General features: G+C 70.5%; 52 protein-coding genes and 3 pseudogenes (1 of these 55 only partly in view). 31 read left to right on the top strand and 24 right to left on the bottom strand.

What is annotated here, in order from left to right:
• Both ACWDR4_RS33340 and ACWDR4_RS33335 read left to right on the top strand, forming a co-directional pair.
• On the top strand, positions 1-89 hold the 3' portion of the coding sequence (locus tag ACWDR4_RS33340; protein ID WP_450413881.1) for an SDR family oxidoreductase. It extends 253 nt beyond the left edge of the window; the window shows 89 of its 342 coding nt (coding positions 254-342); its start codon lies beyond the left edge, outside the window; it ends in the stop codon at positions 87-89.
• 50 nt (positions 90-139) lie between these two features.
• Entirely contained in the window at positions 140-820 is a 681-nt protein-coding gene (locus ACWDR4_RS33335) for a response regulator (protein WP_450413880.1), read from the top strand.
• On the opposite strand, the gene ACWDR4_RS33330 is transcribed toward ACWDR4_RS33335, so the two are convergent.
• Complete coding sequence (locus tag ACWDR4_RS33330; RefSeq protein WP_450413879.1) at positions 795-1,997, bottom strand: sensor histidine kinase; 1,203 nt, start codon at positions 1,995-1,997, stop codon at positions 795-797. The genes ACWDR4_RS33335 and ACWDR4_RS33330 overlap by 26 nt on opposite strands.
• 373 nt (positions 1,998-2,370) lie before the next feature.
• Between ACWDR4_RS33330 and ACWDR4_RS33325 the strand changes: the two genes are divergently transcribed.
• Both ACWDR4_RS33325 and ACWDR4_RS33320 read left to right on the top strand, forming a co-directional pair.
• Positions 2,371-4,599: an MMPL family transporter gene (locus ACWDR4_RS33325; protein WP_450413877.1), complete on the top strand. Its 2,229-nt coding sequence runs from the start codon at positions 2,371-2,373 to the stop codon at positions 4,597-4,599.
• 55 nt (positions 4,600-4,654) lie between these two features.
• Positions 4,655-4,957, top strand: coding sequence for a PASTA domain-containing protein (locus ACWDR4_RS33320; RefSeq protein ID WP_450413875.1), 303 nt, complete (start codon positions 4,655-4,657; stop codon positions 4,955-4,957).
• 220 nt (positions 4,958-5,177) lie between these two features.
• Here ACWDR4_RS33320 and ACWDR4_RS33315 read toward each other — a convergent pair whose 3' ends face one another.
• Both ACWDR4_RS33315 and ACWDR4_RS33310 read right to left on the bottom strand, forming a co-directional pair.
• Positions 5,178-6,266 (bottom strand): Gfo/Idh/MocA family protein, encoded by a 1,089-nt coding sequence (locus ACWDR4_RS33315; RefSeq protein WP_450413873.1) that lies wholly within the window; start codon positions 6,264-6,266, stop codon positions 5,178-5,180.
• A gap of 43 nt (positions 6,267-6,309) precedes the next feature.
• Positions 6,310-7,272, bottom strand: a complete 963-nt coding sequence (locus ACWDR4_RS33310) for a quinone oxidoreductase family protein (RefSeq protein WP_450413871.1) — start codon at positions 7,270-7,272, stop codon at positions 6,310-6,312.
• A gap of 330 nt (positions 7,273-7,602) precedes the next feature.
• Between ACWDR4_RS33310 and ACWDR4_RS33305 the strand changes: the two genes are divergently transcribed.
• Positions 7,603-8,064, top strand: coding sequence for a nuclear transport factor 2 family protein (locus tag ACWDR4_RS33305; RefSeq protein WP_450413870.1), 462 nt, complete (start codon positions 7,603-7,605; stop codon positions 8,062-8,064).
• A gap of 12 nt (positions 8,065-8,076) precedes the next feature.
• On the opposite strand, the gene ACWDR4_RS33300 is transcribed toward ACWDR4_RS33305, so the two are convergent.
• Positions 8,077-8,478 (bottom strand): winged helix-turn-helix transcriptional regulator, encoded by a 402-nt coding sequence (locus ACWDR4_RS33300; RefSeq protein WP_450413868.1) that lies wholly within the window; start codon positions 8,476-8,478, stop codon positions 8,077-8,079.
• A 249-nt stretch (positions 8,479-8,727) separates the two neighbouring features.
• Between ACWDR4_RS33300 and ACWDR4_RS33295 the strand changes: the two genes are divergently transcribed.
• The 5 genes from ACWDR4_RS33295 to ACWDR4_RS33275 all read left to right on the top strand — a co-directional run bounded on the left by ACWDR4_RS33295 (position 8,728) and on the right by ACWDR4_RS33275 (position 12,798).
• On the top strand, positions 8,728-9,492 hold the full coding sequence (locus tag ACWDR4_RS33295) for an SDR family oxidoreductase (protein ID WP_450413867.1): 765 nt from the start codon (positions 8,728-8,730) through the stop codon (positions 9,490-9,492).
• An 80-nt stretch (positions 9,493-9,572) separates the two neighbouring features.
• Positions 9,573-9,710: a winged helix-turn-helix transcriptional regulator gene (locus ACWDR4_RS33290; RefSeq protein WP_450413865.1), complete on the top strand. Its 138-nt coding sequence runs from the start codon at positions 9,573-9,575 to the stop codon at positions 9,708-9,710.
• A gap of 64 nt (positions 9,711-9,774) precedes the next feature.
• Complete coding sequence (locus ACWDR4_RS33285) at positions 9,775-10,698, top strand: NADP-dependent oxidoreductase (protein ID WP_450413864.1); 924 nt, start codon at positions 9,775-9,777, stop codon at positions 10,696-10,698.
• A gap of 228 nt (positions 10,699-10,926) precedes the next feature.
• Entirely contained in the window at positions 10,927-11,757 is an 831-nt protein-coding gene (locus tag ACWDR4_RS33280; RefSeq protein ID WP_450413862.1) for an SDR family NAD(P)-dependent oxidoreductase, read from the top strand.
• A gap of 141 nt (positions 11,758-11,898) precedes the next feature.
• On the top strand, positions 11,899-12,798 hold the full coding sequence (locus ACWDR4_RS33275; RefSeq protein ID WP_450413860.1) for an alpha/beta fold hydrolase: 900 nt from the start codon (positions 11,899-11,901) through the stop codon (positions 12,796-12,798).
• 15 nt (positions 12,799-12,813) lie between these two features.
• Here the strand turns inward: ACWDR4_RS33275 and ACWDR4_RS33270 are convergent.
• Both ACWDR4_RS33270 and ACWDR4_RS33265 read right to left on the bottom strand, forming a co-directional pair.
• Positions 12,814-13,273, bottom strand: a pseudogene (locus tag ACWDR4_RS33270) (response regulator); the annotation flags it as partial.
• Positions 13,274-13,489: 216 nt separating this feature from the next.
• Positions 13,490-14,356: a hypothetical protein gene (locus ACWDR4_RS33265; protein ID WP_450413859.1), complete on the bottom strand. Its 867-nt coding sequence runs from the start codon at positions 14,354-14,356 to the stop codon at positions 13,490-13,492.
• A 49-nt stretch (positions 14,357-14,405) separates the two neighbouring features.
• Here ACWDR4_RS33265 and ACWDR4_RS33260 point away from each other — a divergent pair.
• Positions 14,406-14,599 (top strand): annotated as a pseudogene (locus tag ACWDR4_RS33260) (hypothetical protein); the annotation flags it as partial.
• Positions 14,600-14,704: 105 nt separating this feature from the next.
• On the opposite strand, the gene ACWDR4_RS33255 reads toward ACWDR4_RS33260, so the two are convergent.
• The 5 genes from ACWDR4_RS33255 to ACWDR4_RS33235 form a co-directional block, all read right to left on the bottom strand.
• The gene (locus ACWDR4_RS33255; RefSeq protein WP_450413857.1) at positions 14,705-15,148 is read right to left on the bottom strand and encodes a hypothetical protein; all 444 of its coding nucleotides are present in this window, start codon (positions 15,146-15,148) and stop codon (positions 14,705-14,707) included.
• A gap of 218 nt (positions 15,149-15,366) precedes the next feature.
• Complete coding sequence (locus ACWDR4_RS33250) at positions 15,367-16,302, bottom strand: DODA-type extradiol aromatic ring-opening family dioxygenase (RefSeq protein ID WP_450413856.1); 936 nt, start codon at positions 16,300-16,302, stop codon at positions 15,367-15,369.
• Positions 16,299-17,177, bottom strand: coding sequence for an alpha/beta fold hydrolase (locus ACWDR4_RS33245; RefSeq protein ID WP_450413854.1), 879 nt, complete (start codon positions 17,175-17,177; stop codon positions 16,299-16,301). The genes ACWDR4_RS33250 and ACWDR4_RS33245 overlap by 4 nt, the downstream gene beginning before the upstream one ends.
• Positions 17,174-17,677 (bottom strand): cupin domain-containing protein, encoded by a 504-nt coding sequence (locus ACWDR4_RS33240; RefSeq protein WP_450413852.1) that lies wholly within the window; start codon positions 17,675-17,677, stop codon positions 17,174-17,176. The genes ACWDR4_RS33245 and ACWDR4_RS33240 overlap by 4 nt, the downstream gene beginning before the upstream one ends.
• Entirely contained in the window at positions 17,677-18,564 is an 888-nt protein-coding gene (locus tag ACWDR4_RS33235) for an SDR family oxidoreductase (RefSeq protein ID WP_450413850.1), read from the bottom strand. Before ACWDR4_RS33235 ends, ACWDR4_RS33240 begins: the two co-directional genes overlap by 1 nt.
• Positions 18,565-18,639: 75 nt before the next feature.
• Here ACWDR4_RS33235 and ACWDR4_RS33230 point away from each other — a divergent pair, with 75 nt between their 5' ends.
• The 3 genes from ACWDR4_RS33230 (at position 18,640) to ACWDR4_RS33220 (ending at position 21,593) form a co-directional block, all read left to right on the top strand.
• Positions 18,640-19,407: an IclR family transcriptional regulator gene (locus ACWDR4_RS33230; RefSeq protein ID WP_450413849.1), complete on the top strand. Its 768-nt coding sequence runs from the start codon at positions 18,640-18,642 to the stop codon at positions 19,405-19,407.
• 147 nt (positions 19,408-19,554) lie between these two features.
• Positions 19,555-20,025 carry a cupin domain-containing protein gene (locus ACWDR4_RS33225; protein WP_450413847.1) on the top strand — a complete coding sequence of 157 codons (471 nt, stop codon included), beginning with the start codon at positions 19,555-19,557 and terminating at the stop codon, positions 20,023-20,025.
• Positions 20,022-21,593, top strand: coding sequence for a flavin-containing monooxygenase (locus tag ACWDR4_RS33220; protein WP_450413845.1), 1,572 nt, complete (start codon positions 20,022-20,024; stop codon positions 21,591-21,593). The genes ACWDR4_RS33225 and ACWDR4_RS33220 overlap by 4 nt, the downstream gene beginning before the upstream one ends.
• Before the next feature lie 403 nt (positions 21,594-21,996).
• On the opposite strand, the gene ACWDR4_RS33215 is transcribed toward ACWDR4_RS33220, so the two are convergent.
• Positions 21,997-22,902, bottom strand: a complete 906-nt coding sequence (locus tag ACWDR4_RS33215; protein ID WP_450413844.1) for an NAD-dependent epimerase/dehydratase family protein — start codon at positions 22,900-22,902, stop codon at positions 21,997-21,999.
• 38 nt (positions 22,903-22,940) lie between these two features.
• Positions 22,941-23,861: an alpha/beta fold hydrolase gene (locus ACWDR4_RS33210; protein ID WP_450413842.1), complete on the bottom strand. Its 921-nt coding sequence runs from the start codon at positions 23,859-23,861 to the stop codon at positions 22,941-22,943.
• A 75-nt stretch (positions 23,862-23,936) separates the two neighbouring features.
• Here ACWDR4_RS33210 and ACWDR4_RS33205 point away from each other — a divergent pair, with 75 nt between their 5' ends.
• Positions 23,937-24,464 carry a MarR family winged helix-turn-helix transcriptional regulator gene (locus ACWDR4_RS33205; RefSeq protein ID WP_450413840.1) on the top strand — a complete coding sequence of 176 codons (528 nt, stop codon included), beginning with the start codon at positions 23,937-23,939 and terminating at the stop codon, positions 24,462-24,464.
• An 87-nt stretch (positions 24,465-24,551) separates the two neighbouring features.
• Here ACWDR4_RS33205 and ACWDR4_RS33200 read toward each other — a convergent pair whose 3' ends face one another.
• A complete protein-coding gene (locus ACWDR4_RS33200) occupies positions 24,552-25,694 on the bottom strand; it encodes an acyl-CoA dehydrogenase family protein (protein WP_450413838.1) in 1,143 nt (380 codons plus the stop codon).
• A gap of 84 nt (positions 25,695-25,778) precedes the next feature.
• On the opposite strand from ACWDR4_RS33200, the gene ACWDR4_RS33195 reads away from it, so the two are divergent.
• The 5 genes from ACWDR4_RS33195 (at position 25,779) to ACWDR4_RS33175 (ending at position 31,590) form a co-directional block, all read left to right on the top strand.
• Positions 25,779-26,852 (top strand): AraC family transcriptional regulator, encoded by a 1,074-nt coding sequence (locus ACWDR4_RS33195; RefSeq protein ID WP_450413836.1) that lies wholly within the window; start codon positions 25,779-25,781, stop codon positions 26,850-26,852.
• A gap of 89 nt (positions 26,853-26,941) precedes the next feature.
• The gene (locus ACWDR4_RS33190; protein ID WP_450413834.1) at positions 26,942-28,144 is read left to right on the top strand and encodes an acetyl-CoA C-acetyltransferase; all 1,203 of its coding nucleotides are present in this window, start codon (positions 26,942-26,944) and stop codon (positions 28,142-28,144) included.
• Positions 28,145-28,156: 12 nt separating this feature from the next.
• Positions 28,157-30,271, top strand: coding sequence for a 3-hydroxyacyl-CoA dehydrogenase NAD-binding domain-containing protein (locus tag ACWDR4_RS33185; RefSeq protein ID WP_450413833.1), 2,115 nt, complete (start codon positions 28,157-28,159; stop codon positions 30,269-30,271).
• A 53-nt stretch (positions 30,272-30,324) separates the two neighbouring features.
• A complete protein-coding gene (locus ACWDR4_RS33180; RefSeq protein ID WP_450413831.1) occupies positions 30,325-31,236 on the top strand; it encodes a TIGR03620 family F420-dependent LLM class oxidoreductase in 912 nt (303 codons plus the stop codon).
• Positions 31,237-31,251: 15 nt separating this feature from the next.
• Positions 31,252-31,590 (top strand): cupin domain-containing protein, encoded by a 339-nt coding sequence (locus ACWDR4_RS33175; protein WP_450413829.1) that lies wholly within the window; start codon positions 31,252-31,254, stop codon positions 31,588-31,590.
• Positions 31,591-31,599: 9 nt separating this feature from the next.
• Here the strand turns inward: ACWDR4_RS33175 and ACWDR4_RS33170 are convergent, their stop codons facing one another.
• Positions 31,600-32,940 carry an enolase C-terminal domain-like protein gene (locus tag ACWDR4_RS33170; protein WP_450413827.1) on the bottom strand — a complete coding sequence of 447 codons (1,341 nt, stop codon included), beginning with the start codon at positions 32,938-32,940 and terminating at the stop codon, positions 31,600-31,602.
• 34 nt (positions 32,941-32,974) lie between these two features.
• Positions 32,975-34,312, bottom strand: coding sequence for a gluconate:H+ symporter (locus tag ACWDR4_RS33165; protein WP_450413825.1), 1,338 nt, complete (start codon positions 34,310-34,312; stop codon positions 32,975-32,977).
• 95 nt (positions 34,313-34,407) lie between these two features.
• On the opposite strand from ACWDR4_RS33165, the gene ACWDR4_RS33160 reads away from it, so the two are divergent.
• Complete coding sequence (locus tag ACWDR4_RS33160) at positions 34,408-35,205, top strand: IclR family transcriptional regulator (protein WP_450413824.1); 798 nt, start codon at positions 34,408-34,410, stop codon at positions 35,203-35,205.
• Between the two features lie 177 nt (positions 35,206-35,382).
• Here ACWDR4_RS33160 and ACWDR4_RS33155 read toward each other — a convergent pair whose 3' ends face one another.
• The gene (locus ACWDR4_RS33155; protein ID WP_450413822.1) at positions 35,383-37,020 is read right to left on the bottom strand and encodes an IclR family transcriptional regulator domain-containing protein; all 1,638 of its coding nucleotides are present in this window, start codon (positions 37,018-37,020) and stop codon (positions 35,383-35,385) included.
• Between the two features lie 129 nt (positions 37,021-37,149).
• Positions 37,150-38,451: a M6 family metalloprotease domain-containing protein gene (locus tag ACWDR4_RS33150; protein WP_450413820.1), complete on the bottom strand. Its 1,302-nt coding sequence runs from the start codon at positions 38,449-38,451 to the stop codon at positions 37,150-37,152.
• Positions 38,452-38,735: 284 nt separating this feature from the next.
• On the opposite strand from ACWDR4_RS33150, the gene ACWDR4_RS33145 reads away from it, so the two are divergent.
• Both ACWDR4_RS33145 and ACWDR4_RS33140 read left to right on the top strand, forming a co-directional pair.
• Positions 38,736-39,377, top strand: coding sequence for a TetR/AcrR family transcriptional regulator (locus tag ACWDR4_RS33145; protein ID WP_450413819.1), 642 nt, complete (start codon positions 38,736-38,738; stop codon positions 39,375-39,377).
• A gap of 106 nt (positions 39,378-39,483) precedes the next feature.
• Complete coding sequence (locus ACWDR4_RS33140) at positions 39,484-41,016, top strand: MFS transporter (protein ID WP_450413818.1); 1,533 nt, start codon at positions 39,484-39,486, stop codon at positions 41,014-41,016.
• A gap of 102 nt (positions 41,017-41,118) precedes the next feature.
• On the opposite strand, the gene ACWDR4_RS33135 is transcribed toward ACWDR4_RS33140, so the two are convergent.
• Positions 41,119-41,628 (bottom strand): MarR family winged helix-turn-helix transcriptional regulator, encoded by a 510-nt coding sequence (locus tag ACWDR4_RS33135; RefSeq protein WP_450413817.1) that lies wholly within the window; start codon positions 41,626-41,628, stop codon positions 41,119-41,121.
• Positions 41,629-41,761: 133 nt separating this feature from the next.
• On the opposite strand from ACWDR4_RS33135, the gene ACWDR4_RS33130 reads away from it, so the two are divergent.
• A complete protein-coding gene (locus ACWDR4_RS33130; protein ID WP_450413816.1) occupies positions 41,762-42,553 on the top strand; it encodes a dioxygenase family protein in 792 nt (263 codons plus the stop codon).
• Between the two features lie 116 nt (positions 42,554-42,669).
• Here ACWDR4_RS33130 and ACWDR4_RS33125 read toward each other — a convergent pair whose 3' ends face one another.
• Positions 42,670-43,188: an N-acetyltransferase family protein gene (locus ACWDR4_RS33125; protein ID WP_450413815.1), complete on the bottom strand. Its 519-nt coding sequence runs from the start codon at positions 43,186-43,188 to the stop codon at positions 42,670-42,672.
• Positions 43,189-43,377: 189 nt separating this feature from the next.
• On the opposite strand from ACWDR4_RS33125, the gene ACWDR4_RS33120 reads away from it, so the two are divergent.
• Together ACWDR4_RS33120 and ACWDR4_RS33115 are read left to right on the top strand one after the other, a co-directional pair.
• Positions 43,378-44,379, top strand: coding sequence for a sigma-70 family RNA polymerase sigma factor (locus tag ACWDR4_RS33120; RefSeq protein ID WP_450413814.1), 1,002 nt, complete (start codon positions 43,378-43,380; stop codon positions 44,377-44,379).
• Positions 44,380-44,921: 542 nt separating this feature from the next.
• On the top strand, positions 44,922-45,503 hold the full coding sequence (locus ACWDR4_RS33115) for a TetR/AcrR family transcriptional regulator (protein WP_450413923.1): 582 nt from the start codon (positions 44,922-44,924) through the stop codon (positions 45,501-45,503).
• Between the two features lie 24 nt (positions 45,504-45,527).
• Here ACWDR4_RS33115 and ACWDR4_RS33110 read toward each other — a convergent pair whose 3' ends face one another.
• Positions 45,528-46,496, bottom strand: coding sequence for a helix-turn-helix transcriptional regulator (locus ACWDR4_RS33110; RefSeq protein ID WP_450413813.1), 969 nt, complete (start codon positions 46,494-46,496; stop codon positions 45,528-45,530).
• A 62-nt stretch (positions 46,497-46,558) separates the two neighbouring features.
• Here ACWDR4_RS33110 and ACWDR4_RS33105 point away from each other — a divergent pair, with 62 nt between their 5' ends.
• From ACWDR4_RS33105 to ACWDR4_RS33085, 5 genes are all read left to right on the top strand, one after another.
• A complete protein-coding gene (locus ACWDR4_RS33105; protein ID WP_450413812.1) occupies positions 46,559-48,067 on the top strand; it encodes an MFS transporter in 1,509 nt (502 codons plus the stop codon).
• A gap of 213 nt (positions 48,068-48,280) precedes the next feature.
• Complete coding sequence (locus ACWDR4_RS33100; protein WP_450413811.1) at positions 48,281-49,042, top strand: DeoR/GlpR family DNA-binding transcription regulator; 762 nt, start codon at positions 48,281-48,283, stop codon at positions 49,040-49,042.
• Entirely contained in the window at positions 49,039-49,986 is a 948-nt protein-coding gene (gene pfkB / locus ACWDR4_RS33095) for a 1-phosphofructokinase (RefSeq protein ID WP_450413810.1), read from the top strand. The genes ACWDR4_RS33100 and pfkB overlap by 4 nt, the downstream gene beginning before the upstream one ends.
• Positions 49,983-50,453, top strand: coding sequence for a hypothetical protein (locus tag ACWDR4_RS33090; RefSeq protein WP_450413809.1), 471 nt, complete (start codon positions 49,983-49,985; stop codon positions 50,451-50,453). The genes pfkB and ACWDR4_RS33090 overlap by 4 nt, the downstream gene beginning before the upstream one ends.
• On the top strand, positions 50,450-52,483 hold the full coding sequence (locus tag ACWDR4_RS33085; RefSeq protein WP_450413808.1) for a PTS fructose transporter subunit IIABC: 2,034 nt from the start codon (positions 50,450-50,452) through the stop codon (positions 52,481-52,483). The genes ACWDR4_RS33090 and ACWDR4_RS33085 overlap by 4 nt, the downstream gene beginning before the upstream one ends.
• Before the next feature lie 135 nt (positions 52,484-52,618).
• On the opposite strand, the gene ACWDR4_RS33080 is transcribed toward ACWDR4_RS33085, so the two are convergent.
• The 3 genes and pseudogenes from ACWDR4_RS33080 to ACWDR4_RS33070 form a co-directional block, all read right to left on the bottom strand.
• The gene (locus ACWDR4_RS33080; protein ID WP_450413807.1) at positions 52,619-53,365 is read right to left on the bottom strand and encodes a DUF6227 family protein; all 747 of its coding nucleotides are present in this window, start codon (positions 53,363-53,365) and stop codon (positions 52,619-52,621) included.
• Between the two features lie 190 nt (positions 53,366-53,555).
• Positions 53,556-54,800 carry an Ig-like domain-containing protein gene (locus tag ACWDR4_RS33075; protein WP_450413806.1) on the bottom strand — a complete coding sequence of 415 codons (1,245 nt, stop codon included), beginning with the start codon at positions 54,798-54,800 and terminating at the stop codon, positions 53,556-53,558.
• Between the two features lie 138 nt (positions 54,801-54,938).
• Positions 54,939-55,044: pseudogene (locus ACWDR4_RS33070) on the bottom strand (HisA/HisF-related TIM barrel protein); the annotation flags it as partial.

The following is a 55,044-nucleotide window of genomic DNA, read 5'->3' as shown; positions in this document are numbered from 1 at the left end:
GGGCCTGGCTTGAGAGGGCGCCCAGCGGCCGTAGGCTCACCCCGGGTCCTCGGGCCTCGCACACTTCCGGAAGGCGCGGCCAGTACTAGCCTGTTGAGATTGCCGGTTTCGCCGGCACGGGAGAGACAGAAGGACAGCTGTGGCCGATGAGCTGATCGATGTGGTGATCGCCGACGATCAGGAGCTGGTCCGGGCCGGCTTTGAGATGATCCTCAACGCCCAGCCGGGCATCCGGGTCGTGGGTGTCGCCCGCGACGGTGTCGAGTGCGTCGAGTTGGCCCGACGGCTGCGCCCCGCGGTGGCGCTCGTCGACATCCGTATGCCGCGGATGGACGGCTTGGAGGTCACCCGCATCCTGGCGGGCGAGCGGTCAGGTGAACCCGCGACGAACGTCGTCGTGATCACTACGTTCGACCAGGACGACTACGTGCGCGACGCACTGCGCAACGGGGCCTGTGGCTTCCTGCTCAAAGACGCTCCGCCCGCGCTGCTCGTGGAGGCGGTACGGGCGGCTTCGCGCGGCGACGCGCTGGTCTCGCCGGCGGTCACCGTGCGGCTGCTGCGCGGACTGACGCACGGACTCGGCGGCGAGGAGCGCCGGGAGGCTGCCGGGCTGAGCGGCCGGGAGACGGAGATCGCCCGCCTGGTGGCGGTGGGCCGCACCAACCAGGAGATCGCAGAGGAGCTGTTCTTGTCGCTGTCGTCGGTGAAGACGTATCTGGCCCGGATCCAGGCCAAGGTCGAGGCCCGCAACCGCGTCGAGATCGCGGCCTGGGCGTGGGAGAACAGCGTGGTCACCTCGCGGGACCAGCGTCTGTGACGGGGCGCGGCACGATGGCCCGTACCTCCCACTGACCGGAGTCCGTGGCACCGGCCCGGAACGTGCCGTCGAGTGCCTCGACGCGTTCGCGCAGACCGATCAGGCCGAAGCCGCCCCGGCCGCCCGCCGGACGGTCCGCCGGGCGCGGCCTCGCGCTGTTGGTCACCGTCAGCTCCAGCCACTCCGCGGCGGCGTCCAGCCGCACGGTCACCTGCTCGCCGGGCGCATGGCGCAGGACATTGGTGAGGGCTTCCCGGACCACTCGCAGCACGGTCGCCTCGACCTCCGGGCTGAACCGGCTCGTGCGGACCGCGGCGCTCGCCTCGAGCCGGGCCGCCGGGGCGCCCGGGCGATGTCGGGAGAACTCGCCGACGAGATCCCCGAGTTCGGCGAGCAGATCGCCCGGCCGCAGGGGCTGATGGCTGTCCTCGCGCAGCACCCGCACCAGCCGGCGCATCGACTCCAAGGTCTCCGTACCGGACCGGGCGATCGCCTCCAGGGCCGGCTCGACCTTCTCGGGTGCGGTCGCGTGGACGGTCCTGGCCGCGTTGGCCTGCACGATGATGCCCGTCATGTGGTGGGCGATCAGGTCGTGCAGATCCCGGGCCAGAGCCAGCCGTTCAGCCTGCCGTACGTCCTGTTCGGCGCGCCGCCGGCGGGCCTCGGTCGCGCGGAGGACGCACCCCATGGCGATGCCGAGCGACAGCATGATCGTCACCGCGTAACTGCCCGCGACGAAGCCGTCCAGCGTCCGGGTACGCAGTGTCTGCATCACCATGCTGACGGCCAGGGCGGCGACGGTCCACGCCATGGTGCGGGTGGGCTGGACCTGGGCGAGTGTCCGGATGATCAGGCACAGCAGCGCGAACGCCTCCAGGTAGCCGATGTCCGTTCCGGTCACCGGCGCGAACAGGCACACGCAGGTGAGCGTGAGGGACAGGCCGGCCGCCCCCGCCGCCCGGACCGGGAACGCCGGCGAGTAGCGGGTGCCGGGCAGCGCGAGCGCGGCCGCGGGGCCGGTGACGAACACCGGCAGCCAGGTGGTGGGGGAGACCGGCGGCTCGGTCACGAGCAGCAGCACCAGGATGTCGCCCGCCCACAGCAGGGCCAGGGACACCATCGCGGCGGCGGAGATGACGCGTCGGATACCAGGGGAAAACGGAAGCTTCCAGTCCACGTCACCAGCCTAGGAAGCCGGACCGCTCCCGTGGTGTCGGCCGGATGACCGACACGGCGCGCCGCAGTCCGTACCCAGGGCTGACGCCGCGCCGCCGCGGGCTGCCGCAGCATGGTTCAAGGGCACGGGCGTTCCCCCGGCACCGGTGCCCCACCCCCGGCCCGTCGACGACGGGCCGCGCCCGGACCCTTCGGCGTCCCGGGCGTACGGGGTGGTCCTGGAGTGTGTGCCGCGGACTATGAGGCCCCGGCACGCCGGGCGGGGTACCAGGTGAGCTGCCCTGGTACCGCCCGCCCACCCGCCCTCCCTCCTTCCTTTCTTCCTTTCTTCCTTCCTCGTCTCGCTCTCTTGACGTACGGAGTCTGTGTTTCCCATGGCTACATTTCTGCACCGGATCGGGCGCGCCGCATTCAAGCGCCGCTGGCTGACCCTGCTGCTCTGGGCGGTCGTACTCGGCATCGCGGGCGCCGCGGCGGCGGGCAGCAGCGGCAGCAGCAGCAACTCGAACATCACCCTGCCCGGCATCGAGGCGCAGAAGGCGTACGACGTGCTCGGCGAGAAGTTCCCCGCGGCCAACGCCGACGGGGCGAGCGCCCGCGTCGTCGTCCGGGCGCCCGACGGGGAGAAGCTGGCCGACAGCGGTCCGCGGGCCGAAGTCTCCTCACTGCTCAAGGGCCTCAAGACCTCATCGCCACGTGTCGCCTCGGTCGCCGACCCGTTCGCGGCCAAGACCATCAGCGCCGACGGCACCACCGGCTATGCCCAGGTCACGTACAAGGCCAAGGCCGCCGACCTGACCGACGCGGACCACAAACGCGTCGACGACGCCCTCGACGCCGCACGGGACCAGGGCCTGACCGTCGAGGCGTCCGGCAGTGCACTGGCGCCCGCCGAGTCGGGCAGTTCCTCCGAGGCGCTCGGGTTCGTGCTCGCCGCGCTGATCCTGGTCATCACCTTCGGCTCGTTCATCGCGGCCGGCATGCCGTTGCTGACCGCCCTGATCGGTGTCGGCGTCACCATGAGTGCCATCACCGCGCTCACTGCCGCCCTGGACCTCAGCAGCAGCACCTCGGCGCTGGCGGCCATGCTGGGCATCGCGGTGGGCATCGACTACGCCCTGTTCATCGTCTCCCGCTACCGCTCCGAACGTGCCGCAGGGCATGACGCCCGCGAGGCGGCCGCCCGGGCGAACGGGACCGCTGGTTCCGCGGTGGTCTTCGCCGGTCTGACCGTCGTCATCGCCCTGGTCGGCCTGGCCGTGGTGAACCTGCCCGTCCTCACGGCCATGGGCGTGGCGGGCGCCGGTGCCGTCGTCGTCGCCGTCCTGGTCGCCATCACCCTGGTCCCGGCGCTGCTGGCCTTTGCCCCCGACCGGGCCCTGGGGCGTGGTTCAAGCCGGAAGCCCGCCCGTACGAAGACCACCGCGACCACTGCCCTGAAGCCGCCGGCGGCGGAACGCTGGGCGGCCTTCGTCCTACGCCGCCCGTGGAAGGTCCTGCTCTTCTCGGTTCTCGGTCTCGGCGTGATCGCACTGCCCGCGACCAGGCTCGAACTGGGCCTGCCCGACGACGGTTCCAAGCCCACCGCCACTACCGAGCGCAAGGCCTACGACATGCTGACCGAGTCGTTCGGCCCCGGCTTCAACGGCCCGTTGACCCTCGTCGTCAGCGACAGCGACCCCGCGGCCACGAAGACCGCGGTCGGTCAACTCACCGACCACGTCGCGGACTTGAAGGACGTCGCCGCCGTCACCCCTGCTACGTACAACCCGGCCGGTGACACCGCGATGGTCACCGTCGTCCCCAAGAGCTCGCCCGCGAGCGAACAGACCAACGACCTCGTCCACACCATCCGCGACCTGGCCCAGGGCGTCCGGACCGCGACCGGCGCGCAGGCCCTGGTCAGCGGTACCACCGCGATGAACATCGACGTCGCCGCGAAGTTCTCCGCCGCGATGTTCCCCTACCTGGCGCTCGTCGTCGGCCTGGCCTTCCTGGTCCTGATCCTCGTCTTCCGCTCGATTCTGGTGCCGATCAAGGCGGCGCTCGGCTTCCTGCTGTCCGTCCTCGCCTCTCTCGGCGCAGTGGTCGCGGTCTTCCAGTGGGGCTGGTTCAAGGACCTGTTCGGCCTGCAGACCGCCGGTCCGATCATGAGCCTCATGCCGATCCTCCTGGTCGGCATCGTCTTCGGCCTTGCCATGGACTACCAGGTCTTCCTGGTCACCCGGATCCGTGAGGCGTACGTCCACGGCGCCGAGCCACGAGCCGCGATCACCGAGGGCTTCCGGCACAGCGGCAAGGTCGTCATCGCCGCCGCCCTCATCATGACGGGTGTCTTCGGCGGCTTCGTCGGCGGCGACGACGCCATGATCAAGTCACTCGGCTTCGGTCTGGCCGTCGCGGTGATCTTCGACGCGTTCGTGGTCCGGATGACCATCGTGCCCGCCGTCCTGGCCCTGCTCGGCCAACGGGCCTGGTCGCTGCCCGGCTGGCTCGACCGGCGCCTGCCGCACGTCGACATCGAAGGCGAGAAGCTCGGCAGCGCCATCCCCGTACCCCACGAACCCGCCCCCAGGGACGCCGACTTCACCCCGACCCGCTGAGCCCCCGATGCGCCCGCACATCCCGTGTGCGGGCGCATCACTCCAGGAGTGAGCCATGCGTAAAGGCACCGCGGTCCTCACCGTCGCGACCGTCGTCGCTCTGGTGGCCCTGTCCCAACAGGCCCAAAAACGCACGGCCGAGCTTCCGGACCTGCACGGAATGACCCTTCGCGAGGCTCAGACGGCCGCCTGGAAGGCAGGATTCAACCGGCTCGCCAGCGAGGACGCCCACTACAGCAACCGCATTCCACTACGCGGAAGCAACTGGAAGGTCTGCTCGCAGCAGCCGCCGCCTGCACGCTTGCCCCTCACCACATCCGTCACCCTGTACGTCGTGAAGAAGGGCGAGACCTGCTGAAGGCGCGTTGGCCCAGGCGGGTTCGGGCTCCACCACGGCTGTGAGCCTGGCTATTGGTCGTGCGCTCGCATGGGGAAACCCCAGGATTCCCGACGGAGTCGAGCTTGGGCGACGCGTCGAAGCTCAACGACCGGGATGACCCTGGTAGCCATGCGTCGGTACTCAGCAAAGTGCGGTGCCACGGCGACCTGCTTGGTCAGGGCCTGTCCGGGCTTGCGATTCAACGGGCGCCCGAGGCCTGGATGTCTGCTGTCAACGTCTGGATCGTGAGAGCGTGCGCGAAGTCCGGTACTTGGCAGGTGTCCTGTGCCAGATCTTCGGCGAACGCCGCGTAGAGTGCGGCGACGTTACGGGCAGGTCCCACCGGGATGGCGGCGAGTTCCGGGTTGGCAGGCTGCGGCAACTCCAGGGGGCTCAGCGTTGTTTCCGGGGTGCTCCCGCCTGCCAAGGTCAGTTCGGTGGCCTGGATGTTCCCGTTCGCCACCGGGCTGGTCAACAACAGGTCGCCCGATGTGCCGTTGATCTCCCACCGCAGATCGCCGGCGCGGGACAAGCCTCCACGGTAGAAGACCGACGCGGTGGCTCCCGACCGTAGAGCGGCGGTCACGGCGATTTGATCCGGTGCCGTCACTGGCACGTCCACGCCCTCGTCTGCGATCTGGACTACTCCGCGGCCGATTCCGAGGGTTGCGGTGACGCTGGTGATATCGCCGAGTACGTAGGTGAGCGCGTCGAGGGCGTGGCCCGTCGGCACGGTGAGAGTGGTCGCGCCGTTGGCGGCGTCGAACATGTAGGCGTGAGCCCGGTCCGTCGTCGCTCCCCAGGCCACGCCGGACCCGATCAGCGTGGTTGCCAGTGTCCGGCCGAGATAGCCCTCGTCGACAAGGTCATGCATGTGGCGCACTGCTGGCGCAAACCTTGATTGGAGTCCGATGACTGTGCGCACACCATTGGCCTCGGCGAGTTCGGCCAGTGTTCTGGCTTCCGCCGGCGTCGCCCCCAGTGGCCATTCGCTGTAGACCATTTTGCCCGCCGCGAGCGCCTGCTTGACGAGGTCGTAGTGCTGGGTGACCTTCACGGCGACAACCACAAGATCGACGCCAGGGTGGTCGATCAACTTGCGTGCATCGTCGAAGCCTTCGACGCCGTAGGCCTGTGCGGCGGCATCGGCGGACGCCCGTCGGCTCGTCGCGACCGCGCGCAACTCGAAGCCGCGCAATGCACGCAGGGCAGGGATGTGCGAGTTCGCGGCCCAACTGTCTGGCCCCGGACTGGCGCCGATCACGCCGACACCTATGGGCTTTGTCATATCTCTCTCTTCGTCCTCCGACGGTCTGAAGACCCCGGCCCGGTCACGGCAGGAGCAGAAGCTTTCCGGTCGTGCCGCGCGATTCGATGTCGGCGTGCGCTCTGGCCGCGTCCTTCAGTGGGTAGCGCGCCCCGATGCGCGCGGTGAGCTGCCCGGTTCGGATCAGATCGAAGATCTCGCCGGTGCGCGTGACAAGCGCGTCACGGGTGCGCACGTGGTCCATGACCACCGGATAGGACATCGAGATGCTGTTGGGCATGTCCCTCGGATCGAGCAGCATGCCGCCCATCAGGACGCCGTAGTACGCGTGGACGCCGTGCGTGCGCAGCGCCAGGTGGGACGAGCGCAGCGTCGCCGGCCCCCCGCCGTCGTACACGACGTGCGCGCCCTGGCCGCCGGTCAGTTCCCTGACCCGGTGCTCGAATCCGCCCCCACTGGAGACCAGGACATGGTCGGCCCCGGCCTCTTTCGCGACAGCGACTTTCTCTTCCCGGGAGACCAGGCCGATCACCGTCGCCCCGCGCGCCTTGATCATCTGAGTGAGCATCAGGCCGACGCCGCCCGCCGCCGCGTGCACGACGGTCATATCGCCGGGCGTGACGGCGTAGGTGTCCGTGATGAGGTGACTCGCCGTCAGCCCCTGCATCATCACCGCTGCGGCCGTCTCGTCGTCCACGCCGTCCGGGACCTTCACCAGGGAGGCCGCTGGGATCGCGAGCTGCTCGGCGTAGCTGCCCTTGTGGTAGTACCACGCCACGCGGTCGCCCACGGTCAGGTCACGCACACCGTCGCCCACCGCCGTGACCCGGCCCATGCCCTCGACCCCCAGGACAGTGGGAATCGGCCAGGTGGGAAGCGGCCCGGTTCGTGTGCCGACATCCATGAAGTTCACCCCAGCGGCGCCCAGCCGGACGAGTGCCTCGCCGGGACCGGGCTCCGGGTCCGGGAACTCGGTCCAGGCCATGACCTCCGGACCTCCGTACTCGCGTACGAAAATCGCGTGCATGAGAACCCTCCTAACGCCTCGCACTCCGCCGCGATCAGGTCGCGGACGAGTCTGACGCGCCGAACGCTAGGTCAACAAAAATGGACTCGCAAGTCCAGAAACGAGAGTGGCCCTGCTGCCCCCGAGTGCCCCATGGATCACAGGAGCGGCCCCCGCCCGGGGTCGGTTCCCTCGGTGATACCTGAGCACTTCAAAGTGCCCTCTTGTCGCGTTGATCCCTGTTCCGGAGACTTGGTTCAGGTACGTGAGACGTACCAGGTATTCATTGGGTACCCCTCTGGGTGTGGCGGCGGACCGCAGACTCCCGGAAGGGTGAAAGGAGGCTCAACCATGGGTGATCCGGACGACATCATGCGGAGGCTGGAGGCTCTCGAGGACGTCGAGAGCATCAAGCAGGTGAAGGCCCGCTACTTCCGCTTCGTGGACGAGAAGAAGTACGAGGAACTGGCGGCGCTGTTCACCCCTGAGGCCAAGGTCGTGACCGACGGGACCGCCTGGGACTCGGGTGCGGACATGGCCGACGTTGTCCGGGATCTCGTCGGCGCGGCCCCGACCGTCCACCACGGCCACATGCCCGAGATCCAGATCACGGGCGCGGACACGGCGTCCGGGATCTGGGCCATGGAGGACCTGCTGACCTTCCCTGCCGGAAAGGACGCCCCGGAGGGCCATGACGGCTACGGACAGTACCGGGAGACCTATCGAAAGGTCGACGGGCGCTGGCTGATCGACTCGCTGGTGCTGACTCGATTCCGGATGGACCCACTGGAGAACTGGACTCCGGGCGCCTGACGCGGAGGCTTGTCAGGCGTGTTCGGCGTCGAAAGTCGTCCTTGAGTCCAGGATGCCGCCGGAGTTGTCCTCGGCCCAACGTGCCAGTGACTGGACTATGCCCAGCAGGCTGAGTCCGCGCTCGGTGAGCGCGTAGTCGACGCGAGGCGGCTTGGTGTTGTGGACGGTCCGCGTGACGAGACCGTCACGCTCGAGCCTTCGCAGGGTGGCGCTGAGCATCCGCTGGGTAATGGGGCTGGGGCCGCTGAGGCGGCGCAGTTCGTTGAACCCGCGGGTGGTGTCGGCGAGCCTGCAGATCACCACGACCGACCACTTGTCGCCGATGCGTTCCAGCACGCTGCGAATGAGGCCATGGCCTTCCTCGCACGGTTCGGTGTCTGTCTCCTGTGGTTCCGTGATCGCCTGCGTCGTCATGCCAGGAAGTATACAAGCGTAACCAGGTATCCATTCGGCGCGATGCTGCAGATGACAGGAGCAGTCCCGTCCCGGGGACGGTTCCCTCGGTGATACCTGAGCACTTCAAAGTGCCCTCTTGCCGCGTCGATTCCTGTTCCGGAGACTTGATCCAGGTACAGAAGACATACCAGGTATCCATCAGGTACCCCGTCATCGCCGGGTCCCAGGCCCGTTGGCCCTATCGAGCACACGCAGGAGTACGCAGCAATGTCAGCACGTTTCACCGACAAGGTCGTCCTGGTCACCGGCGCCACCTCCGGCATGGGTCGTGCCGCCGCCGAGCGGATCGCCGCCGAAGGAGCGAAGGTCGTCCTGGCGGCCCGCGGCAAAGACGCCGGCGACGCCCTGGCTGCCGAACTTCGCGCCGGCGGAGCGGACGCCGTCTTCGTGGCCACAGACGTGACCGTGGAGGCCCAGGTCGCGGACCTGGTCCAGCAGGTGGTCGACCGGCACGGACGCCTCGACGCGGCCTTCAACAACGTTGGCGCGGCCACCGCGGTGGGCCCGATCGCCGGTATCGACGCCAAGGCGTGGGACGCCGATCTGGCGCTCAACCTCACCAGCGTCTTCTACGGCCTGAAGTACCAGATTCCCTTGCTGCAGGCGTCCGGTGGCGGCGCGATCGTGAACAACACCTCCAACCTCGCCGTCACCGGTGCCGCCGCCATGGCCTCCTACAGCGCCGCCAAGCACGGCGTGGTCGGGCTCACCCGGTCGGCCGCCCTCGACACGGCCGCCGCCGGCATCCGGATCAACGCCCTCGTCACCGGTGGCGTGGACACCCCGTTGCTCCGCGGCAACATGGGCATGCCGCCGGAGGAGGCCGTCCGTGCGGCCGGAGCGCTGCACCCGATCGGGCGGATCGCCCAGCCCGAGGAGATCGCGGCGTTCGTGGCCTTCCTCCTCAGCGACGAAGCAAGGTTCATCACCGGAGCCGCGCTCGCCATCGACGGCGGCATGACCGCAGCCTGACGAGGCGCCGGCGTCGGCAGGGCCTGGTCCCGCGCGCCGGATCGAGCCCGGCATGTACGAGGCGTACATGGGTGAATCGGATGGCCGCACCGGCCGTGCCGATACGCGTCGACTACGAGTTGACCCCGCTCGGACGGGATCTGTACGGCCTGCTGTCCCAGGTACGCGACTGGGCCGTCGACAAGACCGATGAGGTCCCATTTCCGTGCCGGACTTGATTGCAACTTGCCCAGCGTTTGCAGTGCTGGAGCGTTCGAATATTCAAGGGGATCAGTGAGAATTATGCGTGCAGTAGTCGTTCGGAAGGCCGGTGGACCCGAGGCTGTCGAGGTCTTGGAGGTTCCCCTCCCGGAACCAGGTCCCCTTGAGGTCCGTATCAAGGTCGCGGCCGCCGCGCTCAATCCCGCCGACGCCGCTGTGTGGGCCGGAGTCTTCAGGCCGTTGGAGGAGGTCGAATACACCGGTCTCGGTTTTGACGCTGCCGGGACGGTCGACGCGGTCGGCCCGGGTGTCCTGCTGTCCGTCGGAACCCCGGTGATCGCGTTCGACGCCCCCTTGCTGCGCCCGACGAAGGCCCAGGCCGAATACCTGGTGACCGACCTGGGTTCCATCGCGCCCGCCCCTCAGGGCATGGACCTCACACTCGCGGCGACGATCCCCCTCAACGCGATGACCGCCTCACAGGCTCTGGACCACCTCCCGCTGCGCCCCCGCGACACTTTGCTGGTCACGGGCGCCGCCGGGGCCGTTGGCGGCTACGCCGTCGAGCTGGCCAGGACCCGGGGCGTGCGGGTCATCGCGCAGGGCCGGCCCGAGGACGAGGAGTTCCTCCGCGGTCTCGGCGCCACCTGGTTCGTGTCGCGCGAGGAGGAACTGAGCGAGGCGGTGCGCCGGTTCGTGCCCGAGGGCGTGGACGGCGTGCTCGACGCGGCGGCACTGGGCGCCCTCGCGCTGGCGGCTGTCCGCGAGGGCGGCATCTTCGTGAGCGTGAGGGGCGACACGCTCCCGGCACCACAGCGGGGCGTGGCGGTACGACACACGATCGCCGGCCCCGAAGCAACCCGCCTCTCCTACCTCTCCGCGCTCGCCGAGGTGGGCGTGCTGACGCCACGCGTGGCGCAGACCTACCCCCTGTCGCAGGCCGCCGTAGCCCACGCCCGACTCGCCCAGGGCGGCCGGCGCGGCCGAATCGTACTGGTCCCCTGAACCCCGAACCCCACACACAGAGGAAAGGCGGATCGCTCGACACGATCCTCGCAGGCACTCGTTCGTGCTCCCCCCAGCCCGAGGGCACCACCGAACTCACCGACTCCGAGAAATTCTCGGCCCCGCCGCCGAACTCATCCCCATGCTCGGCCAACTCACGCCGGACGGGTTGTCTCCCGTACAGGCGGGCGGCGTGACGTCATCAACGACAACGCATGGCCCGCACACATGAGCCATGCCACTTCTTCCGGCGTTAGGGCAAAAGGCATCATGTCATTCACCAAAACCTCTCTGCTCGAACATGACTTGTCGGGAAAGACTGCAATCGTGACAGGCGCCAGCCGCGGCATCGGCGCAGCGGTCGCGCGCGCCTTCTCCGATGCCGGGGCGAGGGTGGTGCTCGTCGGGCGTTCAAAGGAGACGCTGGAGGAGGTCGCATCCGAGCTGGGGAACGACCCCGTGGTCGTGGTTTCCGACATCGGGGATCCGACAGCACCCCAGGCGATCCTTGATCAGGCCAAGGCTGCGGTGGGCCACATCGACGTCCTGGTGAACAACGCCGGCGGCGGCGAAGCAGTCGGACCGGCCAATACCCTCAAACCAGAAGACGCCGACGTCCTTTGGGCGCTCAACCTGCGGGCACCCATCCTGCTGGGCGGACTGGTCGCAGCGGATATGGCTGCGAGTGGCGGGGGCAGCATTGTCAGCATCTCGTCGGGGCTGAGCCAGCAGGGCATGCCCGGCGTCAGCCTCTACAGCGCCGTCAAGGGTGGGCTGGAGGCTGCTACCCGGTCACTGGCGGCCGAGTGGGGTGCCGCAGCAGTGCGATTCAACGTGGTGAGCCCGGGAGTGACCCGCACCCGCCTCGGTTCATGGATCTCTTCGAACGATGCGGCGCTGCACAAGTACCTGGAAAAAGTGCCGCTGAACCGGATCGGCGAACCGGAGGACGTCGCGGCCGCCGTCCTGTTCCTCAGCTCTCCGCAGAGCGCTTACATCACCGGTCAGGTGATCCCGGTCGACGGCGGGTGGATCACCAGCTCCCCCTCGCTTGCCTGAGAGTGCGACACGTGGGTTCAGACGATGATCGCGAACGTGGCCACGGAACGCCGTGACGCGTTCGACAGAACGTCGTGGCCAATGCCGTCGTCGCGCCGGCCCGGAAAAGACCGGAAGACCAGTTCAGGATTCGGAGCCACCATGAGCACCCCCATCAGCGACCCGCTCTCCCAGGGGACCCACACCATCGAGGTGGAGGGCGTTGTCCACCGCTATCACGTCCACGGGACGGGACCGCTGTGCGTCGCACACTCCGGCGGTCCGGGCATCTTCTGGGAGTACCTGCGGATGCCCGAACTGGAGCAGTACCTGACCGTCGTGTACCCGGAACCCATCGGCACCGGCGGCTCCGGCCGACTCGACTCCCACCCTCACGGCTACACACGCGATCGCTACAGCCGCTTCCTTCACGCGCTTGTCGATCACCTCGGGGCTCCCGAGGTCCATCTGCTGGGCCACTCGCACGGCGGCTTCGTCGTCCAGCACTTCGCCCTGCGCCACCCCGACCGGGTCGCCGGAATCGTGCTGTACGAGAGCGCTCCGGTCACCGGTCCCGAACACGGCGCCGAAGCGATGCGCCTGGTCCAGGAGTTCGCCGCCCGGTACGCCGACCACCCGGAGCTGCCGGGCGTCCTCGGAGCGTTCCAGGCGATCCCCGCCATTTCGAACGACGAGGAAATGGCAACGGTGGTCCGGGGGTTGCTCCCGGCGTACTTCGCCGACTACTGGGGCGAGGGCGAGAAGAAGTGGGCGGCCTTTCGCGCCTCCGTGAGCTGCACGCACATCTCGGGACTCGGCGAGGACCTTGTCCCGGATGTCATCGACGACCGTCAGGAACTGGGCACGCTCGAAGTCCCGGCCCTGGTCGTCGTCGGCCGGCACGACGTCATTTGTGGGGTGCGCTGGGCCGAGGAACTGGACAAGCTGATCCCCGAGTCGCAGCTCCTGATACTGGAGAACAGCGGACACTTCGGCCACGTCGAGGAACCCGAGCGCTTCGCCCGCGGAGTGCTGGAATTCGTGACCGCAGGGGCCGCGTAGACGTCTGGCCTGACGTCAGGCCAGACCGGCGTGGTGAACGGTCAGGGCGATCTGTACCCGGTTGGTGAGTTCCAGCTCGGTGAGGATGCGCGGGACATGAGCCTTGACCGTGGCGCGCCTCGGCGGTATCCGGCCGCCGGTCCGTCCCATGGCCCTGGGTGACACGGGCGATGAGCTGCTCGGTCACCGCAGGTGACAGCGCCGGTTCACCCGCCGTCACCCTGCGCACCGCTGCGACGATCTCGGCGGGCGAGCTGTGCTTGCGCAGGAAACCGGCCGCGCCGGCGGACAGCGCACTGAGGACCTGCTCGTCGGCCTTGAAAGGTCGTCAGCATCACGACGGCCGGCGGATCGGGGCGGGCCCGGAGCATCCGGGTTGCCTCCAGGCTGTCCACGCCGGGCATCCGGACATCCATCAGCACCAGGTTGGGTTGGGGGCGTGCTCGTCGACCAGGGCGGGGACCTCGCTGCCGTCCCCCGCGAGACGACCGACTCGGCGCTGATCACCAAGCGGGTGCTCGACCAGACGGACGGGCGTGCGTCCCAGTCGGATCACCGCGGCGTAGCGCACCGCTTGCTGCCACGGCTGCCACGCACGTCGGGACCGTGAGGGGGTCGGCTGCCGGCTTCAAGGCGCAGCGTGCTCTGCGAGTTGCAGCGCGGTAGCCCGATTCGCACGCAACGGGTGGTGTCAGTTCTCGTTGCTCGGGATGGTGCGGGTACGCGGGCGGGTTCCGGGCTGCGCGTCCTTACGGTGTTCAGCAAGGGCGGCCTCCGCGAGGTGGCGGGTGGCGATGCGGGCCAAGGCCTGCAGGGCCGCTTGCGCCTCCAGATGGTCGAGGTTGTCGGCACCCTCGACCACGAGGGGGCTGTCGCTTGTCAGGCGGGTCCAGCCGGTCTCGTCGCGTCCCACCTGGAGCGTGATGGCCCCGCCCGTCGGCAGAGTGAGGGTGACGCTCGCTCCGTCGGCCACCGCGTGTCGGCCGGTGTGCAGGACGGCTTGTCGGTAGCTGTCGGAGCTTGCCGTGAGTTCGGTTGGTTCGGCGAGGGCGGCCAAGGCCCGGCGGCTGTGGTGCGCAAGCTTCTCACCCTCGTCCGCCAGGCTGGGCAGCGTCTCTTGGGGTGTCCAGCCAGGCCCCTGGTCCGACGGTGGTTCCAGCACGTCGGCCACGGTCTCCAGGGCGCGCGACGCGGCGAGTGTCGCGCGCACGAGCGGATCGTCGGGGTCATGGGTGAACGCGGGCAGGGCGACAGCGTCGGCGATCCTGGCGACGGTGCGCACCGAGTCACCTCGGAGGGGAATTCCGCGGCCCTTCTGGGGGCCTGAGACCACTTGCTCGCGGGAGCCGATGTCGATGGCCCGGGCGGCCAGATCGGCGTAGACGGTGTCGCGGCTGACACGGGCGAGGCGGGCCAGCTCGGCAACGTTGCGGGTGCCGGCGCGCCAAGCGGCGGCCACAGCGTCGGCGCGGTCCTCGCTGAGCCGTTCCCGGCGCTCGGCCCAGGCGATGAGCGCGGACAGGGCAGCGATGCGTACTGCTTCGTTCGGTTCGGTCACACCAGCGATGCTATGTCGAGTGGGTCGACATGTCGAGTGAATCGACACATTGTTCCACGTCGCGTCCAAGGGTGGGGTCCGTACGGTCAACGGCGCGGATGCGGCGCGGGAGTTCATCGGGCCGTACCTGCCGGTCGGCGGGGGCAGCGCGCACCCCGAGCGGCTGCGGCAGCAGTTCGAGGGCGTGATCTGGCGGTTTCGGACCGGCGGGCAGTAGCGGGAGTGCCGCAGGAGTTCGGCGATTGATCGACCGTGCACAACCGTTTCTGGCAGCGGCGGGACGCCGGGGGCCTTCGAAACGCGATGCCCCGCGCCCGCATTGCGACAAGAGCGGCGCGCCGGCCCCGGTCAGGCACCCGCGACGTCGCCGGGCCCCGGCCGCACGGCACGCGCCGCCAAGGGTCGCGTGGCCGAGGTCGATCGAGGAACCGGCGGTCGGAATGGCCTGTGTGCCCCTGTCGTGACCGTCCGAAGGTGGTGCGAACGTGACGTCCAGACGCGTGAGCCCACGGAAGTTGAGACTGCGCTGCCACTGCGGCGGAGCGGTGTTTTCGAGCCGCAGGCCGGGGAGGCGTTGTCCGCGACCGTGTCCACGATGTCGATGTTCCAGGCGGCGATCCGACTGTCCACGATCTCCAGTGCGGCGAGGACGTACGCGGTGGCAGGGGCCGCGTCGGCGGGTTCGATCGCCGGAGCGGTCAGGTCGTGCGCCAGTACGAAGGCGATCTCGGCCTCGATCTTGGGCTGCAGGGTGCGTGCGATGTCGACGGGTACGCCGGCCGGGCACGCCATGGTGTCGAGCAGGACGCCGAAGTCGGGCTGACAGACGCCCAGTTGCTTCTGCGCGACCGGGTTGGCGAGCCTGACCTCGCGTCCTGCGATCCTCGCGCACCGGGGCGCGAGGGCGCCGCGTCGTGCGGGCCTCGCCGAGCCGGTTCAGCGCCTCGGCGGCGCCGGTATCGAGTGCGGTAGCGGGTACGGGCCTGTCAGTTCACCTCTCAGTTCACCTCTCACCTCACCTCGAAGGTCGTGCCGATGCCCATGCCGGTGATCCACTGGGGGACCGGCTCGTAGCTCGTCCACACGAACGGCCGGTCCACGGCGGCCTGTCCGATGAGCCAGGTGCGTATCTCGTGACCGCCGCTCCCGGCCTGCTCCTCGATGCCCTCGTCGCCCAGATCGGTGATCGGTGTGAGGTCCGCGGCGGCCAGTTGCTTGAGGAACCAGCGATCCCAGGGGGAGTTGACGTGCGCGTGCGGATCGCCGCCCATGGCCCGCACCCGGGGTTCGCGCGCCGCGGCGAAGGCCTGGAGATTCGCGCGCCCGTGGATGACCGCCTCCCGTCGCTCTCCGGCCACCGCGGGGTCGCGCGGATCGTTGGACGGAAGCCAGTGGGAGAGCCCGCCGCTGGCCACGACGAGGACGCGCCCGGGGAAGTCGGCGCCGCGGAGGGCCTCGCCGAGGGCTCTGCCGAGCTGCACACAGCGCGGCATGCTCGGCAGCGGCGGGGCGGCCGTGTTGACGATCAGGGGTACGAGGGGGACCGGACGCCCGCCGCAGACCATGTCGTAGCCCTGTGTCACTCCGTGGTCGACGGTGAGGGAGTAGGAGAGCGAGAGGTCGAATCCGGCCTCCGCGAGCGAGTCGCGTACCGACCAGGCCAGTTGTGCGGCGACCGGCAGTGGGCCGGACCGGCTGCCGAAGTCGCCGAAGCCCACGGCCTGTTCGACGCCGAGGACGAACGGCGGCATCTGGTCGTAGAAGTTCGCGTGGAAGTGGTCGGGGCCGATGACGACGACGGCGTCGGGAGCCAGCCGGGCCACTGCCTCGGCCACCCGGGCGGTGTCGGCGAGGAACCGGCCGCCGGGCTCCGAGGGCCTGCGCGGTGGCGTCATGGTGGCGAACGGCGAGTGCGAGATGCCGACCAGGCCGATGATCTCGCTCATGCGGGGTCCTTGCCGAGGACGAGGAAGTCGCGGTGGGCGCGCAGGAACTCGCCCGGCTTCTCCCACTGCGGCCAGTGGCCCGCGTCCGTGATCACGTGCAGACGGGCGTCGGGCAGCCAGCCCAGCAGGAGTTCGGCCTCGTCGAGCCCGCCGGTGGGATCGTGGTCGGTCCACAGCAGCAGCGTCGGCGCGGTGACCTTGCCGACCCAGGCCGGTCGCCAGGCGAAGTCCTTGCGGATTTCCGGGTCTTGGAGGACGAGCGTGTTGGTGATCGCCTGGAGGAACCCGGGACGGCCGTAGACCGCACGGCGGAGGTTGACCAGCTCGTCGGTCACCATCTCCTTGTGGTGGAACAGGAACTCCACCCGGCGGCGTACCGTCTCGTCGCTCGGATCCCGGACAGCGGCCAGCGTGCTCTCGCGCATCCGGACCATCACCTCCGGCTTGTCGGTGATGTTGCCGGGGGTGTTGAGGATGAGCCGCTCCACGCGGTCCGGGCGGTGCGCCGCCGTCCAGGCGGTCACCCAGCCGCCGAGCGACTCGCCGGACAGGTGCGCCGAGTCGATGCCCAGGGCGTCCATCAGCCCGAGCAGGTGGTCGGACAGGACGTCGATGGTGTACGGCTTGTCCGGCAGGTCGGACCAGCCGTGGCCGACCATGTCGTACGCCGTGACGCGGAAGTCCGCGGCCAGTCCCGCGATGTCACGGGCGTACGCCTCCAGATGCCCGCCGGTGCCGTGCAGCAGGATCAGGTCGGGGCCCGACCCGGCGCGCAGCACCCGGGTGCGCACACCGCCCACGTCGATGTGCCGGAGTTCGTGGTCCACGTCGGCCAACTCGCCCCAGATGCTGATGTGTTCGGGCAGCGTGCTCATCGCGGGTCCTCTCCGAAGCGGGCGCGGGCCTCGGCGACGGTGGCCAGGCCCGCGCTCTGCCGCCGTCCGACGCCCAGCAGGCCGAGCAGCCGGGAGTTCTCGATGGTCAGGAACTCGACCGGCTCGGTGGCTGAGGCGTTGTAGTGGCGGTGCCAGGTCCACGGCGGGGTGTAGACGAAGTCACCGGCAGACCAGGACTCGGTCTCGTCCTCGACCTCGCTGTACCCCTCGCCGCTGATGACGAAGTGCACCGTCTCGTGGTGGTGCCGCTGCATGTCCGAGCTGAGCCCCGGCGGGATGGTCTGCCGGAAGATCTCGAAGGTGGCGGTCGGCAGCTTCCCGGCGATCGAGAGCGTGGTCGGGTTGTGCACCTGGTCGGCCGGCAGCGTCTCCAGCTCCGCCGCGCGTACGACGACCGGGCGGGCGGCGCCGGGCCGCACGGTATCGGAGATCGCGCCGAGGAAATCGGCCAGCGCGAATCCGTCTCCTGACTGGGCCATCAGATCGTTTCCGTCCTTCCGCCGTCGACCGTGAGCACGGTCCCGTTGATGTAGCCCGCGTCCGCCGAGGCCAGGAACGTCACGGCCGCCCCGATCTCCTCGGGCCGCCCGGCCCGGCCGGCCGGGATGCCCGCCGCGTCCGCCGCGTCGAGGTCCTCGTACGGGACATCGGTGATCCGGGCGCGGGCGTCCAGGATCTCGCGGCGGCGCTCGGTCGAGGTGGCGCCGGGCGCCACGCAGTTGACCGTGACCCCTGCGGCCGCGAACTCCCGGGAGAGCAGCTTGGCGGCGGCGGTGACCGCGGACCGCACCACCACGGACGTCGCCAGGTCGGGCTGGGGCTGGCGCACCGCCCCCGAGGTCACGAAGACGACCCGGCCGAAACCCCGCTCGGCCATGCGCGGCAGGGCGAGCCGCGCCAGGCGCAGCGGACCGAGCAGCAGCAGTTCGAAGGCCTGCTGCCAGCGTTCGTCCTCGACCTCGAGGATGCTGCCGGGCGGGGGGCCGCCGGCGTTGAGCACGAGGACGTCGAGCGCGCCGTACCGGCTCTCCACCTCGTCGAGCGCCGCCACGGCGGACTTCGGCTCCGACACGTCGTTGACCAGCGCGTGGACGCTGCCGCCGGTGTCCCTGCCGAGCCGCAGCGCCGCGGACTCCAACCGCTCGGCCCGCCGCCCGGTGATGACGACGCGGTGGCCCGACCGCAGGAGCTGTTCGGCGACGGCGTACCCGATTCCGGCGCTGCCCCCGCCGACGAGGGCGTTACGAGCGTTGATGGCGGCCTCCTGGGTTTCGGCACCGCTGGTTCCGTGCGCCGGGGTTCGCGGGCGGCGAGCGTGCGTGCCGGGCGGTGGACGTCCGGCTGGGTACGGCTGGGTATGTGACACAGGCTCTGAGGTTTCCGGACCGGGTCACCGGTCGCGACGGGTCTATCGTGGCCCGCATGAACCCGGGAACCAACGTTGAGTCCCGCTAAGAGGGACGGCGATGCTCAGGCCACGGGCAGCCTCGACCGCGCCGCGGCGATCCTCGGCGCCTTCGACGCGACGCACCGCGACCTGACCCTCGCCGCCCTGGTCGCCCGCAGCGGTCTGCCGCGCTCCACCGCCCACCGCACCGCCGACCGGATGATCCGGCTCGGCTGGCTCGACAAGCCGAAGGACCGGTACCGGATCGGCAACCGCCTGTTCGAGATCGCGAGCCTGGCCCCGATCCGGCTCCAGCTGCGCGAGGCGGTGCTGCCCTTCCTTCAGGACCTGCACAGCGCGACCAAGGTCACCGTGCAGCTCGGGGTGCTCGACGGCACCCAGATCCTGGTCGTCGAGAAGATCACCGGCCACCGGCCGATGCCGATGCTTTCCCAGGTCGGCGGGATCATCCCGGCGCACTGCTCGGCGCTGGGCCGCGCGATCCTCGCCTACAGCGACACCGCGACCATCGACACGGTGCTGGCCGCCGGCCTGGAGCGCAGGACGCCGCGCACGCTGACCGATCCGGTGGCCGTCCTGCGCGAGCTGACCGCGATCCCGCCGCGCGGCTGGGCGGTCGAACGCGAGGAGGGCAACATCGGGGTCAGCTGTGTGGCCGCCCCGGTCTTCGGCCCGCTCGGCGAGGTCGTGGCCGCGCTGTCCGTCACCGGCCCCTCCGGCATGATCCGGGCACAGACGATCGGCCCCGCCGTACGCCTGGCCGCGGCGGCGGCGTCCCGGGCCTACTGCTCGCGCCGGTGATCGTCGCCGACGGTCGTCGACCGCCGCTGACCGGACTGGAGTCCCGCCGGGTGGGACTGATGATTGCCGATCGGGCCGCGCGGCCCGCACGCTGTGAGCGCCGGCACACCGACGGCTCGCCGGTGCGGCGACCTCAAGGAGACGACGATGACTCTAGGCGGCGGCTACATGCTGCCCTCGCGCGAGGGACAGGCGATCGCGGCGATCGGGCTCGGAATCACGACGAAGACCGATGGCACGTCGACCCGTGACGCGTACTCGCTGTTCGAGTACACGATTCCCCCTGAGACCGACGGGCCGCCCCCGCACCTGCACACCCGCGAGGACGAGTCCTTCATCTGCCTGGCCGGACGCCTCGACGTCCATCTCGGCGGCGAGGACTTCGTCCTCGAACACGGCGACTACCTGTACCTGCCGCGGGACGTGGTGCACGCCTTCCGCAACCCGTACAAGGAGGAGTCGCGGGTGATCTCCGTGGTCTCGCCCGCCGGTCTTGAGCGCTACTACCAGGCGCTGGCGGACATGCCGCCCGGCCCCAAGGACATCTCGCTGATGAAGAAGATCATGGAAGAGTTCGGCATCGAGCTGCAGCTGCCGCCCGAGGTCGCCCAGCCATGAGAATCGCGATCATAGGAGCCGGCTTCGCCGGTCTCGCCACCGCGAAGGTGCTCACCCAGGCAGGCCACCAGGTGCGGGTGTTCGACAGGTCCCCGGACGTCGGCGGTGTGTGGAGCCGCACCCGGCGCTACCCGGGCGTGACGACCCAGAGCCCGAAGGCGCAGTACTCGCTCTCGGACTTCCCCATGCCCAAGAGCTACCCGGAATGGCCCAGCGGCGCCCAGGTCCAGGCCTACCTCGCCGCGTACGTCGCTGAGTTCGGCCTCGAATCGGCCCTGCGCCTGAACACCGAGGTGACGGCAGCGCACCCGTTCGGGGACGGCCGCTGGACGCTCGAGACCCGCGACGCCGGGGGAGCGGAGTCCGTCGAGACGTTCGACCGGCTCGTCGTCGCGAACGGGGTGTTCTGCGAACCCCTGGTCCCGGCGTATCCGGGCCTTGAGGAGTTCACCGAGGCGGGCGGGCGGCTGCGGGCGGCCACGGAGTTCCATGACGCGGAGGAGGCCCGCGACCAGCACGTCCTCGTCGTCGGGTACGGCAAATCGGCCTGCGACGTCGCGGCGGCGATCAGCGGCGTCGCCGCGAGCACCGATGTGATCGCCCGTCAGCTGCTGTGGAAGGTGCCGCGCAGGATCGGCGGGTTCCTCAACTTCAAGCTGCTGCTGCTCACGCGGCTGGGCGAGGGACTCTTCCGCTACCTGCGGCTGCGCGGTTTCGAGAAGTTCCTGCACGGCCCGGGCAACGGTCTGCGCCGCCGGATGATCAACTCCATCGGCTCGGTCTCGGTACGGCAGTTCGGCCTCGCGAAGCTCGGCCTGGTGCCGGCCGGGCGGATGGAGGACATCGTCCGCGGCGCCATCGGGCTGGCGAGCGAGGGCTTCTTCGAGGGCGTCGCGGACGGAACCATCACCGTCCACCGCGACCGGACCATCAGGCGGCTGTTCGGCGGGCACGGCGGTCCCGCGGCCGAGCTGAGCGACGGCAGCACACACCGCGCCGACCTGGTGCTCTGCGCCACCGGCTTCACCCAGGGCGTGCCGTTCCTGCCCGAGGAGACCCGGCGACGACTGCTCGACGAGCGCGGGAACTTCATGCTCTACCGGCAGATCCTGCCCCTCGGCGTTCCCGGGCTCTACTTCAACGGCTACAACTCCTCGTTCTTCAGCCCGCTCAACGCGGAGATGGCGGCCCTCTGGATCGCGGCCGACCTCGCGGAGGCGGTGGCGCTGCCCGACCCCGAGGCCATGCGCCGGGCCGTCGTCGAGCAGCTGGCGTTCATGGACGAGGCCACGGACACGCATCACTGCCGCGGCACCAAGATCATCCCGTTCTCGATGCACAACGTCGACGAGGTACTCGGCGACCTCGACCTCAACATCGGCGCCACGGTCCGGGCCGCGCACTGGCTGGGCGCGGTCAACCCCGCGGCCTATCGGCGGGTGACCCCGTCGCTGCTGCGTCGGCTGACACCGAGCGGGCCGCGACCTGAACCCGGCTCCACATCCACCGGCCTGACGCCTGTGGACAGCTTCTCCGGAAACGAAGAAGTGCCCTTCGACCGGCGCTGACGGGGCGGCAACCGCACGCTGTGGCGGTCCGGTTCCTGCCCGAACCGGCCCGTCACAGCGTGCAGTTGCTCGGCGCGGACCAGGTGGTCCTGGTGGCCCTGGTGGGGTGCCGTCAATGAGCGGCGGGCCTGATCCGGGCGGGCGCGCCCTTGACCACGCCGACGACCTGGGAGATGTCGAAGGCGGTTGCCGCGCTGAGGCAGGCGTACGCCGGCTCATGGTCCATGCCGAAGCGTGGCGCGTGGCACTTCGGCGGTCGGAGGGTCGGCCAGGTCGGCCTGCGGGACGGCGCGGTCGGGCGGGGTGGCTCGGGGCCTGGGCTCGGTACGCGGTGCCCGTACGGCGGGAGAGACGGGGACCGGAGTGCGGGGCGCCGAAGGCGTTGCCCGCACCCGGCGGCGTGTCATGCGGCAGGCTGGGCGGCCTTCCAGGCGTGGTAGTGGCGGGTGGGGTCGTCGGTGAAGGAGGTGTGGCGGGGGGTCCAGCCCAGGAGGCGGTGGGCCTTGGCGCTGGTGACCAACTCGTCCTGGTCGGCGGCCAGTTGCATCATGCCGCCCGCCTCGGCGCTCGCAAGGGCGATCTCACCGGTGTGGCCGGCGGCCCGTACGGCGCTGCGCTGCATGTCCAGGGCGGTCAGTCGCTGGCCGTCGGCGATGACGAAGGTCTCCCCGTCGACGGAGGCGGGGTTGTCGAGGATGCGGACGTAGGCGTCGGCGAGGTCGTCGACGTGGACCCAGCTCCAGCGCTTGGCGGTGTCGCCGTAGAAGACGGGGCTGCCCGCCTCGGCGGCGGCGAACCACTGGCCGGTCATGGAGGTGCTCGCGGGGCCGCCGTACATGAACCCGGGACGGACCACGGTGTGGGTGAGGCCGGAGGCGGCCAGCTCCTTCTCCAGCGCGAAGCGGAAGCCGATGGGGCTCTCGGGGTTGCCGGGGGTGTTCTCGTCCATGAGGGGCAGGCCGGTGCGGCCGTAGGAGGAGATGCCGGTGGTGAAGACGAGGTGGCGGCGGCGGCCGTCGCGCTCCTGGGCGGCGAGCAGTTCGGCGAACAGGCGCTGGTCGCCGCCGATCGGGTCGCTCATGTCCAGGAGGAGGTGGACGACCGCGTCCGTACCTTCGAGGTGGTCGCGCCAGGTCTCCGGCTTACCGAAGTCGCCCTCGACCGGGGTGACTTCGTCCGCCGTCAGCGCGTGGGCCGCCGGCGCGGAGGTGTCGCGCGCCAGGCCCAGGACCGTGTGTCCGGCGCGGGCGAGGGCGGCTGAGACACGGCGGCCGGCGTAGCCGGTGGCGCCGATGACGAGGATCTGCATGGGAAGTGCTCCGTGTGCGGTGTCGGGCCGGCCGCGGGTCAGGCGGCGGGCGTGGTGGTGGCGGAAGTGGTGGCGCCAGAAGGGGTGTTGGGCGTGGTGGTGAAGAAACGGGCGAGCCGGTCGGCCGTCCACGTCGGGTTGTCGGCCGCGAAGGTGTGCGCGGCCCCGGGGACGATGTCGTGGCGCACGTCGGTCGCGGCGGCGCGGGCACCGGCCAGCAACACGTCCTGGGGCAGGCCGTGTTCGCCGTTCAGGACGAGGACGGGCATGGCCAGGTGGTCGCCGGCGCGGGCCGCCTGTCCGTCCTGGACGAGGGTGGCGTAGTGCTCGAAGCCGCCGCGCATCGCGTCGGGGCGGGTGTGGACACGCAGCAGGTCGGCGCGGTCGGCGTCGGTGATGCCGCCGCCGGTCATCATCGACCAGAAGCCGGACAGGTACTGCTCCTCCTTGCCGGCGGTGAGCATGGCGGCCAGGCCGCTCTGGGCATGGAAGCCGAAGTGCCACGAGCCGCCGGTGGCGGGGTTCATGTGCTCCTCCAGGCCGTAGCCGGGCAGGAACGCCTCGCTGAGCACCAGCCGGACCACGTCGTCGGGGTGGCTCTGGGCCCAGGCGTGCGCGGTCATCGTGCCGACGTCGGTGCCGACCACGAAGGCCCGGTCGTGGCCCAGGTGCCGCAGCAGGTGGTGCAGGTCCTCGGCCTCCTCGCGCTTGGTCCAGTGGCCGGCGGGGATCGGTGAGTCGCCGGATCCGCGCAGGTCGGGCGCGATGACCGTGAAGCCTCGTGCGGCGAGCAGGGGCATCAGCGCCCGCCACTCGATCCAGCTGAACGGCCAGCCGTGGATGAGGACCACGGCGGGCCCGGATCCGCCGGCCACGTAGTGGAGCCGGACGCCATCAATACCGCCGACATCGGCGACGGCATGCTCGAATCCGTCCGGCGCGGGTGCTCGGGGAGACATCTGATCACCTCATACTTAATTAGTTAAGCAAGCATCACAGCACTGCTTGCTTAACTAGTCAAATACAGTGGTCGTATGGAGCCCACCGCCGCTGACACCTCCGCCACCACTCCCGCCACCCCCGCCAGTGATCCACTGACCGCCGACGAGCTGCTGCTGTGGCAGAGCCTGGGACGTCTGGTCCACTCCCTGCCGCGCACGCTGGAGCAGGACATGGCTCGCACCGGCGTGACCATGACCGAGTTCGCCGTCCTGTTGCTGCTGAGCGAGGCGCCCGACCGCCGCATGCGCATGTCCGCACTCGCGACGGCCTCCGGCGTCACCCCGCCGCGCGTCACGCGCATCATCGACGGACTGTCCCGCCACGACCTGGTGCGCAAGGAACGCCACAGCCTGGACGCACGCGGCAGTGAAGCCGTCCTCACCGACGCCGGGCTGCGAGCCATGCACGCGGCTCAGCCCGCCCACCTCGCCAGCGCCCGGCGCCGGGTCCTCGACCACATCCCGGCCGACCTCCTGCCGCGCATCGCCGAAACCCTGGCCGAACTGGCCGAGGACCCGCATCGACAGCAGTCCTCCGGGGCCTCCCCCGCTAGCCGCTAGCCGCTAGCCGCTAGCCGTGCCTTGCCGACCGGGCCGCCCGCAGCGAGGCACTGCGGTGGGCAGTGCGGTGGGCAGTGCGGCCGGGGATCACAGATCCATGGAGCGGCTGATGATCTCCTTCATGATCTCGGACGTGCCGCCGTAGATCCGCTGGACGCGGGCGTCGGCGTATCTGCGGCAGATCACGGACTCCCACATGTAGCCGTATCCGCCGAACATCTGCAGGCAGTCGTCGACGACCTCGCCCTGGAGCTCGGTGGTGACGAGCTTCGCCGCGGCGGCCTCTTCGGCGGTGAGCGTGCCCTGGTTGTGCGCGAGGACGCAGGCGTCGACGAAAGCCTGGGCGGAGGTGACCCGTGCCTGCATTGAGGCCAGCCGGAAGCGGGTGTCCTGGAACTTCGCCAGCGGACGCCCGAAGGCGGAGCGCTGCCTGGCGTAGGCGACCGTCTCCCGCAGCGCCGTCCCGGCGTGGGCCACCGCGCCCATGGCGACGACGAGCCGTTCCAGGGCGAACTGCCGCATCAGCAGGGCGAAGCCCTGGTCCGGCTCGCCGAGCACGTCGGCGGCCGGGACGTGGACGTCGTCGAAGAACAGCTCGGCGGTGTCCGAGGTCCGCAGGCCGAGTTTGTCGAGTTTGCGGCCCCGGGTGAAGCCGGGGGTGCCGTCGGCCACGAGGAACAGGCCGACCGAGTGGTCCTCGCCGGTGCGGGCGGCGACGATGACGAGATCGGCGTTGATGCCGCTGGTGATGAAGGTCTTGGCCCCGTTGAGCAGCCAGCCGTCCCCGTCCGGGGCGGGCACCGCGTGGGTACGGATGGCGGCCACGTCCGAGCCGGTGCCGGGCTCGGTGATCGCGATGGCGAGCAGTGTCTCGCCGGAGACCGCGCTGGTGAGGTGCCGGGTCTTCTGGTCCTCGGTGCCGAACTCGGCCAGGTACGGGGCGACGATGCCGGAGTGCAGCGGGACCGCGAAGCCGGACTCGGCGACGTTCGCCAGTTCCTCGATCATGATCTGCTCGTACCGCAGGTCGGCCAGGCCCAGGCCGCCGTAGGCGGGATCGGCCCACGGGCACAGCAGGTTCTGCTCGCCGGCGAGCCGCCAGATGTCCTTGCCGACGATCCCCTCGCGCTCCCAGCCGGCCTGCCTCGGCACGACCTCGTGCTCGATGAAGTCACGGCACGCGGTCCGGTACGCCTCGTGGGCGTCGTCGAAATATCCGTCTCTGATCACGGTCGGACGGTAGGCGGGCGGCACGGCGGGCCGTCATGACCACAGCGCTCACAGTCGTTGACCCGTCCCGTACGATCGGCGGTCATGCCCGCACCTCCCGAGGACGACACGCCTCCGGCGTACGGCGCGCCGACCCGCTCGGTCGCCATCCACCACGTGCGGGCCTCGCTGCGCGGAGCCGAGCGGCACGGCGTGGACGTCACCGCGCTCCTCGAACGGGCGGGCATCCCGCCGAGCCTGCTGGAGGTGCCGCTCGCCCGGGTGTCGCCCCAGCAGTTCGCCCGGCTCACCAAGGCGGTGTGGGAGGAACTCGACGACGAACTGCAGGGTCTCGGGCCGCAGCCGCTGAAGGTGGGCACCTTCGCGATGATGTGCCATGCCGTGGTGCACTGCCCCGATCTGCGGTCCGCGCTGGAGCGTGGCAGCGCCTTCTACCGGCTGTTTCCCGGCGGGCCCCGGTTCCATCTGGAGGAGCAGCCGACGGAGAAGTCGGGGGAGGAGACGGACGCGCACGGCGAGGCGCGGGTGGTCTTCGACCTCACGGCCTTCGACGATCCCGATCACTACCTCGCCGAATCCTCCACCGTCGTCACCCACCGCGTCGCGGGCTGGCTCATCCGCTCGCGGATCAACCTCACCCGGGTGGAGTTCAGCCACCCGGCACCGCCGCACGCCCTGGAGTACGACCTGCTCTACGGCGCCCCGTGCACCTTCCTTGCCCCCCGCACCGCCCTCGTCTTCGACCGTACGCTCCTCGACCGACCGGTCCTCCAGGACGAGGCCGGGCTACGAGCATTCCTGCGCCGCGCCCCGGGCGATGTGCTCGCCCGCCTGGACTACGGCAGCACCGCCGCCGCCCAGGTGCGCCGGCTGCTCGGGCGGTCGCTGCCGGACCGGATGCCCGACCCGCAGGACGTCGCGGCACGGCTGGCGATGAGCGCGCAGACCCTGCGCCGCCGACTGGCCGCGGAGGGCACGTCCTTCCAGCAGATCCGTGACCAGCTGCGGCGTGATGCGGCCATCGCGGCGCTCGCCACGGGCACCGTCTCCATCGAGGACATCTCGCGGCGGCTGGGGTTCTCCGAACCCAGCGCCTTCCACCGCGCCTTCAAACGCTGGACCGGCTCCGCTCCCCGCTCCTACCAGCCGGGCGCCTGACCGACCCGCCGTAGAGCGAACGCCCGGGTCAACGACCTTGAGCGCCACGGTCACGGCACCCGCCCGGCCTCGGCTCGTACGGTCCCGTCATGACCGAAGCGCTGATCTACGACGCCGTGCGCACCCCACGCGGCAAGGGCAGAGGCGGGGCGCTGCACAGCGTCAAGCCCGTCACGCTGGCCGCCGGGCTGCTGCGGGCCCTCGCGGAACGGAACCGGCTGGACACCACCGTCGTGGACGATGTCGTGCTCGGCGTCGTCTCGCCGGTCGGCGAGCAGGGCGCCGACCTGGCCCGTACCGCGGTGCTGGCGGCCGGCTGGGACATCCGTCCGGCGGGAGTCCAGTTGAGCCGCTTCTGCGCCTCGGGCCTGGAGGCCGTCAACATGGCCGCCGCCAAGGTGGCCTCCGGCTTCGAGGACCTGGTGGTCGCGGGCGGCGTGGAGTCGATGTCACGCGTTCCGATGGGCTCCGACGGAGGTGCCTGGATCACCGACCCGGAGACCAGCTTCGCCTCCGGCTTCGTACCGCAGGGCGTGAGCGCCGACCTGGTCGCCACCCTGGAGGGCTTCACCCGCACCGATGTCGACGCCTTCGCCGTGAGATCGCAGGCCAAGGCCGTCGAGGCTCAGGAGAAGGGTCACTTCGCCCGCTCGCTGGTCCCGGTCACGGACCAGAACGGCACCCTGCTGCTCGACCAGGACGAGACGATCCGGCCCGGCACCACACCGCGCCGCCTTGGCAGGCTGAAGCCCAGTTTCGCCTTCCCCGGCGGCCTCGGCTTCGACGCGGTGGCCATCGACCGCTATCCGCGCGTCGAGCGCATCGACCATGTCCACACCGCGGGCAACTCCTCGCAGATCGTGGACGGCGCCGCCGCCATGCTGATCGGCAACGAGCGGGCAGGACGGGACCTCGGCCTCACCCCTCGCGCCCGTGTGGTCGCCGCCGCCGTGATCGGCACCGAGCCCACCATCATGCTCACCGGCCCCGCACCGGCCACCCGCAAGGCCCTGGACCGGGCCGGGCTCACCGTCGACGACATCGATCTGTTCGAGGTCAACGAGGCCTTCGCCTCAGTGGTCCTGAAGTTCCAGCGCGACCTGGGCGTCCCGGAGGAGAAGGTCAACGTCAACGGCGGTGCCATCGCGCTCGGCCACCCGCTCGGCGCCACCGGCTGCATGCTCCTGGGCACCCTGCTCGACGAACTGGAGCGCCGTGACCTGCGCCGCGGGCTGGCCACCCTGTGCGTCGGCGGCGGCATGGGCATCGCCACCATCATCGAGCGGATCTGAGGGCCGTACGCCATGACCACCGACATGACCACCCACCACATTCGCTACGAGCGCGATGAACACGGCATCGTCACGCTGACGTTGGACCTGCCCGGCTCCGCGAACGTCATGAACACCGACTACCGCACCGCCATGGCCGCGGCTGTCGACCGGCTGGAGGCCGAGCGCGACGACATCACCGGGGTCGTCGTCACCTCCGCCAAGCAGACCTTCTTCGCCGGCGGCGACCTCGACGCCCTGATCAGCGTCACCCCGGACACCGCCGACGTCTTCGCGGCCGAACTGGCCGCCATCAAGGACCAGTTGCGCCGTCTGGAGACCCTGGGCCGCCCCGTCGCCGCCGCCGTCAACGGCAGCGCGCTGGGCGGGGGCCTGGAGATCGCCCTCGCCTGCCACCATCGCGTCTGCCTCGACGACCCCGCCGTCCGCCTGGGCTTCCCCGAGGCCACCCTCGGCCTCCTCCCCGGCGCGGGCGGCGTCACCCGCACCGTACGGATGCTCGGCGTCCAGGCCGCCCTGCCGCTGCTGACCGAGGGCAGGCGACTGCGCCCCGGCCAGGCACAGGACGCCGGCTGGGTCCACGAACTCGCCGCCGACCAGGACGAGTTGCTGGACAAGGCCCGCGCCTGGGTGCTGGCCAACCCCGATGCCGTACAGCCCTGGGACACCCCCGGCCACCAGGTGCCCGACCTCAAGCCGCTCGACCCGGCGTCGTACGACCTGCTCGCCGTCGCCCCGGCCGTGCTGCGCAAGAAGACCCACGGTTGCTACCCAGCCCCGGAGAAGATCCTCGCCGCCGCGGTCGAAGGCGCGCTGCTGGACTTCGACACCGCTCTGCGGGTCGAGAGCCGCTATCTGCTGGAGCTGGTGACCGGCCAGGTCGCCAAGAACCTCATCGGCACCTTCTGGTTCCAGCTCAACGAGCTCAAGGCGGGCCGCTCGCGGCCGTCCGGCCACGCTCCCTACCGCACGCGCAGGGTCGGCGTGCTCGGCGCGGGCATGATGGGCGCGGGCATCGCCCAGGTCAGCGCGCTCGCCGGGATCGACGTGGTGCTGAAGGACGTAACCGCCGAGGCCGCCGAGCGCGGCCGGGCCCGGATCGCCGAGGCACTGGGCGAGCGGCACGCCACGGCCCTGGACCGGATCACCGCCACCGGCGACGACGCCGATCTCGCCGGATGCGACCTGGTCATCGAGGCGGTCTTCGAGGACCAGCGGCTGAAGAACACGGTCCTGGCCGCCGCCGGGACCGCGGCCCTGCCGGACGCGGTGATCGCCTCCAACACCTCCACGCTCCCCATCACCGGCCTGGCCGACGCCGTTCCTGACCCCGATCGTTTCGTCGGCCTCCACTTCTTCTCGCCCGTCGCCCGTATGCCGCTGGTCGAGATCATCCGCGGCAAGGGCACCTCGGACGCCACCCTGGCCCGCGCCTTCGACTACGTCCTCCAGATCGGGAAGACACCGATCGTGGTCAACGACAGCCGCGGCTTCTACACCACCCGGGTCTTCGGTACGTACATCACCGAAGGCGCGGCACTCGTCGCCGAGGGCGTCCACCCGGCGCTGGTCGAGAACGTCGCCAGAAAGGCCGGTATGGCCGTCGGGCCGCTCGCCGTCCTCGACGAGGTCACCCTGACCCTCCCGCTCCAGGCCCGCGACCAGGCCGAGCCCGGCGTCCCGTACAGCGATCCCGCCTACCAGCTGCTCGACACGCTCGCCCGTGAACTCGGCCGCACCGGAAAGGCGGCCGGCGCCGGCTTCTACGACTATCCGGCCGACGGCGGTCCCAAGACCCTCTGGCCCGGCCTTGCCGAACGCTGGACCAAGCCGGACGATGCCTCCGTCCCCGAGCAGGACATCCACGACAGACTGCTGTTCGTCCAGGCCCTGGAGACTGTCCGTATCCTCGACCAGGGCGTCCTCACCTCGGTCGCCGACGCCAACATCGGTTCGGTCTACGGCATCGGCTTCGCCCCCTGGACCGGCGGCACCCTGCAACTCGTCAACGCCTACGGCCCACAGGCATTCGTCGCCCGCGCCGACCAGCTCGCCGACGCCTACGGCGAACGCTTCCGGCCCCCCGCCGTCCTGCGCGAAAAGGCCGACCGCGGCGAGTGTTTCTGACTCCGACCGGGCGACCCGTCACGTATTGAGCATTGAGCAAGGAGAGGTACGGCATGACAGTGGCAGTGGCCGAAGAAGCAGGGCTCGGGCGCGTGGGTATCTGGACCGCGTGCCTGGACGCGGTGCCTCCGATGGCGGTCGGGCAGATCGCGGCCGAGCTGGAGGCCCAGGGCTGGGGCACCCTGTGGTTCGGCGAGGCCTACGGCCGGGAGGCCTTCACCCAGGCAGGGCTGCTGCTCGCCGCCACCGGGCGCATGCGTGTGGCGACCGGCATCGCCAGTATCTGGGCCCGCGACGCGGTCGCTGCCAACGCGGCGTCCCGCACGCTGGCAGCGGCCCACGGCGGGCGGTTCGTGCTCGGACTCGGCGTCAGCCACCGGCCACTGGTCGAACGGGTACGCGGCGGCAGCTACGCCAAACCCCTCGCCGCCATGCGCGAATACCTCACGACGATGGCGGAAGCGACCTTCTACGCCGCCGAGGCCGACGCACCACGCCCGCCCGTCCTGGTCGCCGCCCTCGGCCCCCGGATGCTGGAGGTGACCCGCGAACTCGCGGACGGCAGCCACCCTTACCTGGTGACAGCGGCACAGACCGCCGAGGTACGGGCGGCTCTGGGGCCGGACAAAATCGTCGCCGTCGAGATGGGCGCCGTACTCACCCCGGACCGCGAGACCGCGCTGCGCCGGGCCCACGCCCACCTGGACATCTACACCGGTCTGCCGAACTACCGCAACAACTGGCTGCGAGGCGGCTTCGACGAGACGGACCTCGTCCGCGGCGGCTCCGACAGACTGGCCGAAGCACTTGTCGCGTGGGGCGACGAAGCGGCGATCCTCCGCCGCGTACGCGAGCATCTGGCAGCCGGAGCCGACCACGTCTGCGTCCAGGTTCTGATGGAGTCCCCCTTCGACGTACCGACCGAGCCATGGCGGGAACTCGCACCCGCACTCGTGGGCGCGTGAACAGATGGAGCTGTCATGAAGGACGAGCGGGAATTCTTCTCACCGGACGCCATGCCGTGGCGGGCCGGGCCGCAGGCCGGGACCGCCGAGAGGATTCTGAGCAGGGACGACGCCGATCCGGAGGTGCTGACCCGGCTGGTGCGCTGGGAGCCCGGCCTCGACACCTCGCCCTCCGGTGTGATCCGGCACGAGTGGGTCGAGGAGGTGTATCTGCTCGAAGGCGACCTGCACGACCTGACCCTGGACCGGACCTTCCGCGCCGGAGACTTCGCGGCCCGGCCCCCCGGCATGGAACACGGCCCGTACCGGACAACCGGCGGCTGCGTGATGCTGGAGATCCGCTACCGGCCGTAGAGCGTGCGCCTACCGCACCAGACAAGGCCGCTTCCCGTCGAACTCCCACCCCGGCACCAGATACCGCATCCCGATCGCGTCGTCCCGCGCCCCCAACGCCCGCTCCCGGTACAGCTCGTGCGCCGCGTGCACCCGTTCCATGTCGACCTGGACCCCCAGTCCCGGCGCGTCCGGTACCGCGATCTCGCCGTCGACGATGCGGGGCGGAGCGACCGTCAGGCGTTCCAGGCCCTCCTGCCAGATCCAGTGGGTGTCGAGGGCGTTGTACTCGCCCGGGGCCGCCGCCCCGCAGTGGGTCACCATGGCCAGGGAGATGTCGAAGTGGTTGTTGGAGTGGCAGCCCCAGGTCAGACCCATCGCGTTGCACAGCTGGGCCACGCGCACCGAGCCCTGCATGGTCCAGAAGTGCGGGTCGGCCAGCGGGATGGAGACCGACTGGAGGGCCAGGGCGTGGGTGAGCTGCCGCCAGTCCGTCGCGATCATGTTGGTCGCGGTCGGCAGACCCGTCGCCCGGCGGAACTCGGCCAGGATCTCGCGCCCCGAGTAGCCGTCCTCCGCGCCGCAGGGGTCCTCGGCGTAGGCCAGCGTGCCGTTCAGGGGCGCGCACAGCTCGATCGCCTCGCGCAGCGACCACGCGCCGTTCGGGTCGAGGGTGATCCGGGCCTCCGGGAAGCGGTCCTTCAGCGCCTGTACGGCCTTGACCTCGTCCGAGCCCTCCAGGACCCCGCCCTTGAGCTTGAAGTCCCGGAAGCCGTAGCGGGCGTGGGTGGCCTCGGCCTGGCGGACGATCGCCTCCGGGGTCAGGGCCTCCTCGTGCCGTACGCGGTACCAGTCGACGTCCGAGTCCGGCTCACGGACGTACTCCAGGTCCGTCCGGTCCGGGTCGCCGACGTAGAAGAGGTAGCCCAACACCCGTACGGAGTCGCGCTGTTGGCCGTCGCCGAGAAGGGCCGCGACCGGTACGTCCAGATGCTGGCCCAGGAGGTCGAGCAGGGCGGACTCGACGGCCGTCACCGCGTGCACGGTGGTCCGCAGGTCGAAGGTCTGGGCGCCGCGTCCGCCCGAGTCGCGGTCGGCGAACCGGGCGCCGATCTCCCGCAGGACGCGCTTGTAGTCGCCCACCTTCGCACCGACGACCAGGGACTCGGCGTCGCGCAGGGTCCGCGTGATCTTCTCGCCGCCCGGGACCTCGCCGAGTCCCGTACGGCCCTCGGAGTCGGTGAGGATCACGATGTTGCGGGTGAAGTAGGGGCCGTGGGCGCCGGAGAGGTTCAGCTCCATGCTGTCGCGGCCGGCGACGGGGTAGACGGCGAAGGCGGTGACGGTCGGCTGACTCGTACTCGTACTCATCGAAATCCTTAGGCGCGGGGGCAGAGGCAGTCGGTCAGATGTCGAGGATGTCCAGGGCCCACTCCGCCGCCAGGACGCCGCCCAGGCCCAGTACTGCCAGCACGGTCGTGTAGCTCGTACGGACCTTGATCGCCTCGACGACGGAGAGGTTGAAGTACTCCTTGAACAGCCAGAAGCCGGGGTCGTTGACGTGTGAGCAGGCGATCGAGCCGCAGGCGACGGCGAGGACCATGATCTCCGGGTGGACGCCGCTGCCCGCGAGGAGCGGCAGCACCACGCCGGAGGCCGTGACGACGGCGACCGTCGCCGAGCCGAGCGCCACGCGCAGGATGACGGCGATGAGCCAGGCGAGGACGATCGGGGAGATGGACCAGGTGTCGGTGGCGTCCTTGATGTAGTCGGAGATACCGCCCTCCACCAGGACGTTCTTGAAGGCACCGCCCGCGCCGATCACCAGCAGGATCATCGCCATCGCCTGCGCCGCCGACGTGCAGGACGCGCCGACCTCCTCCAGGCTCCGCCCGATGCGCGGACCGAACGCCCACACCGCCAGACACAGGGTGAGCAGCAGCGCGATCGGGGCCGAGCCGATGAACGCGACGAAGTTCAGGAACGGGCTCTCGGCGGAGGTGGCCAGGTCGGTCACCGCCGCCCCCGCTATCAGGACCACCGGGAACAGGGCCACCGACAGCGACCAGCCCAGGCCGGGCATCTCCTCGTCGGTGAACTCGCGCTCGCTGACCAGGCCCTTGGGGATGGCGGGGTCCATCGCCCTGACGAACGGGAGGCGCGGCCACACCAGTGCGATGAGCGCGCCCGCCGGGACGGCGATGAACAGGCCGTAGAACAGGGTCAGTCCGACGGAGGCGTGGAAGGTGGCGGCGACGGCGGTGGGGCCGGGGTGCGGGGGCAGGAAGCTGTGCATCGTGGAGAGGGTGATCGACATCGGCAGGCCGACCCAGAGCAGTTTCGCGCCGGTGACCCTGACCAGGGTGAACGCGATCGGCACGATGATGATGAAGGCGACCTCGTAGAACATGGTCACGCCGATGAGCATGGACGTGACCACCATCGCCACCTGGACCCCGCGCGGTCCGCCCGCGTCGAGGAGCTTCCCGGCGATCCGCTGGGCGGCGCCCGAGTCGCCCATCACCCGGCCGACCATCGCGCCGAGGCCGATGGTGAGCATGGTGTCGCCGATCTGCCCGCCGATGCCGTCGGCGAGGACGTCCGGGATGGTCGCCACCGGGATACCCCGGACCAGTGCGACCCCGACCGCGACGAGGAGCAGCGCGGCGAAGCCGTTGAGTCTCAGCCTGGTCATGAGGAGCAGCAGGATCAGAACGCTGATGCCGACCACGAGGAGAGGCATGTATCCCATCCCTCTATGTAGATGATGTCTACGTATGGAGATGGAGGCTAGGTGGGTGAACGGACGAGGGTCAATGGAAGTGACACGATGAGTCCATGCCGGAGAAGAGAGGTGAGAGAGGTGTCCGCAGTGTGAAGTCGGCGGCCCGGACCGTCGCGCTGCTGGAACTTCTCGCCGCCCGGGGCGAACAGCCCTCGCGGCTGGACGAACTCGCCGAGGGCCTGGGCGTGCCGCGCAGCAGCATGTACCAGCTGCTCCAGACCCTTGTCGACTGCGGCTGGGTCCGCTCCGACGCCACCGGCTCCCTCTACGGCATCGGCATCCGCGCCCTGCTCACCGGCACCGGCTATCTCGACGGCGACCGGCGTGTCCGCGCGGTCCGTCCCTACCTCGACGAGGCGTCGGACGCGCTCGGCGAGACGGTCCATCTGGCCCGGCTCGAAGGCCCCGACGTCGTCTATCTCGCCACCCGCGAGTCCCACGAGTACCTGCGCACGATCAGCCGCGTCGGGCGCCGTGTTCCGGCCCACGCGGGGGCGTTGGGCAAGGCGCTGCTCGCGGAGCGTTCGGACGCCGAACTCCCGCTTGCTGAAGGGGAGTTGGCTGCGCTTACGCCCAATACGCACACCAGCCGTGCCGCGCTGCACGCGGATCTGGCGGGGGTGCGTGAGCGGGGGTACTCCGTGGACCGGGAGGAGACGGTGACCGGTATCGCGGGGTTCGGGTTCGCCCTGCGGTACGACGTGCCGGCGACCGATGCGATCAGTTGCTCGGTGCCGGTGGCGCGGCTTACGCCCGCGCACGAGGTTCGTATCGTCGCCGTCATGCGGGAGGTCCGGGCGAAGATCGAGGCGCAGTCGCCGGCTGCTTCGGGGGCCCCTGACTGGCGTTGAGGACTCTGCGGGCTTGCGCGGGTCGTTCGCCCGCGCGCCCGGTGGGGGCTTGTCGCGCAGTTCCCCGCGCCCCTGTCGGGTCGCTACGCGCACCCGATCCCGCCCGTGCCGGTCGGGGTGCTGTGCGCGCCCGACCCAGCCCGCGTCGGCGGATCCCGTACGGCAGAACCCGCACAGCTACGCCAGTGGCACCCTCGTGAATCGCCCCGCTGTCCTCAGCTCACCCTCGATCCGGGATGCCGTCCCGTGTAGTTCCGGCAGGATTTCGTCCACGCACTGCTCCGCCGTGCGTCGGGTCGTGTGCATCTCCACGCTCACCGCTGCGACCACCCGTCCCGTACGGTCCCGCACTGGGACCGCGATCGATCGCAGGCCCTCCTCCAGTTCCTCGTTGACCAGGGCGTACCCCTGCTCCCGCACCTCCGCCAGCACCACCCCCGTGACGGCTTCGTCCGATGCGTCTGCGTCGGCCAGCAGGACTCGGCCCATCGAGGTGGGGTGTGCCGGGAGGCGCGTCCCGACCGTGATGTTGGCGCTCATGATGCGTCGCGTCGCCACCCGTGCCGTGTACTGGATCTCCGCCCCCGAGTCCGTCGTCGTCAGGACCGCCAGTGACGCCGACTCCTGTACGCGGCCCGCGAGTTCGGCCAGGTGCGGGGCGGCGATCTCGGGCAGGGACGTGCGGGAGAGGGGCGGGAAGCCCAGGGACAGGACCCTGGGGGTGAGGGTGAAGGTCCGGCCTTGCGACTCGACGTACCCCAGGTGCTCGTAGGTGATCAGCGCCCGGCGGGCGGTCGCCCTCGCGAGGCCCGTCGCCCGCGCGACCTCGGTCAGGGTCAGCTCGGCGCGGGACTCGCCGAAGGCGGTCAGGACGGTCAGGCCCCTGGCCAGGGACTCGATGAACTCCCGGCCCAGTTCCTGCTTCGAGGACCCGGTCCAGGCCGCCAGGTCCGAGGGGGGCGCCGGTGGCCGGGTGGCGGGACCCTCCCGCAGTTCGGCCTCCAACGCGGCCTCCATCTTGGCCACCGTCGACCGCAGTCGCGGCAGCAGCGTCTTGCGCAGGTCGGTCGCCGTGCGGCGGCTCGTGTGGCTCACCACGCTCGCGACACAGGCCACCCGGCCCGTACGGGGGTCCCGTACGGGTACGGAGACCGCGACCAGACCCGGTTCGATCAGCTGGTCGTCCAGTGCCCAGCCGTCGGCGCGGGCCCGTTCGACGTACGCCTCGAAGTCGGCGCCCGAGTCGTCGGTGCGCGGAGGCACGGCAGGGAAGGCGACGTCCCCCGGGTCCGCCGCCCGGCGTTCGTGCCAGCGGTGCCAGTCGGCCGGCGTCCACTCGGTGGCGAACAGCGGGCCGGGGGCGGTGCGTTCGGCGGGGAGGAGGTCGCCGATGCGGAAGCTGAGGGACATCGCGCGGCGACGGGTCGCCTGGTGGATGAAGCGGATGCCGTCCCGGTCGCCGACCGCGAGGGACACCGACTCGTCCAGCTCGTCGGCGAGGGCGTCCGCGTGCGCGTCGAGCAGGGCGGGCAGCCGGAGGGCGGCCAGATAGGCGTTGCCGAGTTCCATCAGCCGAGGGGTGAGAACCGCGTCCCGGCCGTCGAGACGGACGTACCCCATGCGCGCGAGCGTCGCCGTGATCCGGTCCACCGTCGAACGGGCCAGCCCGGTCGCCCGCTCCAGCCCGCTCAGGCTCAGCGTCCCGCCCGCCTCCGTCAGTTGCCGCAGCACGGCGATCCCGCGCATCAGCGGGGCGACGGCCTCGGTGGGCACAGGAGCGGGAGCGGGGGAGGGAAGGGGGACGGGGTCAATCATGGGCTCACCGTAATGCCCGTACGGAACCGCTGATCGAGCGCCCGACACCCACCGCACCCACGATCACCGGAAGACCCTCGCCGCTGGAGGGACTCTCACCACCGGAGGACCCTCGCCGCCGGAAGACCCTCACCGCCGGGTGATCGCCACCCGGTAGTTCCCGTCGAGGTCCGCGCTCGCCACCGTGATGCGGATGCCCCGGCCCGGGTCCGTGAAGGACTCGCCGGGGGCGAAGGGCGCGTCGGAGAGTTCCGCGTGGACGTTCGGGCTGCGGGTGCAGCCGCCGCTGTCCCGGCGGGAATCGTACACCGTGACCGGGCCGCGGCCGGTGTCGACGTTCGCGTCGACCTTGTAGATCAGCACGCCCGGCCGGCACACCGTCTCGTCGTTGCCCTCGCGCGTCCGCAGCTCGACGGCGTACCCCGTACGGGAGTTCACGGGTACGAAGACGAGTTTCCCGCCGCCGGGACGGGCCAGCGGGGTGAGCGTGTACTCGCTCGTCCCGGCCGCCACCGCGCAGCCGACCTGCGTGGGGTCCAGCCAGCCGAGCTTCCACTTGTGCCAGCCGAGCAGGTCGTTGTTGGCCCCCCAGTCCTCGCTCATGATGTCCCAGTGGCCGACCGCGCCCCCGCCGTGCTGCGTGTACAGATCGGGCAGCCCGAACACATGGCCGTTCTCGTGCGGCAGGACGCGGTAGCCCGTGGTGTCGTACGACCCCGAGCCGTCGTCCTGCCGGGAGTAGACGAAGGACGCGTTGGCGACGGGCACCCCGTCCGCGACCGGCGCCTCCCGGTTGCCGGCGAAGGTGACGGACAGGACGGTGTCCAGGGCGGAGGGGCCCGCGTTCGGGGTGACCAGCACGTTCAGCAGGTCGTACGAGCGGAAGTCGACCGTCGGATCGGCCGCGGCCACGATGTCCTGGACCAGCCTGCGGTAGCCGGGGTCGAAGGGGGCGCCGCGCTGTATGCCGTACGAGCGGAAGGTGCGGGGCATCCGCAGCCAGGTGTCGATGGGGGCCTCGGGGCGGTAGTCGAGGCGGCCGTAGGAGCTGGTGGTGAACCAGTCCCGGGTCTGCGGGAAGAACTCCGCGAGCCGGTCGAGGGCGCTGCCCTGGCCGGGGGCGTCGGAGAAGTCGACCATCAGGTTCAGCGCGCGGACCGTGCCGGTGGACCGGGAGTAGCCGGCCGGGGTGGGCACTCCCTCGGACATCTGGACGCCGAGACCGCCCCTGATCACACAGGGGCTGAGCTGGGAGGAGCGGGCCAGCGGGACCGAGCCCGCGGCCGTCGTGGAACCCCTGGTGAACTGTCCGGTCCCGGCCGAGGTGCTGACCGCGAGGGTCAGCGCGGCCACGGACACCAGGGCGGCCACCCGGCGGGGGCGCGGGGTGCCCGGCGGGCGTATCCGACGACGGCTGGTCGGCTGCTGCATGCACGGACCCTTCGCGCCACGGCAGCCGCCGGTGTCGGACTGCACCCTTTTGATCACCCTGTGTCGAGGTCGGCGCGAGCGCGCGCTGGAGGAGACCGATCGTGGGTCACCGACCGAGAGGATGTGACCCAGGTCACATCAATTCTCTTCGGATGCGGGAAATAACCGGGGATCGTTTCCCCGTTTAGCCATGTGTCCGAGCGAAACGGGGACCGTCTCCCCGGATCGCATCTCAAACCACTGATCTCAAGCCACAGATCTCGAACTCGCCGAAGGAGTACGCCGTGCAGACCGCGATCCCGCAGCAGAAGGTGACCCGGCCCCGCGCCGACGCCCTGCGCAACCGGGAGCGGATCGTCACCGCCGCCCGCGAGATGTTCGTCGAGTTCGGCGCCGAGGTGCCGATCGACGAGATCGCCCGCCGGGCCGGCGTCGGCAACGCCACGGTGTACCGCAACTTCCCGGACCGGGAGGCCCTCGCCCGGGAGGTCGTCTGCTCGGTCATGGACCGCACGTCCGAGGCGGCCGAGCGCGCGCTCGCGGAGTCGGGCGACGCCTTCGCGGCGCTGGAGCGCTTCGTCCACGTCACTGCCGACGAACGGATCGGCGCGCTCTGCCCGATGATGGCCAGCACGTTCGACAAGCGTCACCCCGACCTGGAGGCCGCGCGAGAGCGGGTCGAACAGCTCACCGAGGACATCATGGACCGGGCGAAGGCGGCCGGTCAGCTCCGCACCGACGTGGGTGTCGGCGATGTGATGGTCGTCGTGTCCCAGCTCAGCCGTCCTCCGGCGGGCACGGGATGCATGAGCATCGACCGCTTCGTGCACCGACACCTGCAGCTGTTCCTGGACGGTCTCCGGGCTCCGGCCCCCTCCGAACTGCCCGGCACGGCCGCGACGATGGAGGACCTGCGCCAACCCTGACGGCGACCTGACCCTTCTGTCTCTCCTCTCTGTCTTCCCTCCGCTCTTCTCTCTCCGTCCCCTTTCACGCCCTTTTCCGTCCCGAAGTCCCGAAGTGGGTACCTCCATGTCTGAAATATCCCAGGCTGTCGCCGCCAAGGCGCCGGCACCCGACGCCAACCGCTGGAAGGCGCTGACCTTCATAGCGCTCGCCCAGCTGATGGTCGTGCTCGACGCGACCATCGTGAACATCGCCCTGCCCTCCGCCCAGCAGGACCTGGGGATCTCGGACGGCAACCGGCAGTGGGTCATCACGGCCTACGCCCTCGCCTTCGGCGGACTGCTGCTCTTCGGCGGCCGGATCGCCGACATCTGGGGCCGCAAGAACACCTTCGTCACCGGTCTGATCGGCTTCGCCGCGGCCTCCGCCCTGGGCGGCGCCGCGACGAACGAGGCGATGCTCCTCGGCTCCCGCGCCCTCCAGGGTGCCTTCGGCGCACTGCTCGCGCCCGCCGCGCTCTCCCTGCTCGCGGTGATGTTCACCGACGCCAAGGAGCGCGCCAAGGCGTTCGGCATCTACGGTGCGATCGCCGGTGGCGGTGGCGCCGTCGGTCTGATCCTCGGCGGCTTCCTCACCGAGTACCTCGACTGGCGCTGGACCTTCTTCGTGAACATCCCGTTCGCGATCGTCGCCGCCCTCGGCGCGTACTTCGTCATCCGTGAGCCGTCCGGCAGCCGCAACCGCTCGCCGCTCGACGTCCCGGGTGTCGTCCTGTCCACCCTCGGTCTGGTCTCCCTCGTCTACGGCTTCACGCGCGCCGAGTCCGAGGGCTGGAGCGACTCCCTGACGATCGGCATGTTCGTCGCCTCGGCGGTGCTCCTGGCGGCCTTCGTGTTCGTCGAGGCCAGGGTCAAGGCCCCGCTGCTGCCCCTGCGCGTCATCACCGAGCGCAACCGCGGCGGTGTCTACCTCTCGCTCGGCCTCGCGATCATCGCGATGTTCGGCCTGTTCCTCTTCCTGACCTACTACCTGCAGATCGTGAAGGGCTACTCGCCGGTCAAGACCGGCTTCGCCTTCCTGCCGATGATCGTGGGCATGATCGCGGGCTCCACGCAGATCGGTGCCCGACTGATGACCCGGGTCGCCCCGCGCCTGCTGATGGGCCCCGGCTTCCTGGTCGCCGCGCTCGGCATGCTGTTCCTGACCCAGATGGAGATCGGCTCCTCGTACCCGGCCCTGCTCCTGCCGGCCATGCTCCTGCTCGGCCTCGGCATGGGTACGGCGTTCATGCCGGCCATGTCCCTGGCCACGCTGGGCGTCGAGCCGCGTGACTCCGGTGTCGCCTCCGCGATGGTCAACACCTCGCAGCAGGTGGGCGGCGCGATCGGTACGGCCCTGCTGAACACCATCGCCGCCTCGGCCACGACGTCGTACATCGCCGACCACATCGGTTCTGCGACCTCCCGCTCCCAGCAGCAGCTGGTCCAGCTGGAGGGCATGGTCGAGGGCTACACCAGCGCCATCTGGTTCGCCGTCGGCATCCTGGTCGCTGCCGCCGGTATCGCCTTCACCTTCATCAACGCCGGCCGCCCGGACATGAGTTCGGTCAGCGGTGAGGGCGCGGAGGAGGAGCTGAAGGTCCCGGTGGTCGCCCACTGACCCCGGCGGCCGTCCCCGTGACACCCCTTCGGGCCACTCCGTACGTCACGCGGGGTGGGGACGCCTCGTGACGTACGACTCCAGGATCTGCCCTGGTTCCGCTCAGCGGAGCCAGGGCAGATCCGCGCCCGCGTCCTTCGGCTGAAGGCCCTGGGAGACGATCTCCATGACGTCGTGGAGCGTCTTGCGCTGCTCGTCGCTGATCCGGTCGAACAGCGCCTGCCGTACGGCGGTCACATGACCGGGCGCGGTGCGCCGGAGCACCTCCCGGCCCTGGTCGGTCAGGACGGCGAACTGGCCGCGCTTGTCCGAGGGGCAGTCCTCGCGGCGTACCCAGCCGTTCTTCTCCAGCCGGGCGATGGCGTGCGAGAGGCGGGAGCGGGTGATCTTTGCCTTCATCGCCAGTTCGGTCATGCGCAGCCGTCCGTCCGCCTGCTCTGCCAGTTTGACCAGCAGGCCGTAGTAGACGTGCGGCATGCCGGCGTCACGCTGGAGCTGGCGGTCGAGATGGTCCTCGAGAAGGGTGACGGCGTGCATGTAGGCGCGCCAGGTGCGCTGCTCCTCGTCGGTGAGCCAGCGGGGCTCCTCGTCGGATGTAGATGCCGTGTTCATGTACTCCACTCTACGTTCCCCGTCCTTGAATTTTAAACCAAAACGATGTATGTTCAGTATGCGAGAAGCTTGAGACTTCAAGATGCAGACTTGAAGGAGAGCCTGTCTCGGGTAACCGAAGGGAGCAGCAGTCATGTCCGCCGCCACCCAGGAGCGCATGCCCGCGCTCTACCTCAGTCACGGCGCGCCTCCGCTGGCGGACGACCCCGTCTGGCCCGGCCAGCTCGCCGCCTGGTCGGCCGACCTGCCCCGCCCCAGAGCGATCCTGATGGTCTCCGCCCACTGGGAAGAGGCCCCGCTCGCCATCGGCGCCATCGAAACGATCCCCCTCGTCTACGACTTCTGGGGCTTCCCGGAGCACTACTACCAGGTCGAGTACGCCGCCCCGGGCGCCCCCGAACTCGCCGAGTCCGTACGGAAGCTGCTGCGCGCCCCCGGCATCCCCGTCCAGGACGTCCCGGACCGCGGTCTCGACCACGGCGCGTACGTCCCGCTGGTGGAGATGTTCCCCGAGGCGGACATTCCTGTCCTCCAGATCTCGATGCCGACCCTCGACCCGGTGAAACTGATGGACATCGGGCGCAAACTCGCCCCGCTCCGTGACGAGGGCGTGCTGATCGTCGGCTCCGGCTTCTTCACCCACAACCTGGCCGCCCTGCGCCACACGGGCCCCGGCGTGCCGACCTGGTCGAGCGAGTTCGACGACTGGGGCCGCCGGGCGCTGGAGGCACGGGACGTCGACGGCCTGCTGGACTTCCTGAACAAGGCTCCCGCCGGCAAGTACGCCCACCCGCGCACCGAGCACTTCGCCCCGCTCTTCGTGACGATGGGCGCCGCCGACGTGGCCGGCGAGCTGGACTCCCAGAAGTCGGTCATCGACGGCTTCTGGCTGGGCATGGCCAAGCGGTCGGTGCAGTTCGGCTGACCCCGCCGGCCGGTATCTCGGCCCCTTCGGGCAGGCGCCCGGGGGCCGGAAGGGCGACGGGGAGGGCGTGCCGACGGACCCGGAGTTCCTTCCCGCCCTTGTCCACATTCTCGTGCTCAGAGTTCCTTCTCGTACCAGGCCACGTCCCAGTACCGGCCGAACTTGCGACCCACCTCGCGGTACGTGCCGACGTACCGGAACCCGAAGCGTTCGTGCAGCCGCACGGACGCCTCGTTCGGCGGCACGATGCCCGCCAGCGCGCGGTGCACGTCCTCGCCGGCCAGGGCGGCGAAGAGGGCCTTGTAGAGCAGGGTGCCGATTCCGCGCCCGCCCGCGTCCGGGGCGAGATAGACGGTGACCTCCACGGTGGTGCCGTACGCCGGCTTCGCGCGGAAGGCGCCGGATGTGGCGTACCCCAGAATCCGCTGTGAGTCCACCTCTGTGGCAACCATCAGGCGGTGCGGGCCGTCTTCAGGGTAGGAGAGCAGCCAAGGGCGGCGCTCCTCCGGAGTGAAGACCCTGATGTCGAAAGTGGTGGGTGTCTCGCGCACGTAGTGGTTGTAGAGGTCCGTGAGAGCTTCGAGATCAGCCTCCACCCCCGGCCTGACCTGCACCTCTGCATGTTCCGACGGCATCACGCCTCCTTTGCGAGCGGCACAGGGTACTGCAAGATCAGAAAAATAGGAGGGCGCGGTGGGAATTCTGTCCTGATTCCAGTCGTTGTTTCCTTCGGATGCCGGGCACACGAGGAGTGTGCTGAGCGTTCACAGACAAACAGCAACATCCAGGACCACCCGCTGACCCACCATCGCAAGGGAGCACGCATGGCAACCCGTGCCGTCGCCCGTCGTACGTCGTCCGCCACCGGCGGATCCGTCGGCGGCGCACGCAGTGTTCGCGCCCATGGCGGCGAGATCGCCGACCGCGACCTGGTCGGCATGTACTTGGACGAGATAGCGCGAACCCCGTTGCTCGACGCCGCGAGGGAGGTCGAGCTGTCCCAGACCATCGAGGCCGGTGTGTTCGCACGCCAGATCCTCGACGGCGAGACAGAGGCCAAGGCGGACGCCACCGTCGAGGAGCTGGAGGCGCTGGTCGCCGAGGCCGAGCGGGCCAAGGACGTCTTCATCCGCTCCAACCTCCGGCTGGTCGTCGCCGTGGCGCGCCGCTACCCCCGCAGCGGCCTGCCCCTTCTCGACCTGATCCAGGAGGGCAACGCCGGCCTGGTGCGCGCGGTCGAGAAGTTCGACTACCGCAAGGGCTTCAAGTTCTCGACGTACGCCACCTGGTGGATCCGTCAGGCCATCACCCGCTCCATAGCCGACCAGTCGCGCACGATCCGCCTCCCCGTCCACCTGGTCGAGGAGCTGGGCCGGATCCGCCGCGTGCAGCGCGAGTTCAACCGCAAGAACGGGCGGGACCCGGAGCCGACGGAGATCGCCGCCGAACTGGACTCCACCCCGGAGCGCGTGATCGACGTCCTGGACTGGGCCCGCGACCCGGTCTCGCTGAACATGCCGGTGGACGACGAGGGCGAGACGCAGTTCGGCGACCTCCTGGAGGACACGTCGGCGGTGTCGCCGGAGCAGTCCGTGATGACCCTGCTGCGCAGCGAGGAACTGGACGACCTGATCGGCCGCCTCGACCAGCGCACGGCGTCCATCATCAAGATGCGGTACGGCATCGTCGACGGCCGGGAGCGGACGCTGACGGAGGTCGGCAAGGAGCACGGGCTCACCCGTGAGCGGATTCGGCAGATCGAGAAGCATGCGTTGCTTGAGCTGAAGAAGTTGGCCCGGGACACCGGGTTCGACGCGGCGGCCTAGCTCCGCGTGTAGCTCCGCCGGGTACGTGGTTCGTTGGCCGCGGGCCGGTGGGGGCTGGTCGCGCAGTTCCCCGCGCCCCTGTCGGGGCGCGCCGTAGGGGGCGCACTTGGGTGTAGCGCGCGCCCTCGGCGTACGACTGTTGGGGGTCGCGTGCGCGGGGTGGCGGGGGGCCGCGCAAAGATAGCGGTGTCACGCTGCTTCAAACCAACGGGTCCGGGGCACAAGACCTCAGGGCCCAGGACTTCCGGGTCCGGGCGGCAACGCCTCGGCCCCCCCTGAGCCAGGTTCCGACGCAACCCCCCCCGCGTCGGAACCTTCCCAAGCCGGGCTTCGGTACCTAACCCCCCCCAGGTACCGGAGCCCGGCTCACTTCTGCTTCCGGCCCTAAGGGCGGGGCACCCCGTACCTGAACCCCGGGGTGGCCCGCCGGATGGCAGATTGTGCCACAGCGGCATAACCTGGCGTCCGTGTCCCACCCCGAAATCTCCGGTTCCTCCGGCTTCTCCGGTTCGCTCACCGAACGGCGCAAGTACGCGACGCGGATGGAGATCGCCCGGGTGGCGGCGAAGCTCTTCGTGACCGACGGGCTGCGGGCCACCCGCGCCGAGGACATCGCCCAGGCGGCCGGGGTCGCGCCGCGCACGTTCTACCGCTACTTCGCCACCAAGGAGGAGGCCGTCGGCCCCCTGTTCGGCGCGGGCATGGAGCACTGGGCGGACACGGTGCGCGAGGCGCCGGCCGCGCTGTCCGTGCCGCAGGCCCTGGAACACGCGGCACGGCATGTGCTGACCCCCGGCGCCGGGGTGCCGCCGGGCGCCCTGGACTGGGCCCGCACCCTGCTCCGGCTGGCCGAGGAGAGCCCCGCCCTGCTGCGGGTGTGGGCGGAGCGGTGCCGCACGTCGGAACGCGCGCTCGCCGAGGCGCTGGCCTCCCGGGGCGCGGGCCCGGCCGACTCCCCCGAGGCCCGCTTCACGGCCGCCGTCGCCAGCGCCGCCGTACGCGTCGCCTTCGAGACCTGGGCGTCCGGAGACACCCCGGCGGACGGCCCGACCGGCCCGGCAGCACTGGCGGTACGCAACCTGGGGACACTGCGGGACTTTCCGTGGGGCGGCGCCGACTTCTGAGCGCGGGTTCTGGGAGGCCGTCGGTCAGCTTCCCGTTGCCGCTCGGGTCAGGCGTTCCCCCAACTCCCGTATGCGCTCGATCAGTTCGGGCGGTTCCTGGACGGTGAATGCGCAGTCGACCGACGCGAGTCGTACCGCCAGCCACTCCACCGCGTCGCCGGTCGAGGAGTGGATGCGGCAGCTGTGCTCGTCAAGGGGCTCGGGGGTGCCGAGCCAGGCCGGGACGTGGGCGGCGACATACGCGGCCGGTGCGGCGAACGTCGCCTCGAACGTGTACTCCTCCCGCCGTACGTGGATCGACTGGCGCAGATACTCCGCCGCGTCGCCCGTCGGCAGCTCGCGCGGGGTGAAGCGGGCGCCCGTCGCGAAGGGGTCGGCGACCCGGTCGACGCGGAAGGTGCGCCAGTCGGCGCGGTCGAGGTCGTAGGCGACGAGATACCAGCGGCGGCCGGTCGACACCAGCCGGTACGGCTCGGTCAGCCGCTTCGTCGGAGTGCCGTCCTTGGCGCGGTAGGCGAACCGCAGCCGCTCCTGCCCGGCCACCGCCGAGGCCATCACGGTCAGCGTCTCGGGGGCGATGACCGCACCGTCTCCGCTGGTCAGCGGAGTGGTCGCGGCCTGGAGGGTGGACACGCGCCGGCGCAGCCGGGACGGCAGGACCTGCTCCAGCTTGGCCAGCGCCCGTACGGACGCCTCGTCCAGCCCCTCGACCGCGTGCCCGGCGCCCGCCCGCAGCCCGACCGCGATGGCCACCGCCTCCTCGTCGTCGAGCACCAGCGGCGGCAGCGCCTTGCCCGCGACCAGCCGGTACCCGCCGTCGGAACCCTTGCTCGCCTGCACGGGATAGCCGAGTTCCCGCAGCCGGTCGATGTCCCGCCGCACGGTGCGCCGGGACACCCCGAGCCGGTCGGCCAGCTCGCCGCCGGGCCACTCGCGGGGCGTCTGGAGGAGCGAGAGAAGCTGAAGGAGCCGGGCCGGGGTGTCCGTCGTCATGGGTACGAGGATGCCGTACCACTAGGACACGATCTGACCTAATGGGGTCCTAGCGTGCGGTCATGACCTCCACCGAGACACGTACCGAAGCACCAGCCGCCGTGCCCGACCGGCGGCGCTGGTTCGCCCTCGCCATCGTGATGACCGCGGCCTTCATGGACCTCGTCGACGTCACGATCGTCAACATCGCGATCCCGTCGATCCAGCGCGAGGCCGGCGCCTCCTTCAGCCAGATCCAGTGGATAACGGCCGGTTACGCGCTCGCCTTCGCCGCCGGACTCGTCACCGGCGGACGGCTCGGCGACATCCACGGCCGCAAGCGGCTCTTCCTCGTCGGCATCGGCGGCTTCACCCTCGCCTCCGCGCTGTGCGGCTTCGCCGCGAACCCCGAGATGCTGGTCGCCTCCCGCATCCTCCAGGGCGCCATGGCGGCGATGATGGTGCCGCAGGTCCTGTCGATCGTCCACGCGACCTTCCCGGCGCACGAACGCGGCAAGGTGTTCGGGCTCTTCGGCGCGATCGTGGGCCTGGGCGCGGTGTCCGGCCCGCTGCTGGGCGCGCTGCTGACGGAGTGGAACCTGTTCGGCCTGGAGTGGCGGCCCATCTTCCTGATCAACCTGCCGGTCGGCATCGCGGGACTGATCCTGGGCCGCCGGTACATCACCGAGTCCAAGGCCCCGCGTGCCCTCAAGCTGGACATGGTCGGCGTCGCCCTGGTGACCCTGGGTCTGCTGATGCTGCTCTACCCGCTGACGCGCGGGCGTGAGCTGGGCTGGCCGCTGTGGGGGTACCTGTCGATGGCGGGCGCGCTCGGCGTCTTCGGCGCGCTGGTGGCGTACGAGAAGCGCAAGACCCGGATCGACGGTTCGCCGCTGGTAGAGCTGTCCCTGTTCAGGGTGAAGAGCTTCGCCGCGGGCATCGCCGTACAGACCGTCTTCGGGGTCGGCCTGGGCGTCTTCTTCCTGGTCTGGACGCTGTACATGCAGATCGGGCTCGGCTGGAGCGCCCTGCGGGCCGGGCTGACAGGCGTGCCCTTCTCGATCGCGGTGTCGGTGGCGGCCGGGATGTCCGTCCAGAAACTGACCCCGCGCTTCGGCCGCAAGGTGCTCCAGGCGGGCGCCCTGGTGATGGGCCTCGGGGTGCTGCTCTACATCTGGGAGTCCGGCCGGTACGGCCTGACGATCGCCCCCTGGCAGATGGCGCTCCCGCTGGTGGTGATGGGCGTAGGCATGGGTCTGATCGTCGCCCCGCTGACGGACGCGGTGCTGTCGGAGGTGCCCAGGGAGCACGCCGGGTCGGCGTCCGGGCTGATCAACACCGTGCAGCAGATGGGCAACGCGCTGGGGCTCGGGCTGGTGTCGGTGGTGTTCTTCGGCGCGATGGGGGACCGGCTCGCGCCGAGCGAGGTGGGTCCTGCGTTCGTGGACGGCTTCCAGAACGCGCTGGGGTGGGTCGCCGCGCTGATGGGCGTGATCTTCCTGGTGATGTTCGCGCTGCCGGGGCGGGCCGCTGCGGTGACCGAGCCGGACGAGGTGGCCGAGGGCGACCGGGACAAGGTCCTCGTCGGCTGAGCGAGGAAGGCTGAGCGAGGACGGTGGAGTGGGGCCCGTCGCCACGGAGGAATCCGGGGCGGCGGGCCCGCCGCTTTGGAGCGGACATGGAACGGAAGCCCGATTGTGTCCATCTCGTGTCCGAGCCTGTTTACTTTCCGGAAATCCGGGCGTAGCCTCCGAATGAAACCAGCCGAAACAACAAGTTCGGGCATGAGTCGGAGGCGAACGGACATGTACGCACCGGAGCGGCAGCAGGAGATCCTGCGGCTCGCCCGTGACGGCGGGCGGGTGGACGTGCTGTCTCTCGCCGAGCAGTTCCAGGTCACCGCGGAGACGATCCGCCGGGACCTGAAGGCGCTGGACCGCGCGGGCCTCGTACGGCGTGTGCACGGCGGCGCCATACCGGCCGGTCGCCTCGACTTCGAGCCGGACCTCACCGAGCGCGAGTCGACCTACGCCGACGAGAAGGACCGCATCGCCAAGGCCGCCCTCGCCGAGCTGCCCACCGAGGGCACCCTGATCCTCGACGCCGGCTCGACGGTCGCACGCCTCGCCGCCGCCATTCCGCTGGAGGCGACGCTCACCGTCGTCACCCACAGCCTCCCGATCGCGGCCCGCCTCGCCGACCATCCCGGCATCCAGCTGCACCTCGTCGGAGGACGCGTCCGGCACCGTACGCGCGCCGCCGTCGACGCCTGGGCGCTGCGGGCGTACGGCGAGATCCGCGCCGACGTCCTGTTCGTGGCCGCCAACGGGTTCTCCGCCGGGCACGGGCTGACCACGCCCGACCTCGCCGAGGCCGCCGTGAAGCGGGCCGCCGTGGAAGCCGCCCGCCGAGTGGTGCTGCTCGCCGACTCGACGAAGCATGGCGAGGAGCACTTCGCCCGCTTCGGGAACCTGGGTGACGTGGACCTGCTGATCACCGACAGCGGACTGGACCCCGAGGACGCCACCGCCATCGAGCGCGGCGGCACGGAAGTGGTGCGCGCATGATCCTCACCGTCACTCCCAACCCGTCCCTCGACCGTACGTACGAGGTCCCGTCGCTCGACCGCGGCGAGGTCATCCGCGCCACCGGCGAACGCATGGACCCGGGCGGCAAGGGCGTCAACGTCTCGCGGGCGGTGGCTGCCGCCGGACAGCGCACGGTGGCCGTGCTACCGCTGGGCGGCGCACCCGGCGCGCTCGTCGCCGACCTCCTCGACGCCCAGGGCATAGAGGTCGCGCCGGTACCCATCGCGGGGGCGACCCGCTCGAACATCGCCCTCGCCGAATCCGACGGCGTCCTGACGAAGATCAACGCACCGGGCCCCGAACTCTCCGCCGCAGAGCAGGAGTTGCTCCTGGAGACCGTGCGCAGGCAGTCGGCCGACGCCGACTGGATAGCCTGCTGCGGCAGCCTGCCGAGGGGCCTCGCCCCTTCCTGGTACGCCGACATCGTCGCCCGTACGCATGCCGCAGGCGCCCGGATCGCCCTGGACACCTCGGGCCCGGCCCTCCTCGCAGCCCTGCGCGAACGCCCCGACGTCGTCAAGCCGAACGCCGAGGAACTGGCCGAGGCGGTCGGCCGCCCCCTGGCCACGATCGGCGACGCGGTGAAGGCGGCGGAGGAACTGCGCGGACTGGGCGCGGGCGCGGTCCTGGCCAGCCTCGGCGCCGACGGCCAACTCCTCGTCAACGGCTCGGGCACCTGGTTCGCCAGCGCCCGCGTCGACACCGTACGCAGCAACGTCGGCGCCGGCGACTCCTCACTCGCCGGCTTCCTGATCGCCGGCGGCAGCGGCCCCGAGGCCCTCGCCTCGGCCGTCGCGCATGGCGCCGCTGCCGTGCAGTTGCCCGGCAGCGTGATGCCGACACCGGCCGACCTCGACCTGTCGGCGGTGACGGTGACGGGCGAGGTGCCGGTGGACCGGGCGCTGAGGGAGCCGGTGTCATGAGCGCCTGCCTGAGTGCCCGCCTTGGACCGACTCCGCCACGGCCGTCAGCCGTCGCGAACGACGCGGTCCAGCTGCCCGGCAGCGCGATGCCGACGCCTATGACGGCCGCTACCCGGTACGCCCGTCCCTCTGCACCGGCCCTGACCCGGCCCTCCGCCGTCGCACACGCCGCCGCCGTGCAGTTGCCCGGCAGCCCGATGCCGACCCCCGCCTACCCCGACCCGTCCGCCGTGGCGGTGACGGGCGAGGTGTCCGTGGACCGTCGTACCGGGGGTACCCGTCTCCTGACGGCCGTCACCCGGTACGTCCGTCCCCCTGAACCGGCCCTGACGCGGCGGGGTTCCCCCGGCCCCGCCGCAGCCACCCCCAAGAGCCCCCACCGCAGTACCCGTACCCGCACCACCCCCGTCCCCAGCCCCGCCCACCCCACGCCCCGGGCGATACGCGTGCAAAGGAGCCCGCGATGAGCGAGATGATCACCGCGGACCTGGTCGATCTCGACCTGTCCGCCCAGACCAAGGATGCGGCGGCCCGTGCCCTCGCCGAGCGCATGGTGGCGAAGGGGAGGGTGACCGACCTCGACGGTTTCCTCGCTGACGTGGCCGCCCGTGAGGCACAGATGCCGACCGGCCTCGACGGCGGCATCGGCATCCCGCACTGCCGCAGCGAACACGTGACCGAGCCGACGCTCGCCTTCGGGCGCAGCGCCGCCGGGATCGACTTCGGCGCGGCCGACGGCCCCGCCGACCTGATCTTCCTGATCGCGGCCCCGGCCGGCGCCGACGACGCCCATCTGACGATCCTGTCGTCGCTCGCCCGCCAGCTGATGAACGACGAGTTCACGGCGGCGCTGCGGGCGGTGGACGACGCGGAGAGCGCCGCCGCGCTGATCCGCGGCGACGAGGCCCCGGCCACCGTCGCCGACGACTCCGCGGCGGCTTCGGCGGCGGCCTCCGCCGAAGCCGCCGCGGGCAGTGACGACGGTGACGGGGGCGCGCGTCCGTTCCGGATCGTCGCCGTCACCTCCTGTCCGACCGGTATCGCCCACACGTACATGGCCGCCGAGGCGCTGGAGAACGCGGGCCGCGAGGCCGGTGTCGAACTCGTCGTCGAGCCGCAGGGATCGGCCGGGTTCACCCGGCTCGACCCGGCGGTCATCGCCGACGCGGACGGCGTGATCTTCGCCCACGACGTACCCGTACGGGAGAAGGAACGCTTCGCCGGGAAGCCCACCGTCGACGTCGGCGTGAAGGCCGGCATCAACAAGCCCGCCCAGCTCATCGCCGACGTACGCGGCAAGGCCGAGCGCGGCGAGAGCAGCGCACCCGCCACCGGCGGTACGCCCGTCGAGCGCGCCGGCGAGTCCGGCGACAACTACGGCACCAAGCTTCGCAAGTGGCTGATGACCGGCGTGAGTTACATGGTCCCGTTCGTCGCCGCGGGCGGTCTGCTGCTCGCCCTCGGCTTCGCGATCGGCGGCTGGGAGATCAACAAGGCGCCCTCGGTCATGGAGCACTTCTCCTGGACCCAGGTCGACAGCTGGGGCGCCCTGCTGTTCCAGATCGGCGGCGTCGCCTTCGGCTTCCTGATCCCGGTCCTGGCCGGCTACATCGCCTACGGCATGGCCGACCGCCCAGGCCTCGTCCCCGGCTTCGTCGGCGGCATGATCGCCTCGAACATCGCGGCCGGCTTCCTCGGCGGCCTGGTCGCCGGTCTGCTCGCCGGTGGCATCGTCCTCTCGATCCAGAAGATCAAGATCCCACCGGTGCTGCGCGGCATCATGCCCGTCGTGGTGATCCCGCTGATCTCCTCGCTGATCGTCGGCTTCCTGATGTTCGTCGTCGTCGGCAAGCCCATCGCCGAGGCCCAGAAGGGCATGACGGACTGGCTGGCCGGCCTCTCCGGCACCAACGCCATCCTGCTCGGCGTACTGCTCGGCCTGATGATGTGCTTCGACCTCGGCGGCCCGGTCAACAAGGTCGCGTACGCCTTCGCCACCGCCGGAATCGCCGTCCAGGACCCGAGCGACGCCGCGATGAAGGTCATGGCCGCGGTGATGGCCGCCGGCATGGTCCCGCCGCTGGGCATGGCGCTGGCCACCGTCGTCCGCAAGAAGCTCTTCACCCCGGCCGAGCAGGAGAACGGCAAGGCCGCCTGGGTCCTGGGCGCCTCCTTCATCTCCGAGGGCGCCATCCCGTTCGCGGCGGCCGACCCACTGCGCGTCATCCCGGCCTCCATGGCGGGCGGCGCGGTCACCGGCGCCCTGTCGATGGCCTTCGGCGCGACGCTCCGCGCCCCGCACGGCGGCATCTTCGTGGTCCCGCTGATCGGCAGCCCGTTCCTCTACCTGATCGCCATCGCGGCAGGCACCTGCGTCACGACGGCCCTGGTCATCGTCCTCAAGAGCATGCGCAAGCAGACTCCGGGCGCCACGGCCGCCGAGTCGCCCGAGGGCACGGCGGCGACACCGGCAAAGAAGGAGCCGGTGGCGGCGTAAGCAGACGTAAGCAGTGCGGCGAGCGGGCGGCAGGCGAGCCCGCGAGCACCGGAAACGCCATGGTCCCGGACAGGAACTCCCTGTCCGGGACCATGGCGTCTGTGCCATCGGGTAGGAAAGAAATGTGTGCCGGGGCTACGACGCCCGAGCCGCCCGCCGCTCCATCGCGTCCCGCGCCCCGTCCTCCGTCGGATACACCTCGCACATGTGCCGCCCGTCGGGCGTGGCCGTGTGCTCGACCTCCCACAGGGAGATCTCCTCACCGCCCGGCAGCAGGAAGGCGTGCTCGTAGAGCGAGAAGCCGATCCCGGCCCGCCCCGCCCGGCACGGCCGCCCGAACGCCTGCGTGATCTGGTGCGCGAACGCCGTACGCAGCAACTCGGCCGTCTCCGTCCCCGGCCGGTCCGTGTTCTCCGCGCGGCGCAGTAAACGGCGCGCGTGGTCCGCCGAGTCGTCGGGTACGTACACATGCCGGGGATGGACGACCGGCGTGAGCTGCACCGTCACCGGCAGCTCGAAATCCGGGCCGTCGGCGGGCAGCGGGAGCCGGGCCGTGGCGGCCCGCAGCTCCTCCTCGTCGACATACACCTCGTGCTGCGGACCCGCCCCCGGCGCCGTGTTGTGCACCAGCTCCCAGAGGGTGAGCGCCGAACCGTCGGCGAGCAGCCAGGTATGACGGTACGTCTCGCGGTGCAGTCCCGCGCTGTGGTGCGCCGAGTGCAGCGAACTGTCGTGCGCCAGCGCGCAGTCGAGCCGCCGTATCGCCTCGTCGGGCAGCTCGAAGGAGTTCAGCGCACGACCGAGGAGTCGCGCGAGATGCTCCTCCGGAGACTCGGGCGACTCGGGTGGTTCGTACGCTGCCGTCTCGTACGGAACGCTCAAGGCTTCTCCCGGCGTTGCTGCATGTCACCTTGTGGGTGCATACCGTAGCCCCTCGGTCGGACATCATGTCCGGGAACCGAGAAAACATATGCCTGAGAGACGCCCGGGCCGCACGAAAAGTTCCCGCACGGCCCCGAAAACCGTCAATGATCCGTCAACACGCCCTGATCAGACGGTACTTCAGCCGCCGTCAGGAAGCGGCCCCCGCCGTCCACTCGCTCCACGGCAGATTCCAGCCATTGAGACCGTTGTCCGGCGCGACCTGCTTGTCGGCGGAGTTCTTCACGATGACGACGTCCCCGATCATCGAGTTGTCGAAGAACCACTTCGCGGGCGTGGCCCCGTTGGCCCCCTGCACGTCCTGCAGCCCCACACACCCATGGCTGGTACCCGTCCGCCCGAACGGCGGATTGGCCTTCTTGTACCAGTAGTTGCCATGGATGAACGTCCCGGACGTCGTCAACCGCATCGCGTGCGGCACATCCGGGATGTCGTACGCGTTGGCCAGATCGACCGTACGGCTGTCCATCCGCGTCTCCTTCAGCTTCTCGGAGATCACCATCTGCCCGTTGTACGTGGTGAACTCCGGGCTGCCGGCCGAGATCGGGATGCTCTTGAGGGTCTGCCCGTCCCGTACGACCGTCATGGTCTGCGTGTTGACATCGACCGTGGACACCTGCGAGCGCCCGATCGTGAAACTCACCGTCTTCTTCTGCACCCCTACCACGCCGTTAGCGCCCTTGACCCCGTCCAGGTCGATCTTCATCGTGACCTTGGAACCGGCCTTCCAGTACTCCTCGGGCCGGAAGTCGAGCCGCTGCGCCCCGAACCAGTGCCCGACGACCTGCTGCCCGCTGCTCGACGTCACCGTGATGTGCGACCGCACGGCCGCCTGGTCGCTGATCGCCTTGTCGAACGTGAACGACACCGGCATCCCCACCCCGACCGTCGTCCCGTTGTCCGGCGTGTACGTCCCGATGAAGCTGTTCGCCTTGGTGACCGTGGTGAAGGTCGAGTCGGCGGTCCCGGCCCGCCCGTCGGCGTCCTTCGCGGTCGCCGATATTCGGTACCGCGTCCCCCGCTCCAACTGCTCGGCCGGCAGCCAGCTCCGCCCGTCCGCGGCTATCGCCCCCGCCACGGCGGCCCCCGTCCCCGCGACGGTCATCTTCACGTCGGTCAGCGTGCCACCGCTGACCTTCACCCCGGTCGTGTTGATCGACGCCCCCGCCGACCCGTCCTTGGCGGAGATGGCGATCCGAGCGGCCGAGGTGGTGACGGTGCCACTACCGCCCTTACCGCCCCCGCCCTTGCCGTCATCGCCACTACTACCGCTACTGCTACCGCCGCCGGCGCACGCGGTGAGGGACAGGGCACCGACCATCAGGACGGCACAGGCCCCCAGCGCGCGCCGAGCTGTCGTGTCCGGCGTTGTCACGGGCTGCTCCAGGTTTGTGTGATCCGCTCCACTTACGTGAGGAAAGAGGGGGACACCGAGGGCCCGGGTTCCAGCCGCCCACCTTCACAGCCATGACGTGACAGAACCGCGACAATCGCCATCTCCTGGGGGAGTTTCTGTTGTTGGGCAGGTGCCCGACGAGGCGGTGATGTCCAGGAACGTCAGTTCGTCGGCGCCCTCGGCGTCGTACACCTTGGCCATCTCGACGGGGTCGCCCGCGTCG

This window comes from Streptomyces sp. NPDC000878, assembly GCF_053599695.1.
Note: the sequence above shows the minus strand (reverse complement) of the source record. Positions and strands in the feature narration are given on the sequence as shown.

Bases quoted from the DNA above. Each gene is read 5' to 3' on its own strand.
- ACWDR4_RS33225 (WP_450413847.1), top strand. From the start codon at position 19,555: ATGACTCTAGGCGGCGGCTACATGCTGCCCTCGCGCGAGGGACAGGCG.
- ACWDR4_RS33255 (WP_450413857.1), bottom strand. From the start codon at position 15,148: ATGGCGTGCCCGGCCGGCGTACCCGTCGACATCGCACGCACCCTGCAG.
- ACWDR4_RS33140 (WP_450413818.1), top strand. From the start codon at position 39,484: ATGTCTGAAATATCCCAGGCTGTCGCCGCCAAGGCGCCGGCACCCGAC.
- ACWDR4_RS33280 (WP_450413862.1), top strand. From the start codon at position 10,927: ATGAGCCATGCCACTTCTTCCGGCGTTAGGGCAAAAGGCATCATGTCA.
- ACWDR4_RS33100 (WP_450413811.1), top strand. From the start codon at position 48,281: ATGTACGCACCGGAGCGGCAGCAGGAGATCCTGCGGCTCGCCCGTGAC.
- ACWDR4_RS33110 (WP_450413813.1), bottom strand. From the start codon at position 46,496: ATGACGACGGACACCCCGGCCCGGCTCCTTCAGCTTCTCTCGCTCCTC.
- ACWDR4_RS33325 (WP_450413877.1), top strand. From the start codon at position 2,371: ATGGCTACATTTCTGCACCGGATCGGGCGCGCCGCATTCAAGCGCCGC.
- ACWDR4_RS33090 (WP_450413809.1), top strand. From the start codon at position 49,983: ATGAGCGCCTGCCTGAGTGCCCGCCTTGGACCGACTCCGCCACGGCCG.
- ACWDR4_RS33120 (WP_450413814.1), top strand. From the start codon at position 43,378: ATGGCAACCCGTGCCGTCGCCCGTCGTACGTCGTCCGCCACCGGCGGA.
- ACWDR4_RS33155 (WP_450413822.1), bottom strand. From the start codon at position 37,020: ATGATTGACCCCGTCCCCCTTCCCTCCCCCGCTCCCGCTCCTGTGCCC.
- ACWDR4_RS33250 (WP_450413856.1), bottom strand. From the start codon at position 16,302: ATGAGCGAGATCATCGGCCTGGTCGGCATCTCGCACTCGCCGTTCGCC.
- ACWDR4_RS33205 (WP_450413840.1), top strand. From the start codon at position 23,937: ATGGAGCCCACCGCCGCTGACACCTCCGCCACCACTCCCGCCACCCCC.
- ACWDR4_RS33170 (WP_450413827.1), bottom strand. From the start codon at position 32,940: ATGAGTACGAGTACGAGTCAGCCGACCGTCACCGCCTTCGCCGTCTAC.
- ACWDR4_RS33195 (WP_450413836.1), top strand. From the start codon at position 25,779: ATGCCCGCACCTCCCGAGGACGACACGCCTCCGGCGTACGGCGCGCCG.
- ACWDR4_RS33300 (WP_450413868.1), bottom strand. From the start codon at position 8,478: ATGACGACGCAGGCGATCACGGAACCACAGGAGACAGACACCGAACCG.
- ACWDR4_RS33275 (WP_450413860.1), top strand. From the start codon at position 11,899: ATGAGCACCCCCATCAGCGACCCGCTCTCCCAGGGGACCCACACCATC.
- ACWDR4_RS33150 (WP_450413820.1), bottom strand. From the start codon at position 38,451: ATGCAGCAGCCGACCAGCCGTCGTCGGATACGCCCGCCGGGCACCCCG.
- ACWDR4_RS33305 (WP_450413870.1), top strand. From the start codon at position 7,603: ATGGGTGATCCGGACGACATCATGCGGAGGCTGGAGGCTCTCGAGGAC.
- ACWDR4_RS33185 (WP_450413833.1), top strand. From the start codon at position 28,157: ATGACCACCGACATGACCACCCACCACATTCGCTACGAGCGCGATGAA.
- ACWDR4_RS33115 (WP_450413923.1), top strand. From the start codon at position 44,922: ATGGAGATCGCCCGGGTGGCGGCGAAGCTCTTCGTGACCGACGGGCTG.
- ACWDR4_RS33245 (WP_450413854.1), bottom strand. From the start codon at position 17,177: ATGAGCACGCTGCCCGAACACATCAGCATCTGGGGCGAGTTGGCCGAC.
- ACWDR4_RS33180 (WP_450413831.1), top strand. From the start codon at position 30,325: ATGACAGTGGCAGTGGCCGAAGAAGCAGGGCTCGGGCGCGTGGGTATC.
- ACWDR4_RS33295 (WP_450413867.1), top strand. From the start codon at position 8,728: ATGTCAGCACGTTTCACCGACAAGGTCGTCCTGGTCACCGGCGCCACC.
- ACWDR4_RS33210 (WP_450413842.1), bottom strand. From the start codon at position 23,861: ATGTCTCCCCGAGCACCCGCGCCGGACGGATTCGAGCATGCCGTCGCC.
- ACWDR4_RS33220 (WP_450413845.1), top strand. From the start codon at position 20,022: ATGAGAATCGCGATCATAGGAGCCGGCTTCGCCGGTCTCGCCACCGCG.
- ACWDR4_RS33130 (WP_450413816.1), top strand. From the start codon at position 41,762: ATGTCCGCCGCCACCCAGGAGCGCATGCCCGCGCTCTACCTCAGTCAC.
- pfkB (WP_450413810.1), top strand. From the start codon at position 49,039: ATGATCCTCACCGTCACTCCCAACCCGTCCCTCGACCGTACGTACGAG.
- ACWDR4_RS33215 (WP_450413844.1), bottom strand. From the start codon at position 22,902: ATGCAGATCCTCGTCATCGGCGCCACCGGCTACGCCGGCCGCCGTGTC.
- ACWDR4_RS33190 (WP_450413834.1), top strand. From the start codon at position 26,942: ATGACCGAAGCGCTGATCTACGACGCCGTGCGCACCCCACGCGGCAAG.
- ACWDR4_RS33175 (WP_450413829.1), top strand. From the start codon at position 31,252: ATGAAGGACGAGCGGGAATTCTTCTCACCGGACGCCATGCCGTGGCGG.
- ACWDR4_RS33165 (WP_450413825.1), bottom strand. From the start codon at position 34,312: ATGCCTCTCCTCGTGGTCGGCATCAGCGTTCTGATCCTGCTGCTCCTC.
- ACWDR4_RS33290 (WP_450413865.1), top strand. From the start codon at position 9,573: ATGGCCGCACCGGCCGTGCCGATACGCGTCGACTACGAGTTGACCCCG.
- ACWDR4_RS33125 (WP_450413815.1), bottom strand. From the start codon at position 43,188: ATGCCGTCGGAACATGCAGAGGTGCAGGTCAGGCCGGGGGTGGAGGCT.
- ACWDR4_RS33320 (WP_450413875.1), top strand. From the start codon at position 4,655: ATGCGTAAAGGCACCGCGGTCCTCACCGTCGCGACCGTCGTCGCTCTG.
- ACWDR4_RS33285 (WP_450413864.1), top strand. From the start codon at position 9,775: ATGCGTGCAGTAGTCGTTCGGAAGGCCGGTGGACCCGAGGCTGTCGAG.
- ACWDR4_RS33240 (WP_450413852.1), bottom strand. From the start codon at position 17,677: ATGGCCCAGTCAGGAGACGGATTCGCGCTGGCCGATTTCCTCGGCGCG.
- ACWDR4_RS33085 (WP_450413808.1), top strand. From the start codon at position 50,450: ATGAGCGAGATGATCACCGCGGACCTGGTCGATCTCGACCTGTCCGCC.
- ACWDR4_RS33315 (WP_450413873.1), bottom strand. From the start codon at position 6,266: ATGACAAAGCCCATAGGTGTCGGCGTGATCGGCGCCAGTCCGGGGCCA.
- ACWDR4_RS33135 (WP_450413817.1), bottom strand. From the start codon at position 41,628: ATGAACACGGCATCTACATCCGACGAGGAGCCCCGCTGGCTCACCGAC.
- ACWDR4_RS33160 (WP_450413824.1), top strand. From the start codon at position 34,408: ATGCCGGAGAAGAGAGGTGAGAGAGGTGTCCGCAGTGTGAAGTCGGCG.
- ACWDR4_RS33105 (WP_450413812.1), top strand. From the start codon at position 46,559: ATGACCTCCACCGAGACACGTACCGAAGCACCAGCCGCCGTGCCCGAC.
- ACWDR4_RS33310 (WP_450413871.1), bottom strand. From the start codon at position 7,272: ATGCACGCGATTTTCGTACGCGAGTACGGAGGTCCGGAGGTCATGGCC.